The 57,671-nt window shown below is 41.5% G+C and carries 55 protein-coding genes (2 of these 55 only partly in view); 30 read left to right on the forward strand and 25 right to left on the reverse strand.

Annotation, left to right across the window (positions count from 1 at the left end; translation table 11 throughout):
• Nucleotides 1–24 carry the final stretch of a 3'(2'),5'-bisphosphate nucleotidase CysQ family protein gene (locus F986_RS15180; protein WP_004696595.1) on the forward strand. The gene continues 831 nt to the left of window position 1, outside the view, so only the last 24 of its 855 coding nucleotides appear in the window; its start codon lies beyond the left edge, outside the window; the stop codon is at nucleotides 22–24.
• A 54-nt stretch (nucleotides 25–78) separates the two neighbouring features.
• The gene (locus F986_RS15185; RefSeq protein ID WP_004696597.1) at nucleotides 79–810 is read left to right on the forward strand and encodes a histidine phosphatase family protein; all 732 of its coding nucleotides are present in this window, start codon (nucleotides 79–81) and stop codon (nucleotides 808–810) included.
• A 139-nt stretch (nucleotides 811–949) separates the two neighbouring features.
• On the opposite strand, the gene F986_RS15190 is transcribed toward F986_RS15185, so the two are convergent.
• Nucleotides 950–1,390 (reverse strand): hypothetical protein, encoded by a 441-nt coding sequence (locus F986_RS15190; RefSeq protein ID WP_004696598.1) that lies wholly within the window; start codon nucleotides 1,388–1,390, stop codon nucleotides 950–952.
• Nucleotides 1,391–1,862: 472 nt separating this feature from the next.
• Between F986_RS15190 and F986_RS15195 the strand changes: the two genes are divergently transcribed.
• Nucleotides 1,863–4,490 carry a M66 family metalloprotease gene (locus F986_RS15195; RefSeq protein WP_004696600.1) on the forward strand — a complete coding sequence of 876 codons (2,628 nt, stop codon included), beginning with the start codon at nucleotides 1,863–1,865 and terminating at the stop codon, nucleotides 4,488–4,490.
• A 233-nt stretch (nucleotides 4,491–4,723) separates the two neighbouring features.
• Here F986_RS15195 and rpsT read toward each other — a convergent pair whose 3' ends face one another.
• Nucleotides 4,724–4,990, reverse strand: a complete 267-nt coding sequence (gene rpsT, locus F986_RS15200) for a 30S ribosomal protein S20 (RefSeq protein ID WP_004696602.1) — start codon at nucleotides 4,988–4,990, stop codon at nucleotides 4,724–4,726.
• A gap of 213 nt (nucleotides 4,991–5,203) precedes the next feature.
• On the opposite strand from rpsT, the gene F986_RS15205 reads away from it, so the two are divergent.
• The 3 genes from F986_RS15205 to F986_RS15215 are packed head-to-tail and all read left to right on the forward strand — an operon-like array spanning nucleotide 5,204 to nucleotide 7,219.
• The gene (locus F986_RS15205; protein ID WP_004696603.1) at nucleotides 5,204–5,869 is read left to right on the forward strand and encodes a Rossmann-fold NAD(P)-binding domain-containing protein; all 666 of its coding nucleotides are present in this window, start codon (nucleotides 5,204–5,206) and stop codon (nucleotides 5,867–5,869) included.
• A gap of 8 nt (nucleotides 5,870–5,877) precedes the next feature.
• Entirely contained in the window at nucleotides 5,878–6,390 is a 513-nt protein-coding gene (gene rraA / locus F986_RS15210; protein ID WP_004696606.1) for a ribonuclease E activity regulator RraA, read from the forward strand.
• A 49-nt stretch (nucleotides 6,391–6,439) separates the two neighbouring features.
• Entirely contained in the window at nucleotides 6,440–7,219 is a 780-nt protein-coding gene (locus F986_RS15215; RefSeq protein ID WP_004696607.1) for a glutathione S-transferase N-terminal domain-containing protein, read from the forward strand.
• A 157-nt stretch (nucleotides 7,220–7,376) separates the two neighbouring features.
• Here F986_RS15215 and F986_RS15220 read toward each other — a convergent pair whose 3' ends face one another.
• Nucleotides 7,377–8,288, reverse strand: coding sequence for an alpha/beta fold hydrolase (locus F986_RS15220; protein WP_004696609.1), 912 nt, complete (start codon nucleotides 8,286–8,288; stop codon nucleotides 7,377–7,379).
• 22 nt (nucleotides 8,289–8,310) lie between these two features.
• Complete coding sequence (locus F986_RS15225) at nucleotides 8,311–8,850, reverse strand: PadR family transcriptional regulator (protein ID WP_004696612.1); 540 nt, start codon at nucleotides 8,848–8,850, stop codon at nucleotides 8,311–8,313.
• Nucleotides 8,851–9,019: 169 nt separating this feature from the next.
• On the opposite strand from F986_RS15225, the gene F986_RS15230 reads away from it, so the two are divergent.
• The 3 genes from F986_RS15230 to F986_RS15240 all read left to right on the forward strand — a co-directional run bounded on the left by F986_RS15230 (nucleotide 9,020) and on the right by F986_RS15240 (nucleotide 12,828).
• Nucleotides 9,020–11,044, forward strand: coding sequence for an NADPH-dependent 2,4-dienoyl-CoA reductase (locus tag F986_RS15230; protein WP_004696613.1), 2,025 nt, complete (start codon nucleotides 9,020–9,022; stop codon nucleotides 11,042–11,044).
• 192 nt (nucleotides 11,045–11,236) lie between these two features.
• Nucleotides 11,237–11,650, forward strand: coding sequence for a nuclear transport factor 2 family protein (locus tag F986_RS15235; protein ID WP_004696615.1), 414 nt, complete (start codon nucleotides 11,237–11,239; stop codon nucleotides 11,648–11,650).
• 80 nt (nucleotides 11,651–11,730) lie between these two features.
• The gene (locus tag F986_RS15240; RefSeq protein ID WP_004696617.1) at nucleotides 11,731–12,828 is read left to right on the forward strand and encodes a YheT family hydrolase; all 1,098 of its coding nucleotides are present in this window, start codon (nucleotides 11,731–11,733) and stop codon (nucleotides 12,826–12,828) included.
• Between the two features lie 60 nt (nucleotides 12,829–12,888).
• On the opposite strand, the gene F986_RS15245 is transcribed toward F986_RS15240, so the two are convergent.
• Both F986_RS15245 and dkgB read right to left on the reverse strand, forming a co-directional pair.
• The gene (locus F986_RS15245) at nucleotides 12,889–14,058 is read right to left on the reverse strand and encodes an MFS transporter (protein ID WP_004696618.1); all 1,170 of its coding nucleotides are present in this window, start codon (nucleotides 14,056–14,058) and stop codon (nucleotides 12,889–12,891) included.
• Between the two features lie 8 nt (nucleotides 14,059–14,066).
• Nucleotides 14,067–14,873 carry a 2,5-didehydrogluconate reductase DkgB gene (dkgB, locus tag F986_RS15250; RefSeq protein WP_004696621.1) on the reverse strand — a complete coding sequence of 269 codons (807 nt, stop codon included), beginning with the start codon at nucleotides 14,871–14,873 and terminating at the stop codon, nucleotides 14,067–14,069.
• Nucleotides 14,874–14,983: 110 nt separating this feature from the next.
• Between dkgB and F986_RS15255 the strand changes: the two genes are divergently transcribed.
• Nucleotides 14,984–15,874 (forward strand): LysR family transcriptional regulator, encoded by an 891-nt coding sequence (locus F986_RS15255; protein WP_004696624.1) that lies wholly within the window; start codon nucleotides 14,984–14,986, stop codon nucleotides 15,872–15,874.
• A 58-nt stretch (nucleotides 15,875–15,932) separates the two neighbouring features.
• Here the strand turns inward: F986_RS15255 and F986_RS15260 are convergent, their stop codons facing one another.
• Nucleotides 15,933–16,334, reverse strand: a complete 402-nt coding sequence (locus F986_RS15260) for a hypothetical protein (protein ID WP_004696625.1) — start codon at nucleotides 16,332–16,334, stop codon at nucleotides 15,933–15,935.
• Nucleotides 16,335–16,560: 226 nt separating this feature from the next.
• Here F986_RS15260 and F986_RS15265 point away from each other — a divergent pair, with 226 nt between their 5' ends.
• From F986_RS15265 to rodA, 6 genes are all read left to right on the forward strand, one after another.
• Entirely contained in the window at nucleotides 16,561–18,201 is a 1,641-nt protein-coding gene (locus F986_RS15265) for a CTP synthase (RefSeq protein ID WP_004696627.1), read from the forward strand.
• A gap of 31 nt (nucleotides 18,202–18,232) precedes the next feature.
• Complete coding sequence (kdsA, locus tag F986_RS15270; protein WP_004696630.1) at nucleotides 18,233–19,090, forward strand: 3-deoxy-8-phosphooctulonate synthase; 858 nt, start codon at nucleotides 18,233–18,235, stop codon at nucleotides 19,088–19,090.
• Between the two features lie 60 nt (nucleotides 19,091–19,150).
• Nucleotides 19,151–20,440 (forward strand): phosphopyruvate hydratase, encoded by a 1,290-nt coding sequence (gene eno / locus F986_RS15275; protein WP_004696631.1) that lies wholly within the window; start codon nucleotides 19,151–19,153, stop codon nucleotides 20,438–20,440.
• Between the two features lie 7 nt (nucleotides 20,441–20,447).
• Nucleotides 20,448–20,849 carry a septum formation initiator family protein gene (locus tag F986_RS15280; RefSeq protein WP_078388790.1) on the forward strand — a complete coding sequence of 134 codons (402 nt, stop codon included), beginning with the start codon at nucleotides 20,448–20,450 and terminating at the stop codon, nucleotides 20,847–20,849.
• Nucleotides 20,809–21,528, forward strand: coding sequence for a 2-C-methyl-D-erythritol 4-phosphate cytidylyltransferase (gene ispD, locus F986_RS15285; protein WP_004696634.1), 720 nt, complete (start codon nucleotides 20,809–20,811; stop codon nucleotides 21,526–21,528). Before F986_RS15280 ends, ispD begins: the two co-directional genes overlap by 41 nt.
• 114 nt (nucleotides 21,529–21,642) lie before the next feature.
• Nucleotides 21,643–22,779: a rod shape-determining protein RodA gene (gene rodA, locus F986_RS15290; protein WP_004696637.1), complete on the forward strand. Its 1,137-nt coding sequence runs from the start codon at nucleotides 21,643–21,645 to the stop codon at nucleotides 22,777–22,779.
• 82 nt (nucleotides 22,780–22,861) lie between these two features.
• Here rodA and F986_RS15295 read toward each other — a convergent pair whose 3' ends face one another.
• The 6 genes from F986_RS15295 to betI form a co-directional block, all read right to left on the reverse strand.
• On the reverse strand, nucleotides 22,862–23,347 hold the full coding sequence (locus F986_RS15295) for a hypothetical protein (RefSeq protein ID WP_004696639.1): 486 nt from the start codon (nucleotides 23,345–23,347) through the stop codon (nucleotides 22,862–22,864).
• Nucleotides 23,348–23,403: 56 nt separating this feature from the next.
• Entirely contained in the window at nucleotides 23,404–24,678 is a 1,275-nt protein-coding gene (locus F986_RS15300; protein WP_004696640.1) for an MFS transporter, read from the reverse strand.
• 73 nt (nucleotides 24,679–24,751) lie between these two features.
• On the reverse strand, nucleotides 24,752–26,386 hold the full coding sequence (gene mqo / locus F986_RS15305) for a malate dehydrogenase (quinone) (RefSeq protein ID WP_004696642.1): 1,635 nt from the start codon (nucleotides 26,384–26,386) through the stop codon (nucleotides 24,752–24,754).
• 496 nt (nucleotides 26,387–26,882) lie between these two features.
• Complete coding sequence (betA, locus tag F986_RS15310) at nucleotides 26,883–28,547, reverse strand: choline dehydrogenase (RefSeq protein WP_004696643.1); 1,665 nt, start codon at nucleotides 28,545–28,547, stop codon at nucleotides 26,883–26,885.
• A gap of 119 nt (nucleotides 28,548–28,666) precedes the next feature.
• Nucleotides 28,667–30,139 (reverse strand): betaine-aldehyde dehydrogenase, encoded by a 1,473-nt coding sequence (betB, locus tag F986_RS15315; protein ID WP_004696645.1) that lies wholly within the window; start codon nucleotides 30,137–30,139, stop codon nucleotides 28,667–28,669.
• A complete protein-coding gene (gene betI / locus F986_RS15320) occupies nucleotides 30,132–30,758 on the reverse strand; it encodes a transcriptional regulator BetI (RefSeq protein ID WP_004696646.1) in 627 nt (208 codons plus the stop codon). Before betI ends, betB begins: the two co-directional genes overlap by 8 nt.
• A 546-nt stretch (nucleotides 30,759–31,304) precedes the next feature.
• On the opposite strand from betI, the gene F986_RS15325 reads away from it, so the two are divergent.
• Both F986_RS15325 and F986_RS15330 read left to right on the forward strand, forming a co-directional pair.
• Nucleotides 31,305–33,365, forward strand: coding sequence for a choline transporter (locus F986_RS15325; protein ID WP_004696649.1), 2,061 nt, complete (start codon nucleotides 31,305–31,307; stop codon nucleotides 33,363–33,365).
• Nucleotides 33,366–33,377: 12 nt separating this feature from the next.
• The gene (locus F986_RS15330) at nucleotides 33,378–33,992 is read left to right on the forward strand and encodes a MarC family protein (RefSeq protein ID WP_004981851.1); all 615 of its coding nucleotides are present in this window, start codon (nucleotides 33,378–33,380) and stop codon (nucleotides 33,990–33,992) included.
• Between the two features lie 54 nt (nucleotides 33,993–34,046).
• Here F986_RS15330 and F986_RS15335 read toward each other — a convergent pair whose 3' ends face one another.
• The 8 genes from F986_RS15335 to F986_RS15370 all read right to left on the reverse strand — a co-directional run bounded on the left by F986_RS15335 (nucleotide 34,047) and on the right by F986_RS15370 (nucleotide 40,062).
• Nucleotides 34,047–34,349 carry a cyd operon YbgE family protein gene (locus F986_RS15335; RefSeq protein WP_004696655.1) on the reverse strand — a complete coding sequence of 101 codons (303 nt, stop codon included), beginning with the start codon at nucleotides 34,347–34,349 and terminating at the stop codon, nucleotides 34,047–34,049.
• Between the two features lie 3 nt (nucleotides 34,350–34,352).
• Nucleotides 34,353–34,454, reverse strand: a complete 102-nt coding sequence (gene cydX, locus F986_RS18105) for a cytochrome bd-I oxidase subunit CydX (RefSeq protein ID WP_002120988.1) — start codon at nucleotides 34,452–34,454, stop codon at nucleotides 34,353–34,355.
• A 24-nt stretch (nucleotides 34,455–34,478) separates the two neighbouring features.
• On the reverse strand, nucleotides 34,479–35,624 hold the full coding sequence (cydB, locus tag F986_RS15345; RefSeq protein ID WP_004696656.1) for a cytochrome d ubiquinol oxidase subunit II: 1,146 nt from the start codon (nucleotides 35,622–35,624) through the stop codon (nucleotides 34,479–34,481).
• Nucleotides 35,621–37,201 carry a cytochrome ubiquinol oxidase subunit I gene (locus F986_RS15350; protein ID WP_004696658.1) on the reverse strand — a complete coding sequence of 527 codons (1,581 nt, stop codon included), beginning with the start codon at nucleotides 37,199–37,201 and terminating at the stop codon, nucleotides 35,621–35,623. Before F986_RS15350 ends, cydB begins: the two co-directional genes overlap by 4 nt.
• Nucleotides 37,201–37,392: a cytochrome oxidase putative small subunit CydP gene (gene cydP / locus F986_RS15355; protein WP_004696660.1), complete on the reverse strand. Its 192-nt coding sequence runs from the start codon at nucleotides 37,390–37,392 to the stop codon at nucleotides 37,201–37,203. The genes F986_RS15350 and cydP overlap by 1 nt, the downstream gene beginning before the upstream one ends.
• Nucleotides 37,393–38,095: 703 nt before the next feature.
• Nucleotides 38,096–38,713, reverse strand: a complete 618-nt coding sequence (locus tag F986_RS15360) for an OB-fold-containig protein (RefSeq protein WP_004696662.1) — start codon at nucleotides 38,711–38,713, stop codon at nucleotides 38,096–38,098.
• An 18-nt stretch (nucleotides 38,714–38,731) separates the two neighbouring features.
• Nucleotides 38,732–39,043 (reverse strand): Rieske (2Fe-2S) protein, encoded by a 312-nt coding sequence (locus F986_RS15365; RefSeq protein WP_010326961.1) that lies wholly within the window; start codon nucleotides 39,041–39,043, stop codon nucleotides 38,732–38,734.
• A 14-nt stretch (nucleotides 39,044–39,057) separates the two neighbouring features.
• Entirely contained in the window at nucleotides 39,058–40,062 is a 1,005-nt protein-coding gene (locus F986_RS15370; RefSeq protein WP_026056481.1) for an adenosine kinase, read from the reverse strand.
• Between the two features lie 139 nt (nucleotides 40,063–40,201).
• On the opposite strand from F986_RS15370, the gene F986_RS15375 reads away from it, so the two are divergent.
• From F986_RS15375 to F986_RS15385, 3 genes are all read left to right on the forward strand, one after another.
• A complete protein-coding gene (locus F986_RS15375; RefSeq protein ID WP_004696669.1) occupies nucleotides 40,202–40,651 on the forward strand; it encodes a GNAT family N-acetyltransferase in 450 nt (149 codons plus the stop codon).
• A gap of 158 nt (nucleotides 40,652–40,809) precedes the next feature.
• Nucleotides 40,810–43,749, forward strand: a complete 2,940-nt coding sequence (locus F986_RS15380; RefSeq protein WP_004696672.1) for an insulinase family protein — start codon at nucleotides 40,810–40,812, stop codon at nucleotides 43,747–43,749.
• Between the two features lie 17 nt (nucleotides 43,750–43,766).
• Entirely contained in the window at nucleotides 43,767–44,912 is a 1,146-nt protein-coding gene (locus F986_RS15385) for a phospholipase A (RefSeq protein ID WP_004696675.1), read from the forward strand.
• A 62-nt stretch (nucleotides 44,913–44,974) separates the two neighbouring features.
• Here F986_RS15385 and F986_RS15390 read toward each other — a convergent pair whose 3' ends face one another.
• Entirely contained in the window at nucleotides 44,975–46,324 is a 1,350-nt protein-coding gene (locus F986_RS15390; protein WP_004696676.1) for a TrkH family potassium uptake protein, read from the reverse strand.
• Nucleotides 46,321–46,974 (reverse strand): potassium channel family protein, encoded by a 654-nt coding sequence (locus F986_RS15395; RefSeq protein ID WP_004696678.1) that lies wholly within the window; start codon nucleotides 46,972–46,974, stop codon nucleotides 46,321–46,323. The genes F986_RS15390 and F986_RS15395 overlap by 4 nt, the downstream gene beginning before the upstream one ends.
• 150 nt (nucleotides 46,975–47,124) lie before the next feature.
• Here F986_RS15395 and F986_RS15400 point away from each other — a divergent pair, with 150 nt between their 5' ends.
• The gene (locus F986_RS15400; RefSeq protein ID WP_004696681.1) at nucleotides 47,125–47,619 is read left to right on the forward strand and encodes a hypothetical protein; all 495 of its coding nucleotides are present in this window, start codon (nucleotides 47,125–47,127) and stop codon (nucleotides 47,617–47,619) included.
• 40 nt (nucleotides 47,620–47,659) lie between these two features.
• On the opposite strand, the gene ilvA is transcribed toward F986_RS15400, so the two are convergent.
• Nucleotides 47,660–49,198 (reverse strand): threonine ammonia-lyase, biosynthetic, encoded by a 1,539-nt coding sequence (ilvA, locus tag F986_RS15405; RefSeq protein ID WP_004696682.1) that lies wholly within the window; start codon nucleotides 49,196–49,198, stop codon nucleotides 47,660–47,662.
• A gap of 107 nt (nucleotides 49,199–49,305) precedes the next feature.
• Here ilvA and rpiA point away from each other — a divergent pair, with 107 nt between their 5' ends.
• The 8 genes from rpiA (at nucleotide 49,306) to F986_RS15445 (ending at nucleotide 57,233) form a co-directional block, all read left to right on the forward strand.
• On the forward strand, nucleotides 49,306–49,977 hold the full coding sequence (rpiA, locus tag F986_RS15410) for a ribose-5-phosphate isomerase RpiA (RefSeq protein ID WP_004696685.1): 672 nt from the start codon (nucleotides 49,306–49,308) through the stop codon (nucleotides 49,975–49,977).
• Nucleotides 49,978–50,104: 127 nt separating this feature from the next.
• Nucleotides 50,105–50,788 carry a YgjP family zinc-dependent metalloprotease gene (locus F986_RS15415; protein ID WP_004696687.1) on the forward strand — a complete coding sequence of 228 codons (684 nt, stop codon included), beginning with the start codon at nucleotides 50,105–50,107 and terminating at the stop codon, nucleotides 50,786–50,788.
• A 259-nt stretch (nucleotides 50,789–51,047) separates the two neighbouring features.
• Nucleotides 51,048–52,082: a GGDEF domain-containing protein gene (locus F986_RS15420; protein WP_017396999.1), complete on the forward strand. Its 1,035-nt coding sequence runs from the start codon at nucleotides 51,048–51,050 to the stop codon at nucleotides 52,080–52,082.
• Between the two features lie 107 nt (nucleotides 52,083–52,189).
• Complete coding sequence (argC, locus tag F986_RS15425) at nucleotides 52,190–53,245, forward strand: N-acetyl-gamma-glutamyl-phosphate reductase (RefSeq protein WP_171057599.1); 1,056 nt, start codon at nucleotides 52,190–52,192, stop codon at nucleotides 53,243–53,245.
• Between the two features lie 79 nt (nucleotides 53,246–53,324).
• The gene (locus F986_RS15430) at nucleotides 53,325–54,071 is read left to right on the forward strand and encodes a DUF6776 family protein (RefSeq protein ID WP_004696694.1); all 747 of its coding nucleotides are present in this window, start codon (nucleotides 53,325–53,327) and stop codon (nucleotides 54,069–54,071) included.
• 17 nt (nucleotides 54,072–54,088) lie between these two features.
• A complete protein-coding gene (gene clpS, locus F986_RS15435) occupies nucleotides 54,089–54,505 on the forward strand; it encodes an ATP-dependent Clp protease adapter ClpS (RefSeq protein ID WP_004696695.1) in 417 nt (138 codons plus the stop codon).
• A gap of 9 nt (nucleotides 54,506–54,514) precedes the next feature.
• Nucleotides 54,515–56,791 carry an ATP-dependent Clp protease ATP-binding subunit ClpA gene (gene clpA, locus F986_RS15440; RefSeq protein ID WP_004696697.1) on the forward strand — a complete coding sequence of 759 codons (2,277 nt, stop codon included), beginning with the start codon at nucleotides 54,515–54,517 and terminating at the stop codon, nucleotides 56,789–56,791.
• Between the two features lie 88 nt (nucleotides 56,792–56,879).
• Nucleotides 56,880–57,233: a YnfA family protein gene (locus F986_RS15445; RefSeq protein WP_004696700.1), complete on the forward strand. Its 354-nt coding sequence runs from the start codon at nucleotides 56,880–56,882 to the stop codon at nucleotides 57,231–57,233.
• 27 nt (nucleotides 57,234–57,260) lie between these two features.
• Here F986_RS15445 and F986_RS15450 read toward each other — a convergent pair whose 3' ends face one another.
• On the reverse strand, nucleotides 57,261–57,671 hold the 3' portion of the coding sequence (locus F986_RS15450) for a hypothetical protein (protein WP_004696701.1). The gene runs 63 nt beyond the window's last position; the window shows 411 of its 474 coding nt (coding positions 64–474); the start codon falls outside the window, past its right edge — the gene reads right to left on this strand; the stop codon is at nucleotides 57,261–57,263.

Consider the following 57,671-nt stretch of genomic DNA (forward strand, 5'->3'; position numbering starts at 1 on the left):
GAACTAATGCCTTCGTCGGCTTGAGCTAAAAACTGAGCGTGCTATAGTGTTTTTTGAATTATTGAGTTGCTAGTGATTATGGCCTTAGAGTTACTCCCGCCTAGTATGTTGAAGGCAATCGATTTATTGCCAGATGCAAAAACGCCAGTGACGTTGTTTACACGTCATTCCATTCGTGAAGTTGTTACGGGTCAGGGGCTTGCAGGCTATGATTTGCAGTTGACGCATCAAGGGCGCGATTTGGCGGAGGCGTGGGGTTCCTATCTGATCGATAATACGGATCGAGTGATACAACACTGTATTTCTAGTCCAATTCAACGTTGTATTGATACTGCTGCGCTAATGATTCAAGGGGCAGATGGACAAACCCTTGAGCCGAATACCCATCGTATTGAAATTATTGAACAAGGTTTATTGGTTGAGCCAGGCAGTTTTGTTTTGGATATTAAGCAAGCCGGCCCTTATTTTCAGCGTCAAGGCGCTCTAGGATTTATTAATAGCTTTGTTAATAATGCCTTACCCGGTATGAAGCATCCGATTCATGGCGTCGTAGATGTATTGGAGCTTATATATAACACGCATCCGAACAATCCTTATGGTTTGAGCCTTGCGGTCAGTCATGACACGATTTTAGCTGCGATTTTGGCGGTTATTTCAGGGCGCACGATTGTGACCAAAGAAGACTGGCCGAAAATGATGGAAGGTCTTTTTGTGTGGTTTGAGGGGGATGTGTTTTTGGAATCAAAATTGAAATGGATTTGGCGCGGAGAAATGAATGAACTGAATATTCATGAGTTTCAAAATCTGTAAGTGCTTTGTTTAAAATAAAAATTAATTCAACTATAAATCTCGTTGATTCATTTAAGCGGTCGTTTGAACGAGAAAAAGAATATACGAGATTTATAGATCGATCATTCGTCAACCTTATTGAATGATATACCACATAAGTTTAAATTTTTGCTTTGAGTCGATTGGGAAAATCGAGCAAGTCGATACTTAGGCCTGCATCATTTAAAGGCCATAATGAGGTATTCACCGCTACGCTGTGCTGATGAATACGATTGTATTTATCTGCAGCAATGAGCGTGGCAATCTCATGATTCGAAAGGGTATAAGCGTTGACAACATCGGCTGGATATTGAGTGCGGTCATAAAACTCAGCTTCGGTTTCTCCTTGGTGCAGTGCAAAAATACGTTCAATTGCAGGTAAATAGACGCCATAGCCTAACCACGCGTCAACGCCCTGAGAGGCCTGAATTTCTGCGGTTCCACGCATATTTGAGATGACTTTGGCGAGTATGTCTTTTTCACCTTTGGCATGAAAATGCTCAATATATTGTTGTTCTGTCGGTTGGAATTTTTCAAGTGTTGGAAGAAATTTATTAATCATGCTATTCCCCAGTAGAACATTCTATGTGGTTTCATTATAAGAAAACAGAATACCATAATTTATTTATGGGTTTTTAATTTTAATCATTTTGGATTTAAGAATTAAAATAAGCTAAGTGCTTACAAAGAAAATTAATTGAAATATCTTTTTTAAAAAAATTAACTGACAAATATTGGCATCATATTGGTGCAAATTCAAATGTATAACTCATCATTATTTCTCATAAATTCAAGCCCTGTCACAGAACTTTTATTTTTCGGACATTAGTTTTAATGTTTATAAAAAATATGTTCTGAAGTGACAAATTATGTAAATTGAATATGAGTAGAAAATAGTGTTAAATAATTAAGCTTTTGATTTATATAAATTATTAATGATTTTTTAATTTTTATTTGTGACTATTTCGGGGAAAGGTGTGAAAAGTGTGAATGAGTTCTTGTATTGCAAGCTAAGTCTTTGCGTTGTAACACTGATGTTAGCTGCGTGTGGTGGAGGTGGTGGAGAAAGTGGAACCGAAAACTCTACAACGCCTGTAGTGAAAACCTATGCTGAACCTACACAGGATGTGGCTGATGGAAATACATTGGGGTATTTTGACTACGATGCAAACTCAAAAACACGTGTGATACGAAATGACTTAACTGGTAACTTCGAAGCAATGCTGCAATTTGGTCAGAGTCATGTGGTTGATCCAAATGGTAATGAAAGTAAAAAAATGCCGCGGCTGACGATGGAAAAAGAAGCGCTATTGTTAGTTACGCCAACTGATAGCATGGGGAAAATTGATGGTCTGAGTGCTGATATTTACATGAATAATCAGTTGCTCCGCACAGTTACATTTAACGATCCAACTCAGATTCCTCAGTCTGATCAAACCAATACCGATGAGCGTGCGCGTGTGCAATATAGTAAGCGTGCGTGGAGTGCTCGACTCAATTGGGATGAAATACGTCCAGGTTTGCGTATTCAGCTCAAAGATTCTCTTGGACGTCAGGGACAAATTACAGAAGATAAAATTGATTTTGCCTCTCCTGGAGAGTTGGTCTTAAATAATATTCGTATCGGCATGTTAACTGCTCCCCCTGTTTCCAATGGTCACTATATGCTGAATGATCCTGTTCGGGCAGGTTCAGATTACTTTCAAACGATTCCAGCTGCTGAAATGACCGTTGCAAAATATGATGATATTCAGTTAGATCGCGTCATGATTGCCGACGGGACGATTTACGATACGGCAAGTGCCAGCCAAGGCGGGGATTATGATGGCGATATGCGTGAAAACGTGGGTAAGTCGACATTTAGCGTAGGCATTAATCTAGCAAACTGGGGAATTACCAGTGCTTCGATGGCAAGTCAAAATCAGCCTCAATTAACTCAAACCGTAGTTGCACACCATAGTCGTGGAAAATATGCCAATGGCGAAATTAGCCATGGTTTAAGTGGTGGGAATGGTATGTTGACGTTGTATGATTCAGTTGGCAATGAGTTTAGTCATGAAATTGGACACCACTATGGACTGGGGCATTATCCTGGGCAGGAGGGTGATAACCAGTTCTGGACTTCACATCATGCAGACAGTGGTTGGGGTTATATTCCGTATCGCAATATGATGCGGGGTAATTTGATTTGGAATAATAATGATTTATGGGCTGCTTCTACAGGAATTGAAAATTTCTTAGCTTTATATCCATATAGCCGAGATGCGATGTCTGGTGGTTATGCATCAAGCTCAGTTTCACGTTATACCCACTATACGGGTTACAGCACCTTCGAAAAAATTCAACCTCAATTTAATAAACTCTTAGTGTGGGATAAGACTTCACCGACGGGTTATAAAAAGTGGAATGCTAAGACTAGGCAAATGGAAGTGTTTCAAGAGAAGATGCCCAATTCTTCAGCACCTGTCTGGTATCAACCAAAGCAAAACTATCTACGCCCACGTGTTTTTGGTGAGCCTGTAGTGACCATTTTGGGTGGCTATGACCCTGTTGCAAAGGTTGGGTTACTCTATCCTGCGGCACGTTCAAACTGGGGCAATGTCTATGATTTACCCGCTGCAAATACGGCGTTAAATCAGGATGCATGTTGGTTAAATGTACAGTATCCAAATACAGTGACCAATATTGCACTGGCTCCGACACGATTAGGTAGTAATGCCAATAAATTACATGTCAATTTAGCGCTTGCAGATCATCCTCAAAAAGTTGATTTATATTGTAAGCAGGCCAATGCTGTTGCCAAATTATTATCGACTACAGTGATTCCCCAATATGCTACGGCTATTACACCTGCAGTTAAGATTGGTAAAGCACAGGGTTATAAAGCCTTACGCGATGTAGAGTTGCCTCTGCTTGAGCAAGAGCTACTGAATCAGGCGGCGAACAATATTATTGTTTTGTCACCAAATGGCTCAATGCTTTATCAGTCTTATAAATCGTATAAAAATGAGATGAGTTTAGCTGCACAGCAGGTACTTGAGCGTTATGAAGAGCAAGAAACTAGATGGATGCGTTTAAATCGTTGGGTAAATGTTTATTATGATGATTTGGCCAAAGATGTACCTACTGCGATTGATGCACTCAATGCTTTTATCAAGCAGCTAGGTTTACAACAGGATGACCCACTTGCACAAAGTACTTTGTTAAAAAACAACAAAAACTGTTTAAAAACGGAGGTAACTGCGAACAAAAAAATGGATGTTTACATTAGTGGCCCGTCGGCTTGTACTGCTGATGAGACCGAGCAGTGGGTTTATGACAGTTTAGGGCATATCCATAGCAAAGCAGCTATGGGGCAGTGTCTAACGGGTAATGGAGGAAGTGCTAAAGTCACCTTGACTGACTGTGTAGCGAATAATGCAGCACAAGTGTGGTCAATGGATGCCACGACGTCTGCCATTAAACAATCAGGACAGTGCTTAGATTTAAACTCGGGTAATTTGGTAAATAACCGTCAGATTGCGATTCGATATGGTTGCTCTGGAAATAACAATCAAAGATGGACAATGCTGAATCAAAATACAAGCTTGATTTTGGCTGGGGTAACCTCAAAAAACATTGGTATTTTAGTGAAAAACTTGAAAGCTCAATCTTTGAATTAAACCACTGCTCATCTGGCAAATGATTTAACATGAAATGAAAACGAGCTCCCTAAAGGGGGCTTTTTTTGTAAGTAGATGTTCTTGTGGATGCTAGAGATCGCTTGCTAAATTTTATTTGAGTTTTAAGCTGTATTGTTAAGTAAAAGATGTATTGGAAAAGGTTTAGGCGTTGGAAGGTTCAAAAAATAGATACAAAAAAAGCCCTTTAAAAAGGGCTTTTTTTAATGCATAAATTAGTTAGCTAAAGCTTTAACTTGTGCATTTAAACGGCTCTTATGACGAGCAGCTTTGTTCTTATGGATGATGCCTTTATCAGCCATACGGTCGATTACTGGTACAGCAGTTTTGTATGCTTCAGAAGCAACTGCGTAATCACCAGCAGCGATAGCAGCTACTGTACGTTTGATGTAAGTACGAACCATAGAACGTAAGCTTGCGTTGTGTTTGCGTGCTTTAACGTTTTGACGAGCACGTTTTTTAGCTTGAGCAGAGTTTGCCACTCGTGCACTCCTTGAAATAGATTGGTCTGGGCGGGCTGAAATTCAAACTGAAAACCACATCAGAAGAACAATCACCAGCCCGTAAACAAGTGGCATATTTTGATTAATATACGCAGTGAAGTCAAGTCTTGACATGCTTTGACTATATTTAAGATACATAAAAATTCTAAAGAAAAGGTAAGATTAGCCATCTGCATGGGAGTTTGTATAAAAATGACACAAAATATAGAACAAGCCATTGTGATTGGAGCAACGGGTTTGGTGGGCTTAAACCTGATTCAACAATTACAACAACTGCCAAGTTGTAGCAAAATTTTGGCTGTAGTCAGAAAGCATAATATGCAGCTCGATCAGTATGACAAAGTTCAGCAACTGGAGCTGGATGATTTTTTATTACTCAACCATGAAGATGTTCAGGGCTACAGTCATGCTTTTAGTTGTTTGGGGACGACTTTAAAGAAAGCTGGCTCAAAAGAGCAGTTTTATGCCATCGACTATGTGGTGAATGCACATTTTGCTGAATTGTTTGTTTTGACCAAAACCCATTATGTGTTGATCAGTGCCTTGGGTGCGCAAGCCAATTCGAAAATCTTCTATAATCGCGTCAAAGGTGAGCTTGAAGAGACTATTCGAGGACTCGATTTATATAAGGTTAGTATTCTGCAGCCATCCTTACTGATCGGACAGCGTAATGAAGGTCGCATGTTGGAAGATATTTTCCAAAAGGCTTATACCAAACTATCGCATTTTATACCAAAGCATTTTAAATATAAGCCAGTGACAGCAGAACAAGTGGCTCATACTATGGTCGAGGCTGCCCAAACGCAGACCGAAAAATTTGAAATATATGATAATTTACGCATACAAAAGACAAAATGAGGGGAAGTGTGGTGACGACAGCATTTGTGACATGCGATTTATTGGATGATCATCCTGAACTTGATTTACAAGTGGTCAGTCCATCGATGGATGGTAAGTTTTTTAAGAGCTATGGTGCGCGTAAAACCTTTGGTGGTCAGGTGGTTACGGTTAAATGCTTTGAAGATAACTCTCGGGTGAAAGAGCTGTTAGCAACAGATGGTACGGGTAAAGTATTGGTTGTAGATGGTGGCGCTTCGATGCGCTGTGCCTTGATGGGAGACTTAATTGCAGAGTCAGCAGTCAAAAATCACTGGAATGGTGTGGTGATTTATGGCTGTGTCCGTGATGTAGATGCCATTGCTGAACTAGATTTAGGGGTGCATGCTTTAGCCGCCATTCCACAAAAAAGTAACCGTAAGGGTGTAGGAGAAGTTGATATCAGCCTGCATTTTGGTGGTGTCACCATTCAATCAGGTCATTATCTCTATGCGGATAATAACGGTATTGTCATTGCAAAAGAAAAACTGGTCGATGCATAAGTAGCAACCAGACTCATAATAACATCAACAAAAGATATGGACGTGTAATATGGTGAAGCATCAAATTAAAGTGATTCAGGCTCTTTTTTCGGGGCTTGCGCAAGGTGGGCGTGGTGTAACTGGAACGCCGCATCCTAAACAACCTGAACAACCTTTAAAGCTCTATGAGTTTGAAGGCTCGCCATATTGTCGTCGTGTGCGTGAAGTACTGACTTTGTTGAACTTGGATTATGAAGTGTATCCATGTCCTAAGGGTGGAACTAAATATCGTCCTTTGGTGAAACAGTTGGGTGGAAAAACCCAATTTCCTTTTTTACTCGATGAGAACACTGACACCAAGTTGTACGAATCTGAAGATATTATTCACTACTTGTTTGAACAGTATGGACGCAGTGGTAAAACACCGAAAAAGTATGCACATTATCCCAAAACACCTTATGTTGCTTATGTCGGGACATTGGTAAATGGAGCGAGTGGAGTATGGATCAATAAGAGTATTAAAGATCGCGTAGCGCCAGAACAGTTGTTACAACTTTGGGGATTTGAAGCCAGTCCTTATACTCGGATTGTCCGTGGTTTGCTGACCGAGTTGGAACTGCCTTTTAAGTTTCATAATGTGCCTAAAGAACGTTGGCAAGATCAAGGCCCAGCAGTACTGCGTTTAAAGCCGGGCAAATATGTACCTTTGGCAGGTGGAAAGCGTGAGCAAGTCATGCAGGTGATGGGACGTGATATTCAAGTGCCATATTTGGTTGATCCGAACACTGAAACGGCTTTGTTTGAATCGGCAGATATTGTTGCTTATCTCAAGCAGACTTATGCAGCATAAGAAAAAGGCATCTCTAATAGATGCCTTTTTTAATTCCCAAGCATTGATGTTTTATCGGGTTGATCTGATTTTTTGTCATTACAATGGAATGATTAAGTGTGTTTATCTTCAGCTGTTATAAAAATATTCATTATTTGGTTGATAATACGACACACATTCAGACATCCGTAGCCTTGAGGAAACGTGTAATTTCTTGGGAGAATTTGCGCGGTTCACTCAATAAAGGCGTATGCCCAGATTTTTTAAAGATCACCGTTTTTGCATGCGGCACACTTGAAGCAATCAGTTTTTGTCCTTGAGCAGGATAAAGTTTTGAGTCTTCACCAATAAAAAATGTAGCCGGTCGGTCAATCTGACTGAGCGCACTGCGATAGTCTTCTTGATGGTCAAGATAATTTTGAATATACCAAGCCATATAGTCTAAACGCTGGATTGGGAGCATGAATTTTTGCAAGTGTGGCTGTTGAAATGCTTTTTGAAATAAAGCCGCAGTTCGAGATGGTGTGGCTTGCAGTTGAATAAAAGCCAACCGTTGCTTGACCAGTTCAGTACGTATGGGTGCTGTTAAGTCTGAAACCAAACGATAATGCGCATTTTGAGCCAATAGGTCTGCAATGTTTTGTAGGATGGCTTTGAAATTGGCGTGCTTTTCAGCAAATAAACCATGTGGCCAGTCTGCATCGACGCTAATCTTGGGTGTTTGGTCGATGTGTAAATAGCTGCGGATATGGTTTTGAAAGCGACCATACTGCATGCCATGCATGGCTGTCGTAGCGCCCATAGAATAGGCAATCACATGAAATGCTGTATCAGCATATTGTTTTAGAAAGCAGTTTAAATCTTGCCAGTGGCTGGAAATCGCATCCAGTGTGGGAATTTTGCACTGCGCTGAACCACCAAAACCTCGCCAGTCAGGAATGTAAAAACGGTACTTTTTACGGTGTTGATATAAAAAAGGTAGCCATTGCCAACTTTGCATCCCTAAGCCAGATAAGACCAGTACTGGTGTGCCTTGTCCAAATTCTCGAACATAGAGTTTTTCGCCATCTGGCATCAGGTAATGTGGCATGGTCAATCCTTTGCGTGGTTTTTTATTTTTCGAAGTTTTTAAGTGCTGGAATCATGGTCTCTAGCCACTCAATCCAACCACATTCTAAGTTAATTCCAAGTTGTAAAATCATTTTATGAATATATAAGGTACGATCATTTTCTTCAGCATGACCAAAGTCTTTGGCAAAAATGCTTTGGTAAATTTGTAGTTTTTCTTTGTGTAGGATGAGATGTCGTTCAAGTTCAGGCAAAACCGTGTTGCCGCCAAGCTGAGCTTCAACACGCAGTCTCACCATCAGTTCTTCACGGAGCTGGGCAGGTGGGCTTTGTTTTACCAGCCAGTCGGCAAGTTCTGTACGTCCGAGCTGTTCTGCCTGATAGGTTTTTTTACGCGAGGTTGCACCATCATCTTCTATCGTTGAAATCCAGCCTTTGCCTTGCATAGCGCTGAGTTCTCTATATATTTGTTGATGTGTTGCATTCCAAAAGAAGCCCATTGAACGGTCAAAACGACGCGCTAACTCAATACCTGTGCTTGGTTTTTCAATCAAACTGGTCAATAAAACATGAGCTAATGACATTTCGGTAATATTTCGCAATTAAAATGGACGTAGAGTCATTATGCAACATGTTGCATAAAAAACAAATCTCGATTATAAAGATAAACATTATGCAACTTGTTGCATTAAATAATTTGATCTAACCTTGTATTTAAAATACCAGCCAGCGAAAGCACGCCAAGGAGTACACATGTCTAATTATCCGCATTTACTTGCGCCTTTAGATTTAGGCTTTACCACATTAAAAAACCGCGTATTAATGGGATCTATGCACGTTGGACTTGAAGAAGTTGAGGGTGGTTATGATCGCATGGCGGCATTTTATGCAGAGCGTGCCGCTGGCGGTGTAGGGCTAATCGTAACAGGGGGTATTTCACCAAATGATCATGGTGTGACTTTTCACGGTGGTTCTAAGTTAGATACTTTAGAAGAAGCGGAAAAGCATAAAGTCATCACACAAGCCGTACATGATGCGGGTGGTAAAATTGCATTACAGATTTTGCATACCGGTCGTTATTCGTATCAGGCTGAAAACGTTGCACCTTCTGCAATTCAAGCACCGATTAACCCTGTAAAACCCCATGCTCTTACTTCTGCTGAAGTGAATCAGACTATTGCAGACTTTGTGAATTGTGCAAACTTGTCACAAGTTGCTGGCTATGATGGTGTTGAAATCATGGGTTCAGAAGGATACTTAATCAATGAGTTCATCGCGGCACGTACCAACCATCGTGATGATGAATGGGGCGGAAGCTATGAAAACCGTATTCGTTTTCCGATTGAAATCGTAAAACGCACTCGTGCAGAAGTGGGTGAAAACTTTATTATTATTTACCGTCTTTCAATGTTGGATTTGGTTGAATGTGGTTCGACTTTAGAAGAAGTGATTCAGCTTGCCAAAGAAATTGAAAAGGCGGGTGCAACCATTATCAATACAGGTATTGGTTGGCATGAAGCGCGTATTCCAACGATTGCAACCAAAGTGCCACGTGCGGCATTTACATGGGTGACCAAGAAGCTAAAAGGTTCGGTTCAAATTCCTTTGGTGACGTCTAACCGTATTAATACCCCTGAAATGGCTGAACATGTTTTGGCTCAGGGTGATGCGGATATGGTATCGATGGCACGCCCAATGCTTGCAGATGCTGAGTTTGTACTCAAAGCAGAACAAGGCCGTAGTGATGAAATCAATACGTGTATTGGTTGTAACCAAGCCTGTTTAGATCAAATTTTCTCCATGCAAATTGCGACGTGTTTAGTCAACCCGCGTGCATGCTATGAAACTGAACTGATTTTTAAAGAAAGTGCGGCTAAGAAAAATATTGCGGTGATTGGTGCTGGGCCTGCAGGTTTGAGTTTTGCGACTTATGCTGCTGACCGTGGGCATCAAGTGACTGTTTTTGATGCAGCCAGTCAGATTGGTGGTCAGTTTAATATTGCGAAGACTATTCCAGGTAAAGAAGAGTTTTACGAAACACTGCGTTATTTCAAACGTAAAATTGAATTACAACCGAATATCAAGTTGGTGCTGAATCATACAGCAACTTATGAGGAGCTGAGCGCTGAGAACTATGATGACATCGTGGTTGCAACAGGCGTTACTCCACGTGAGTTGACTATTGAAGGGATTGATCACCCGAAAGTGTTGAGTTATATCGAAGTTCTACGTGAGCGTAAGCCTGTCGGTAAAAAAGTAGCGATTATTGGTGCGGGTGGTATTGGTTTCGATACAGCAGAATACTTAAGCCATGAAGGTGAAAGCGGTAGTTTAAACCCACAAAAATTCTATGATGAATGGGGAATTGATACCAGCTATGCACATGTCGGTGGCTTAAAACAGCCAGTCTTGGAGCAGTCAGATCGTGAAATTTACCTTCTACAGCGTAAAGCGAAGGCAGTCGGTGCAAGCTTAGGTAAAACCACGGGTTGGATTCACCGTACGGGACTAAAACATCGCGATGTAAAAATGATTGCAGGTGCAAGCTACGACAAAATTGATGATCAAGGTCTCCATATTACAGTGAATGATCAGCCAACGGTTTTAGAGGTTGATCACGTGATTATCTGTGCAGGACAAGAGTCTTATACTGCAATGTATGATCAGTTAAAAGCCGATGGTAAAAATGTGCATTTGATTGGTGGTGCGAAAGAAGCAGGTGAGTTGGATGCGAAGCGTGCGATTCGTCAAGGTGCGGAATTGGCTGCGACCATTTAATCGATAACAATAATTTATCCGATTAAATTTTGTAATAAATCTCCCTCTCCTATACGGAGAGGGTTTGGAAGAGGTATTTTCTAAAATATTATCCTTTTCCCTCGTGTTGCCTTTTCCATGAAACGTGTGTGGTGTAAGAGAAGGTACCTTTATTGCAGATTTGAGTGGATTCACTTTCATAAGGACATAAGAATGAGTTTAGCAACAACAAAACAAGCATTGGTACGCTGGCATGATATGGTCACGACTCGTGATATGAGCATCTTAAATGAGCTTTTAGCAGAAGATGTTGTTTTCCGTTCACCGGTGGCATTTAACCCTTATCCGGGTAAGCAAGTGGTTTTTTTTATTTTAAGTAATGTGATTCAGGTTTTTGAAAACTTTACTTACTACCGTGAATTTTTTACAGAGGATGGTTTAAGTGTCGTCCTTGAGTTTTCTGCCAATGTCGGCGAAAAAAAGCTCAAAGGGATTGACATGATTCGTTTTAATGAGCAAGGTCAAATTGTAGATTTTGAAGTGATGATCCGTCCTAAATCGGGGCTAGAGGCCTTAGCTGTACAAATGGGACAGCGAATGGCAGCTTTTGCACCTCAAGCTGGATGATAAACGTGTGACTTGTTATTTATAGTTAGGCACGAAAATTGATGCATCACCAAGAAAGATAGGAAAAAGAAGGTACTGATATGAATGCTGTGTTCAGTTTGCTAAACCAATTAAGCCAAACGGCGTGGGATCGAGTGACTGGTGCGGAACAACCGAAGCTCTATATTAACCCGAAAGGGAAAATTCAAGAGACTGTTGGGGCGCTTACACAGCTTCAAGAGAAGTACCGACCAACGCCGTGGTTATCTAACACGCATGCCCATCTTTTGTATTTTGATGTGATTCGTAAGCGTCAGATTCAATTGGAATACGATCATTTTGATCAGTTAGAGATGCAAGACGGTGGGGTCACTGGCATTATGTGGTTTGGTTATGACTTGCCTGAAGCGACGCCAACGGTTGTGGTTATGCATACGATTACAGGCTCTCCTGAAAGTATGCGTGAGGTGGTGCGTGACTTAAATCGCTATACGGGTTGGCGTGTTGCACTGTGCTTACGCCGTGGACATGCAGACCTTCCAATGCCTGTACCCAAAATGAATCTTTTCGGTTCAACCGATGATTTACGTGAACAAATTGCCTTTATTCAAAGTACATTTCCAAGTTCAATGTTGTATGCGGTAGGCTCTTCTGCAGGAACGGGGCTTTTGGTGCGTTACTTAGGCGAAGAAGGGAGTCAAACCCCTTTCAAGGCGGCCTTTGCCCTGTGTCCTGGCTATAACACTGAGTTGGGTTTTGTAAATGTGCATCCCTTTTACAGTAAGGTCATGACCAAGAAGCTGTTTAAGAAATTTATTTTTCCCTACCAGCAAACGTGGCAACAAACAGCGTCTGTGTCGCAAGTTTTAATGACCAAAACCTTGGCTGAGTTTGAGTCGAGTTATTATGAAATGGCGGGTTATGTGGACTATGACAGTTATAACCAAGCCACAAACCCAATCTATGTATTTGAAAATGTCACCATTCCATTGCTGATTTTAAATGCAGAGGATGATCCCGTTTGTCACATTAAAAATTTTGAACCGTATAAAGACATGATCCGTCAAATGCCGAATATTGCCGTTGTGACCACCAGAAAAGGCAGCCATTGTGGCTTCTATGAAGGGGCACTTAATACAGAGTCTTGGGCAACCAAGCTGATTGCGGACTTTTTGAAATTGGAACAACAAAAACACTAAGTATAAAAAAGACCTACAGCAGTGTAGGTCTTTTTTTGATTGGTTCAGCAGTGTAAAGGCTTAAACGGCTCCACAGGCTTTCTTGCTAAGACCGAACTTCATTTGCAGTAAGACCAAGATCAAGGCCATAAAGCTGAGTGCGGCACCTGCATATGAAACTGCTGCATAGCTGAGTTGCATACTCAGTACCGTTGCACCTGCAAAGGCACCTAAGGCATTGCCTAAGTTAAACGCGCCAATGTTAACTGAAGAGGCGAGACCAGGCGCATCTGCTGCGACTGACATGACGCGCATTTGCAGTGGAGGTACTACCGCAAATGCTGCTGCACCCCAAATCACTAAGCCAATCGCTGCCCCAACGGTTGTTTGCGCTAATACTGGGAAAACAAGCATCATCACCATCAAAAGTACAAGGAAGCCTATCAGGGTTTTCTCTAGGGATAGATCGGCAAACTTTCCACCCAAATGATTACCAATGGAGAAACCGATCCCGATTAAAACCAACATCAAGGTGATGGTTTGCGGTGATGCCTGCATAAATACGTGTAGGCTCGGAGCAATGTAGGTATATAACGCAAACATGGCGCCCGCGCTCATGACTGTGGTTAATAAAGCGAGGACGACAGGCGCACGTGTTAAAACGCGCAATTCTTTTGCTACATTCGGTTTAACCACATCGTGATCTTGCGGGAGTGCTTTCCATAGGGCCAACATGGTCATGATGCCTAAGATTGAAATCGCAGCAAAAGCCATGCGCCAACTGGTATTTTGACTGAGCCACGTCGCAAGTGGCACACCGCCAATATTGGCAATGGTGAGGCCCATAAACATCATGGCGACTGCACTGGCTTGTTTGTCTTTAGGCACAACACTGGCTGCCACCACCGAACCTAAGCCAAAGAATGCACCATGGTTTAAACTGGTAATTAAACGTGCACCCATGAGACTCATATAATCAGGTGCAACGGTTGCCAACACATTCCCAATCGTGAAAATAGCCATCAATAGGATTAAAGCTGTTTTCTTAGGAAAGCGTGCCAGCCATAAGGTCATGAGCGGAGCCCCAATCATGACACCTACTGCATAGGCACTAATCAGCAGTCCAGCTTGTGGAATTGAAACGGACAAATCGTTGGCAATTTCAGGCAAAAAGCCCATGGGTGAAAACTCGGTGGTTCCAATGGCAAAAGCACCCACCGCAAGCGCCAAAAGTGGAAAATTAATTTTCATAGTGATGCTCAATCCCAAATCGGTGCTAATCCCTCAGGACTAACTTCACGTTGATTTCGGTCTAATTGCGTAATTGCCATCATTTCTTCAGTCGACAGTTGAATCTCTTGCGCCTTTAAGTTGGACATCAAGTGTTCACGTTTGGTTGAAGAAGGTATGACTGCAAAACCACGTTGTAATGGCCAAGCCAAGCTAATTTGTGCAGTTGATACCTGATGTTGCTGCGCGATGTGCATTAAAACAGGATCATTCAAAACCTTACCGTAAGCCAGTGTCATATATGAAGTGACATCAATGTTTTGCGCTTGGAGGAAATCAACCAGTTGATGGTTTTGTAGGTAAGGACTGAGTTCAATTTGGTTGGTCGCGATGTTTTCTAGCCCAATACTCTCAATCGCCTGTTGAGTCAGCTCAATATTGAAGTTAGAAATACCAATGTATTCGGTCAAACCTTGTTGTTTTGCCTCCAATAGGTTCTGCATGAGTTCTGTAATGTTCACACCTGTACTTGGGGCAGGCCAGTGGATCAAGGTTAGATTCACTGTATCGGTTTTTAGTTTATGCAAACTTTCTTTTAAGCTTGGAATCAACTTTTCTGCTGAGTAATTTTCCGTCCAGATTTTTGTAGTGAGAAAAAGATCTTGACGATTGATACCACTGAGTTCAATGGCTTGACCAACTTCAGCTTCATTACCATAGATTTGTGCAGTATCGACTGCACGATAACCGACTTCTAGCGCAGTTTTCACAGACTCAATGACAGTGTCACCTGTTAAACGGAAAGTACCTAGGCCGAATTGAGGAACGATATTCATTTCTTACTCGATAATTTGTTTCATGGAATGAGGCTATTTTGTAGAAAAAAGACTTGCTTAAAAACTGGGTAATTTGCAAAATATTATTGACTATTAATCAATAATTACACATGAAATCAAGCATAGAAGAATTAACGGCTTTTGTAAGCATTGTTGATAGTGGCTCTATCGTCAAAGCTGCGCAGCAATTGGATCAAACCACATCGGGTGTCAGCCGTGCCTTGCAACGTTTGGAGTCAAAGTTGAATGTGACTTTGCTGGAACGAACGACACGGAAGCTCAAGCTGACCTATGAAGGACAGCAGTTTTTGGCAAAGGCGCGTAAAATTTTACTCGATCTGACCGAAGCTGAAGAAAGTCTGCAAAATAATGATGCTGAGGCATCTGGTTTAATTCGGATTGATTCAGCAACGCCTTTTGTGCTGCATGTGATAGTGCCGCTGATTGAAGAGTTTATGCAGCGCTACCCAAAAATTGATATAGAAATTACCAATCACGATCAGGTTATAGACTTACTTGAACATAAAACCGATGTCGCGATTAGGTTTGGTGAGTTAGCGGATTCCAGCTTACATGCCAAGCTGCTTTGTAAAAGCCGTTTATATATTGTGGCTAGTCCTGTTTATGCGCAAAAACATGGTCTACCTAAAAATGCAGCAGAATTAAGCTCACATACTTTGCTTGGTTTTAGTCAGCCTGCATATTTAAATACGTGGCCTATTCAGTTGGAGGATGAGCCTTTAATTATTCAGGCTAAAATTAAATGTTCAAATGGTGAAACGGTTCGTCAGTTGGCATTGCAGGGGGCAGGGATTGCCTGTTTATCACGCTTTATGGTCGAGCAAGATATTCAAGATGGGCGGTTTATTGCTTTGTTGGAAGATCAAATTCAGATCAAAGAGCAGAAAATACATGCGGTCTACTATCAACAGAATTATGTGCCAAAGCGTATTCGCTTGTTTATCGACTTTCTTGCAGAAAAATTAAAAGCCTATTTATAAGCCAGCATTAAAAAAACCCGATATCAATCGGGTTTTTTAATCATCTAAATAGCGATGATTAGTTTTCTAAAGCTGGTGTCGCTGCTGCAATGGCTGCTGCAACCGCATCGTCTTCAGTTTGCGTATTTGGGTTTGTATTACTTGGACGTGCTTGCGTTGGTTTTTCTTCAGCTTTTGGTGCTTCTGCTTTAGGTGCAGGCTGAGCTGCTGGAGCAGGTGCTGGCGTTTCACGACGGATTTCAGTAGTTGTATTCGGCGTTTCTTCGCGAATCACTTCAACTTGCGCTGGAATCTCAGGCTCAGATGCTGCTAAAGGTTGAAGTTCAACAGTTTGTTGTTGCTCTGTAGTGACGACTTCAACTTGTTCTTGTTCATCTTCTTTAGGCGCTTCTTTCTTTACACATGCTGTTAATAGTAAGCCTGCTGCAATGGCACCACAAATTAAAAGTTTTTTATTCATAATTACATAAAATCGAGTGTTTGAAGGATCGTGCCATTATAACAGCAAAATGCAAGATGAAAATCCTATGAACTTAGCTTAATTTTATCTGCCAAATGCTGATAGAATATCCAATTGTTTATTGTTCTATGAATTGATGCGGATTGACTTTGCTTTATTGGTACAAGGTAAAGTAAAATTGCGCAACATTGCAGGCCGAATTAGGCTCGATTGTACGAGAAACCCAATGACCCATTTTATTTTCGTGACTGGTGGTGTAGTTTCATCACTAGGTAAAGGTATTTCAGCTGCTTCAGTTGCTGCGCTTTTAGAAGCCCGTGGATTAAAAGTAACCATGGTAAAAATGGATCCATACATTAATGTCGATCCAGGGACTATGAGCCCGTTCCAACATGGTGAAGTTTTTGTCACAGAGGATGGTGCAGAAACCGATTTAGACTTGGGTTATTACGAACGTTTCTTGCGTCGTGCGAAAATGACCAAGTTAAATAACTTTACTTCTGGTCGCGTATACCAAGACGTTTTAAATAAAGAACGCCGTGGTGACTACCTTGGTGGAACTGTTCAAGTTATTCCACATATTACAGACAACATCAAAGAACGTGTACTTCGCGCAGGCGAAGGTTATGACGTTGCGATTGTTGAAATTGGCGGCACAGTAGGTGACATCGAATCTCTCCCATTCATGGAATCTGTACGTCAACTTATGGTTGAACTAGGTCATAAGCGTACTATGCTTATGCACTTAACTTTGCTTCCATATATCAAATCTGCGGCAGAGTTGAAAACTAAACCAACTCAGCACTCGGTAAAAGAATTGTTATCGATTGGTATTCAGCCAGACATTTTAATTTGTCGTACTGAATATGATGTTGATGCAGACACGACCCGTAAAATTGCTTTGTTCACAAACGTTGAAGCACGTGCAGTTGTGGTGTGTAAAGATGCACGCAGCATTTACCAAATTCCGCGTACGTTCTATGAACAAAATGTTGACGACTTGATCTGTGAGCGTTTTGGTTTCAATGACTTACCTGAAGCTGATTTAACAGATTGGGACAATGTTGTAGAAGCACTGCTAAACCCTGAATACACTGTACGTGTTGCAATGGTGGGTAAGTATGTTGAGCTTCCAGATGCGTATAAGTCTGTGAATGAAGCGCTTTTACATGCGGGCATTCAGAATCGCGTTAAAGTTCAAATTGACTATGTCAATGCTGAAGAACTTGAAAGCCAAGATGTCAATGAAGTATTGAAAGATATGGATGCAATCTTGGTACCGGGCGGTTTTGGTGAACGTGGTACTGAAGGGAAAATGCAAGCGATTAAATTCGCACGTGAAAACGGTGTTCCATTCTTGGGTATTTGTTTAGGTATGCAGTTGGCTGTGATCGAATATGCACGTAATGTCGTGGGTATTAGTGACGCGAGTTCGACTGAATTCAACCGTTCGACTAAGTCTCCATTGATTGGTCTAATCACTGAATGGTTAGATGAACGTGGTGAAGTTCAACAGCGTAATGTTGACTCTGATCTTGGTGGTACGATGCGTTTGGGTGCTCAAAAATCAGAATTGGTTGAAGGCACTAAAACACGTGAAGTGTATGGTTCAGCAGATATTATTGAACGTCACCGTCACCGCTATGAGATGAATAACCGTTTTATTCCAGCGCTTGAAGAAGCTGGCATGAAAATTTCGGGCTATTCACCTGTACAGCACTTAGTAGAAACAGTTGAAATTCCTCAACATCCTTGGTTTATTGCTGTACAATTCCACCCGGAATTTACAAGTTCACCACGTGATGGACACCCATTATTTGCTAGTTTTATTGATGCTGCGAAAGCACAGTACAAAAAAGCGAAGTAATTTGGGTTAAGCAATAAACTAGGAAGTTTAAATGTCACAATTAAAACCACAAGAAATTGTACGTTTAGGCGATATACAAATGGCAAACCACTTGCCATTTGTACTATTCGGCGGCATGAACGTACTTGAGTCTAAAGATTTGGCTTTTGAAATTGCAGAGACCTATGTTGATATCTGCAAGCGTTTGCAGATTCCTTACGTATTTAAAGCCAGTTTTGATAAAGCCAACCGTTCAAGCTTGAACTCGTTTCGAGGGCCGGGCCTAGAAAAAGGGATTGAGTGGTTAGCTGACATTAAAAAACATTTTAATGTACCCATCATTACTGATGTACATGAACCTTACCAAGCTGCACCTGTAGCGGAAGTTGCGGATATTATCCAACTTCCTGCTTTCCTAAGTCGTCAGACTGATTTGGTTGAAGCGATGGCAAAAACTGATGCCATCATTAACATCAAAAAAGCACAATTCCTTGCACCTCATGAAATGCGCCATATTTTGCATAAGTGTTTAGAGGCAGGGAATGACAAGCTCATTATTTGTGAACGTGGTTCGGCATTTGGTTACAACAATTTGGTTGTAGACATGTTGGGCTTCGACATCATGAAAGAAATGAATGTTCCTGTGTTTTTTGATGTGACCCATGCGCTTCAAACTCCGGGTGGTCGTGCGGATTCTGCGGGCGGTCGTCGCGCGCAAATCACGACACTTGCTCGCGCGGGAATGGCAACAGGTCTAGCAGGTTTATTCTTGGAAGCGCATCCAGACCCAGAAAAAGCCAAGTGTGATGGACCATGCGCGTTGCGTATGTCTCAGCTTGAGCCTTTCTTGGCGCAGCTAAAAGAATTGGATACCTTGGTTAAAGGCTTCCAAAAGCTAGATACACACTAAATTATAAACTCATTGATGCCATCTAAAGCATCTCGTTATTAATCAACTGAGGAATTGTTCATGAGCCAAATCGTTGACATTCGTGCACGTGAAATTTTGGACTCTCGTGGTAACCCAACCATCGAAGCAGACGTAATCTTAGCATCTGGCGTAGTTGGCCGTGCATGTGCACCATCTGGTGCTTCAACTGGTTCTCGTGAAGCTTTAGAACTTCGTGATGGCGACAAAGCACGCTATTTGGGTAAAGGTGTTAAAACTGCGGTTAACAACGTAAACACGATTATCCGTGATGCTTTAGTGGGCAAATCAGTATTTGAACAAAAAGACATCGATAACACGATGATCGAACTTGATGGTACTGAAAACAAAGAAAAATTGGGTGCGAATGCAACTTTAGCGGTATCACTAGCTGCTGCACGTGCTGCTGCTGATGAAAAGAAAATTCCTCTTTTCCAATACATCGCAGACTTACGTGGTCAAACCATTTTGACTATGCCTGTACCAATGATGAACATCATCAATGGTGGTTCGCATGCAGACAACAATGTTGATATTCAAGAGTTCATGATTGAGCCAGTAGGCTTCACTTCATTCTCTGAAGCATTGCGTGCAGGTGCTGAAATCTTCCATTCTCTAAAATCAGTTTTAAACAAAAAAGGTTTAAACACTGCTGTGGGTGATGAAGGTGGTTTTGCACCGAACTTACGTTCAAACGAAGAAGCGATCACTGTTATTCTTGAAGCGATTGGTCAAACTGGTTACAAAGCAGGTTCTGACATTATGCTTGCTCTTGACTGTGCATCTTCAGAATTTTACAAAAATGGTCAGTACATCCTTGCTGGTGAAGGCAATAAAGCATTCACAAGCAACCAGTTCTCTGACTATTTAGCGGGCCTTGTCAACCAATATCCAATTATCTCAATTGAAGATGGTTTAGATGAATCAGATTGGGAAGGCTGGTCTTATTTGACGTCTATCCTTGGTGATAAAATCCAATTGGTGGGTGATGACTTGTTCGTTACAAACCCTAAGATTTTACAACGTGGTATTAATGAGAAAGTAGGTAACTCTATCTTAATCAAATACAACCAAATTGGTACGTTGACTGAAACTCTAGATGCAATCTATCTTGCGAAAGAAAATGGTTACTCTACAGTGATTTCACACCGTTCTGGCGAAACTGAAGATTCTACGATTGCAGATCTTGCGGTGGGTACTGCTGCTGGTCAAATCAAGACAGGTTCACTGTGCCGTTCTGACCGTGTTGCGAAATACAACCAATTGCTTCGTATTGAAGAATTGACAAATGCTGCTTACCGCGGTAAAGCTGAGTTTAAAGGTTTAAACTAAGCGACTGATGTCAATGTTCAATGTATTCGACTCGTTGATGAGTAAAGTACTACTAGGCCTTGCGATCATTTTGATCGCAGGGTTTCAGTATTTATACTGGTTTGGTGAGGGTGGTTATCAAGACCATTTACAACTCACACAAAAAATCCAACAACAAACTGAAATTAATAACGACTTAAAAGAACGTAATCGTGTCTTGGCGGCAGAAGTGTATGATTTGAAAAATGGTATTGAAGCCATTGAAGAGCATGCGCGTCTAGATTTGGGTTTAATCAAACCCCGAGAAACGTTTATTCAAATGAGTACCATTAGTACTCAATATAAGCCTGTTTATATTAATCCTAACGCCCAAATTGATTTGAGAACCAATGAAGACGATGAGCCTGAAACCCCTCCAGCTACCCCATAAATTGTGGGCTATTATTCCTGCTGCTGGCTCGGGTAGTCGCTTTTCTAAAACTGAACTAAAACAATATCAAATGATTGGACAAAAGACCGTACTTGAACATACGGTTTTACGCCTTAATCAATTGCCCTTGCAGGGCTATGTTTTGGCGATTGGTTCAGATGATGATGTCGCTCAAAGTTTGCCTTTTACCAACATGGAAAAAGCACATTTTTGTAAAGGTGGTGCTGAGCGTGTAGACTCAGTGCTCAGTGCGCTCAACTATCTTTCCACAATCGCTGATGCTGACGACTGGGTCTTTGTGCATGATGCAGCACGTCCATGTGTCACGCAGGATTGTTTAGTGAGACTGGTTGATAGTGCTATTCAGTCCAATACCGGAGCGATTTTAGCTATTCCTGTTAGAGATACGTTAAAGCGTGTAGCCTCAGCGCAAGATATTCAAGAAACCGTTGATCGCTCACAGCTTTGGCAGGCACAAACTCCGCAGATTGCTAAACTGGGGGTACTGAAAAACGCAATTGAACATGCACTAGAGGCACAAGCCTTAATTACAGATGAAGCCAGTGCTTTAGAGTTTGTTGGTGAGAAGGTTCAAGTCGTACAAGGGCGCTCCGATAATATTAAAATTACCTATCCAGATGACCTTGAGCTTGCGCGCCTGATTTTGGCGGCACAATAAAAAATTATTTGGATTTATTGAGCTAAAACTACAGAAATATGGGTTTGAATGATGTTATCTAAAACACTTTGAACTTATAATTTGCCCTGTCTTTAGCTCATTCAATTTACGCAAATGATACCATCACAGCAGTATCGTTTTTTACGTCAGTCTTTACGTGACGGTAGAAGCATTAAACATGACTCATCTCGCTGGGCTAAATTGCATTTAGATCCATGGCTTTTATGCTTTCTGATTTTAAACGCCGTGTTGGGGTTGTTGGTCATTTATAGTGCTTCAGCGCAAGATATGGGCATGGTGTTTCGCCAAGCCACAAGCTTTGCTGTGGGTTTCATTGTGATGATTATCTGTGCGCAAATTCCACCCAAAGTCTATCAGGCCATTAGTCCTTATTTTTTCATCTTTGCTGTGATTTTAATGGTATTGGTTTTGGTGGTGGGGGAAACCCGCATGGGAGCCAGACGCTGGATTAGTCTACCGGGTATTGGTAGCATGCAGCCTTCTGAGTTTATGAAGTTTGCCATGCCTTTGATGATGGCGTGGTACTTTGCAGGCCGCGCATTCCCGCCTAAGTTTATGCATATTGTGATTTCGTTGGGCATTATGATGTTGCCATTTTTATTGGCGGCTTTACAGCCCGACTTAAACCTAGGTCTCTTGATTCCTGGTGTGTGCGTCATTTTCCTCAGCGGTATCTCTTGGCGGCTCATTGCTTTGGCTTGTGGCGCATTGGCTGTTGTGGCTCCCTTACTTTGGATGTTCTTTTTGCAAGAGTACCAAAAAAAGCGAGTGCTCACTTTATTTGACCCAGAGTCGGATGCATTGGGTGCCGGTTGGAATATTATCCAATCCAAAATCGCTATTGGTTCAGGTGGCTTAATGGGGAAGGGCTTTACAGAGGGTACACAGTCACATTTGGGGTATTTGCCTGAGCACCATACCGACTTCATTATGTCGACGTATGCAGAAGAGTTTGGCTTTATTGGGGTGTTCTTGCTGTTTAGTTTGTTTGCAGCCATTATCATTCGTTGTTTGATTATTGGTATGAACAGCTTCCATAATTTTGGACGTTTATATGCGGGTGCTGTGGGCTTAACGTTCTTTTTCTTTGTATTGTTAAACTCTGGGATGGTGAGCGGGATTTTACCTGTAACAGGTGATCCATTGCCACTGATGAGTTATGGCGGAACCGCGGTGATTACCATGCTAGCGAGCATGGGCATCGTGATGTCGATTCATACTCATCGCTAAAGTCTAAAAGAATCAAGCCAGCGATATTGTTGGCTTTTTTGTGCTTAAAATAAGAAGAAAACTCTAACGGTTTTTTTGATCTTTATAAAGCACCATATTGCTGCCATGTTTCACCTGTATGCAGGCTATTATAATAGTTTTGTAGAGTATTCAAGTCATGGTATTGCGTATAGGCTAGTACTAAAAGCCCAAAAATTAAAGCCGCCTTCAATAGATTTAAATGCAAGTGCTGCTGTGAAAAATAGCCTAAGCTAAGTGCGCTGAGTATGACTGAGGGAAGAATGGTAATACTTTCATACTGAGAAAGAAGCCTCCAATCATTGAGATAAATCAGAATTAGAATGAGTCCAATCAATCCCATGTAGTTATAGATCTTTTTATTTACAGATGCTTTAAAAACAGTAATTGTTTGAAATATTAAAATCAGACTACTGAAAAGGTATGCACTTTTTCCACCAATAATCACACTATAGATTGCATTGAATAGGCAATAAGCCAACAACACGGATAGTACGAAAGAATAGAGTTTGGCATAGAGTGTGTGTGAAAAGGGGAGAATCTGTTTCATAATTTGCTCTATTGGAAACTCACATCATATTTAAAGAGGATTTGAAGCTTAACATGCTATTCACTTTTTTCCACGGTCGTATGTTTTCTTCGTGTTGGAGATGCTTTGAATAAATGTCGAGTACGGATAGAGCTTAAACCACATATCATTAAACACAGCATCCCGCCAATAAATACTGCTGGCACTACTGAAAAATAACGCGTCATTAGGCTCATGTGTAAGGCACCGAGTTGATTGCCTGAAGTCACTAAGATGCCATTTAAAGCGGCTACACGCCCTAATAGTACTTTAGGTGGGAGTTGCTGTAATAAAATTTGTCGAATCACCATGCTGATACTATCAAAGGCACCGATCAAAACAAGGAAGATGACTGAGAGCCAAATATGGGAGGATAGTGCGAAGGCTAAAGTGCACAAAGCAATTGCAAAACTACTATAGAGCATGTTTCTCCATGCATTTTGCATCGGAGAATAACAGGTAAGCACCAACATCATGATACAGGCCCCAATGGCTGGTGCTGCTCTGAGTACACCTAAGCCTTCAACGCCTAGATGAAGGATATCGTGTGCAAAAATAGGCAGTAAGATAATGACACTACAAAAAAGCATGGCGCTAAGGTCAAGTAACATACTCCAAAACATTAGTGGATGTTTAAAGATAAACAAATAGGCTTCTTTTAAGCTTTTGCTTAAATGTTGTTTATGTGGGCTTGGGAAGTCGCGAGCGCTTAATGCGAATAAGCAGCTGCTACCCACGCAACATAACAGAAAAACGATAAAGAGAGTTTTTTCAAGCCCAAGTTGGCCGAGTAAAAGTCCTGCGCATAAAGGCGCTAAAATGCCGCCTATTTGCCAAATGAGCGCGGTCCATGTGGCTGCATTGCTATAGGCTGACTCTGGGGTTAGAAAAGGGCGTAATGAATTAAATGATGGGCTGTAAATGCCTCTAAGTATGCCTAAGCAAAAGATGAGGCTATAAATGCCGCATAAAAGTGTATTTTGTTGAATGTGCTGTTGTTGGTACTGAGAAAAAAGAACAATAAATAATAATGGAATTAAAGTGCTACAGCTAAAACTCCACTGCACAATTTTTTGTCGGTTATAGCGGTCAGCCCAGTCGCCACTAATCAGGGAGAGACAAATAAAGGGAAGTAACTCAATTAAGGCAATCATGCCAAGGCTGAGTGGATTCTGAGTGAGTTGGTAGACGCTATAGGCAATAACGACTTCTTGAATCATGATGGCTAGAATTAAGCACAACTGATTGACACTCAGAAGTGAAAAATCACGTGAACGAAAAGCCAAAAAAGCGTCGGAATGGAAAAGCGACATAAACAGAATAGTTTCAAATATGAATTAAAAAAAGGATGGTGCAAAGTCCATCCTTTTTAGGGTTTAAAGCAGATTACTGTGCTTTTGCTACCGCAATAGTTTCGTCATTTGCAGCTTTAGCCATAGGTGTATATTTCAAACCAAGGGTTGTGCTGGTGTATTGGCGAACTTGGTCAAGAAGCACAGGATTAGTGCTGAGTTCTTGTTGGTACGATTTTACAATTTCATGTAATTTCGGATTCCATTTACCTGCTACTTGCTGAGGGAATGCTTTTTCAAGCAAGCTCAACATAATATAAGGGGAAGTTGAAGCACCAGGAGATGCACCTAATAGGGCAGTCACAGCACCATCTTGTGATGCAAAAATCTCGGTACCAAATTGCAAGCTTGCAGGTTTGCCTGGTTCTTTCTTAATGATTTGAACACGTTGACCACCTTGATTCATGCGCCAGTCTTCTGGTTTTGCATCAGGATAGTATTTTTTCAACTCATTAAAACGGTCTTCATCGGTCATCATGACTTGGCTAACTAAGTATTTCACCAAATCAAGATTTTCCATACCCACAGCGGTCATTGGTAAAACGTTGTTCTTAGTGGTTGATTTCAATAAATCAAGCTGAGAACCTTGTTTTAAGAACTTGTTTGAATAAGTTGCAAATGGACCAAACAACACATATTTTTTACCGTCGATATAACGTGTATCAATATGTGGAACAGACATTGGCGGTGCGCCTAATTCAGCACGACCATAAACTTTTGCAGTATGACCTTCAGTGACTTTCGGGTTGTCGGTCATTAAGAACACGCCACCTACAGGGAAGCCAGCATATTGCTTCGCTTCTGGTAAGCCTGTCATTTGTAAAAGTTTAACCGCTGCACCGCCTGCACCAATGAAGACAAAGCGCGTTTTGACGTGATCTGTTTTACCTGTAGTGAGGTTTTTAAATGCAACAGTCCAAGTTTTATCATCGTTTTGGCTAATGCCAGTCACTTCAGTTGATGTTTGTAGTTTGAAGTTAGATTGTTTTTTAAGGTGATCAACCAATTGAGTGGTGATCGAGCCATAGTTTACATCCGAACCTACATCCATGCGTGTTGCAGCTACTTTCTGTGCAGCATCACGGCCATTCATTACCAATGGTGCCCATTGTTTAATTTCAGCAGGATTCTCAGAGAATTTCATGCCATAGAACATTGGGTTTTTAACCATTGCAGCATAACGTTTTTCTAGGAAATTTACGTTATCGCCCCAAACGAAGGCAATGTGCGGCACAGGATTGATAAAGTTATTTGGTTGACCCAAAACGCCTTCTTTCACCTGATAAGACCAGAACTGTTTTGCAACTTCAAATTGTTCCGCAACGTTCACAGCTTTAGAAATATCCATTTTCCCATCTTTTTCAGAGGTATAGTTCATTTCCATAAAGCCAGAGTGGCCTGTGCCAGCATTGTTGAAGCCGTTTGAGCTTTCTTGTGCAACATTGTCTAGGCGTTCATACATGCGAATTTGCCAGTTTGGCTCAAGCTCGCTTAGATATGTGCCTAAAGTTGCACTCATGATCCCACCGCCGACTAAGACTGCGTCAACAACAGGCTCATTGCTGGTGGTTTGAATTTTTTTAGACGTGATAGGTCTAAATAAGAAAATTACGACTGCAATAATAAGCAGTACGATCAATACCAAAAGGTATTTTAAAAATTTGTTCATGCGATTATGACCTTGGGGAGCAGGTTTTGGATCGCTTTATAGCGAATAGAATAAAAATAAGAAGAATGATAGAGCTGCTTATAAATGATCAGCTTGGTATAGTTGAAGTAATACTTAAAAGCTGAAAAGCGCACAAAAAATATAATTTTTGAGCCTATCACACAGTTCTGATTTATGAATATTTTAGACTAAATATGTATTGACTTAGTAATTTTTATTGTAAATGAGTTGAGTTAAACTATAAATATGAGTGATGTGTAACATTAATCATTGTTTTTATTGTTTTTTATTTTTGTTAAGATTTGATATTTAAGATATTGATGTTGAATATATATACAGGCATTCAATTTTTTAAAAGCTAAAATGTATAAATTGGATGTTAATAGGAATAGCACTGTCTATACAAAACGCAGCACTGTTGTTTAAGAAAAAATGAATAATCACCTGACCTTATTATTTTAAAGATAATTAAAGTCAGGCGCTGAGCTATTAAAAATTATTCAGTTTCAGCTTGATAAAAAGGTGCATGAGAGCGAGGTAGGGCTGGGCGGCCACGGATTTGATCCGCGATTTTTTCAGCCATCATAATAGTGGTTGCATTTAAGTTACCCGTGATAATCAGCGGCATAATTGATGCATCCGCCACACGTAAACTTTGCAGGCCATGCACGCGACCTTGTCCATCAACTACCGCCATATCATCTTCACCCATTTTACAACTACAGGATGGATGATAAGCCGTTTCGGCGTGATTGCGTACAAATTCGTCTAATTCAGCATCGCTACTCACATCTTTTCCGGGACTGATTTCTTCGCCACGGTAAGGATCAAGCGCAGGTTGTTGCATGATTTCACGAGTAATACGGATGGCATCACGAAATTCCTGCCAGTCTTGTTCTGTCGACATGTAGTTAAATAAAATACTTGGATGATCGAAAGGGTTTTTAGATGTCACCTGTACTCGACCGCGTGAAGGTGAGCGCATCGAACCGACATGGGCTTGGAAGCCATGCTCTTTGACGGCATTGCTGCCATTATAGTTAATCGCAACAGGCAAGAAGTGGTATTGAATATTTGGCCAAGCAAACTCTTTAGATGATCGAATAAAGCCACCTGCTTCAAACTGGTTGCTTGCTCCAATCCCTGTTCCGTTAAACAACCACTCTGCACCAATCACAGGTTGATTTTGCCATTTTAAAGCAGGGTAGAGAGAAACAGGTTGCTTGCACTTATATTGTAAGTACATTTCTAAATGGTCTTGTAGGTTTTCACCGACGCCCGGTAAGTCATGCACGACTGGAATGTCGAGAGATTGAAGTAAAGTGCTTGAACCCACACCTGAACGTTGCAAAATTTGCGGTGATGCAATCGCCCCTGCACAAAGTAGAACTTCCTTATTGGCATAGACCTGAAGCAAGTTGTTTTGATTAGCACCTTGAATATATTCAACACCAATGGCTTGTTTGCCACTAAACAAAATTTGATTGGTCATGGCGTGGGTAATAATGCTTAGATTCGCGCGACCTTTGGCCATATCCAAATAGCCACGTGCGGTGCTTGAACGTCGACCCTTAGGGGTTACGGTTCGATCCATTGGGCCGAAACCTTCTTGTTGATAACCATTTAAGTCATCGGTGCGTGGATAGCCTGCTTGCACACCCGCTTCAACCATGGCGTGGAATAAAACATTATTGTTTGCTTTAGGCGTGGCAACAGAAACAGGGCCAGCATCGCCATGATAATCATTGCCACCAATATCACGGGTTTCAGCTTTTTTGTAATAAGGCAGACAGTCCGCATAGCTCCAATTTTCAAGACCTTTAAGGCTGGCCCATTGTTCTAAATCCATGGCATTTCCACGGACATAGCACATACCATTAATGAGGGACGAACCGCCTAAGCCTTTGCCGCGACCACATTCCATACGACGGTTGTTCATATGGGGTTCTGGGTCGGTTAAATATGCCCAGTTATAACGACGCCCTTGTAAGGGATAAGCCAAAGCTGCAGGCATTTGAGTGCGAAAGTCGAGGCGATAATCAGGTCCGCCTGCTTCGAGTAACAGTACCGAAACATCGGGGTCTTCGGTTAAGCGAGCAGCCAGTACATTACCTGCTGAGCCTGCGCCAATAATAATATAATCGTAGTGTTGAGAATGCATAATGATCCTTTTTCTATGGCAGGGCCACGTTGCAAGAGAACGTGGCTACATGTTGAGTTGAGGATAAAAAAAGAATAAATAAAAATGGAGTAAGGATTTAGATAGTTAAAATTCAGACTTTAAAAAATACTTTGGTATTCACCCAGTTCAACTTGAACCGATTTGATGCGAGTATAGTGTTCAAGTGTGGTGATGCCATTTTCACGTCCAACGCCCGACTGTTTATAACCACCTACAGGCATTTCAGCAGGGGATTCACCCCAAGTATTGATCCAGCAAATACCTGCCTCAAGCTGATGAATAATGCGATGCGCTTGGGAAATATCTTGTGTTACGACACCCGCAGCTAACCCATAACTGGTCTTGTTGGCACGTTGAACGGCTTCTTCAATACTGTCATAGCTTAAAATGCTCATGACAGGACCAAAGATTTCATCTTGCACAATGTGCATGTCGTCATGGCAGTCGGTGAAAACGGTCGGTAATACATATGCACCTTGAGCAAGTGCTGCTTCAGTGGCACGTTGTCCACCAGTCAATAAGGTCGCACCTTGTTGTTTGCCTGACTCAATATAAGACAAGACTTTTTCCATATGCGGAAAGCTGACTAAAGGTCCAAAGTTGGTTTCAACCTGCATCGGGTCACCTATGCGGATACGTTTTACACGCTTAATCACTGCTTGTTCAAATGCAGTCTTGAGGGTTTGCGGTACAAACACACGGGTGCCATTGGTACATACTTGACCTGAGCTAAAGAAGTTCGCCATTACCGCAATATCGGCTGCGCGATCAAGGTTGGCATCGGCACAAATGATGAGAGGTGATTTGCCACCGAGCTCCATGGTGACTTCTTTGAGACTAGAAGCCGCAGCACTGGCCATGACCTTTTTACCCGTTGCCACACCACCTGTGAACGAAATTTTTTGGATATCTGGGTGTTCAGTCAACCATTGACCGACTTCAGCACCAAAACCTTGTACCACGTTGAAAACCCCAGCGGGTACGCCTGCTTCAGTGTAGATCTCTGCCAACTTTAAGGCGGTAAGAGGGGTCACTTCGCTGGGTTTAAAAATCATGGCATTCCCAGCAGCGAGGGCCGGAGCTGATTTCCAAAGTGCTATTTGGATGGGATAATTCCAAGCACCAATGCCTGCCACCACACCTAAAGGTTCACGGCGCGTGTAGAAAAAACTACTTTCACGTAGCGGCACTTGTTCACCTTGAATGGCAGTTGCAAGTCCCGCGTAGTACTCTAAAACGTCTGCACCAGTGACAATATCGACGGTAGAGGTTTCACTGAACGCTTTACCTGTATCCAGTGTTTCTAGGCGTGCTAATTCGTCATTACGAGCGCGTAAAATATCGACTGCACGACGTAAAATACGGGCACGTTCGACCGCTGTTTTGGCAGCCCATTTTCGCTGCCCTTGTACAGCACTGTGTACGGCTGAATCGACATCAGCTTTAGAGGCTTGCTGAATAGTGGCAATGACCTGACCTGTAGCAGGATTGATACTGTCAAAGGTTTGACCACTGGTAGCACTGAAATATTGTCCGTGAATATAAAGCGAGTGAAGCTGTACATTATTCATTTTGTTGTTCCTGCCGTATCTGTTGAATTAAGCGAAGTTGCATATCGACATAGTCGTATGCAATAGAACGTGCCAAAACACGATCAAATGCTTGATGACCACTTAAACTTCCACGTAACCATAAGCCATCAATCAGTGCTGCTAGCCCTTTAGCGGCTTGGCTTGCTTGGGCCTTTGGCATGAGCTGCAAGAAATGAAACTTCAAATTTGAATAAAGACGTTGGTCATTAATTCGTTGCAGTCGACCTAAGTCGGGTAGGTGCATACTGGCAGACCAAAAATCCAGCCAAACCCGCATAGCAGTGTTGTTGACCTGACTGATGTCAAAGTTGGCATCAATAATCGCTTTGAGCGAATGTTCTGGACTGGGCTGCGTCACCTTTGCTTTATAGCTCGCCGTAGTCTTGGCTAAGACATTGAGCATTTGGCGCATGCAACTGTGAATGAGGCCTTGTTTATCGCCAAAATAATGACTCACAATGCCCGTAGAAAGCTGTGCTTTTTTCGCAATTTGAGCAATAGTGGTGTTGGATAAGCCCACTTCATAAATGACTGCATAGGCAGCATTAATGATTTCTTCACGGCGCTCATGCTCAGGTTTTACTCTACGTTTATTCATGACAATCCAGAACAATTTGCCTTAAATTTAAAGGCGTTAGATTCAATAACTTACATGGAAAGCATCATAGCATTTTTTTATGATACTTTTTATTGATTGAACGTTCAATCAATAAAAAGTACACTTATGGTTAAATTCGAAACAAAATACTGCTAAATTGCTTTGAGTATTCGACATAACTTTTTATTTATCAAATGGATGTGCCATAAGGGTTTAATCTCAGGACATCTTTCAGAAAAGTGAGCTTATGAGCTATGGGCTTACGGTTTTATACTTTTTTTGAGCTGAGAAAGCTCTTATAGTCATGTTGAAGGGAGATATGTGTAAGATTTCTATCAAAATATCGATGAACAAGGGTGGCTCACATTTCAAAACTGTGTAGCAAATGCACCGTATAAATGATTTAGACCTTCAGGTTTAAAGAAGATAGCGTTTTTATTTCTGATAAAAATACTGTCGATTTCGTTAGTCGATTTTTAAGCTCTCGACCACGAGAAGTTTAAAAATTGGCTTTTGTCTTTTTTTATTTACTTTCTTGAGGATTGTATGGCAACAGATAATCCAAGAGCAGTTGATGATCAAACATTAGCGCCTAAAGACCGTTTAAATGGTGTGGTCTTTTATATTTCAGCTCTCATTATTTTAATTTTTTCTCTTACCACCATTTTGTTTAATGACTTTGCTAACCGAACCTTAAATATGGTTTTGGCGTGGGTAAGTTCAACTTTTAGTTGGTATTACTTACTCGCAGCGACCTTGTATATGGTCTTTGTCATTTTTATTGCCTGTTCTCGCTATGGCAACATCAAATTAGGCCCCAAACATTCCAAGCCTGAATTTAGTCTTTTAAGTTGGTCTGCAATGCTGTTCTCAGCTGGGATCGGCATCGATTTGATGTTTTTCTCGGTAGCGGAACCTTTATCCCACTATATGCATCCACCCGTGGGTGAGGGGCAGACCCTAGAGGCTGCACGTCAAGGCATGGTGTGGACCCTGTTTCACTATGGTCTAACTGGGTGGTGTATGTATGCCTTGATTGGCATGGCATTGGGATATTTTAGTTATCGCTATAACTTACCACTGACTATTCGCTCTGCTTTATATCCGATCTTTGGCAATAAGATTCATGGGCCGATTGGTCATAGTGTTGATACCGCAGCGGTCATCGGGACTATTTTTGGTATTGCGACGACCTGCGGGATTGGGGTAGTACAGCTGAACTATGGCTTACATGTGTTGTTTGATTTACCTGAAAACCTTTGGATGCAAACCGCATTAATTGTGGTTGCGGTGGTAATGACCATTATTTCAGTGACTTCAGGGGTGAATAAGGGACTGCGAGTTCTCTCTGAGATCAATATTTATGTTTCTGTTGGGTTGATGCTGTTTATTTTGTTTTTAGGCAATACCGAATTTTTACTGAATGCTTTTGTGCAAAATATTGGAGACTACATTAACCGTTTTCCAAGCATGACTTTGGAAAGTTTTGCCTTTCAACAACCGAAAGAATGGATGAACAGTTGGACATTGTTCTTTTGGGCATGGTGGGTGGCTTGGTCACCATTTGTAGGTTTGTTTTTAGCACGGATTTCACGAGGTCGAACCATTCGTGAGTTTGTTAGTGGGACCCTTATTATTCCTCTGTTTTTCACACTCACGTGGTTATCAATATTTGGAAATAGTGCACTAAATAGTGTGATTTTTGATGGTAATTTAGCCCTTGCACAAAGTGTCATTGCAAATCCTGCGCATGGTTTTTATGACTTGCTAGCACAGTATCCATGGTTTCCGTTTATTGCAGGTGTAGCCACAATTACTGGTTTACTCTTTTATGTGACCTCAGCGGACTCTGGTGCACTGGTATTGGGTAATTTCACTACTCAATTTACCAATGTCGATCATGATGCACCGCGATGGTTGAGTGTATTCTGGGCCATAGCGATTGGTTTATTGACCCTTGCAATGTTGATGGCTAACGGGATTACGGCACTACAAAATGCCACGATTATTATGGGGTTGCCGTTTAGTTTTGTGATGTTCTTGGTGATGGCAGGTTTGTATAAATCACTGCGGTTAGAAGACTATCGACAAGCCAGTAGCAGTTTAAATGCCGCACCCGTGGTGGGCAATGTCGACATCCTCAACTGGAAAAAGCGTTTGTCCCGAGTCATGCACCATCCAGGAACAACTGATACTCGGCGTATGCTCGATGACATCTGCCGACCTGCGGTAATGGCCGTTGCAGAAGAAATGCAAAAACGAGGTATCGACATCAGTGTTCAAGAAAGTGCGCTAGAAGAAGACCCAAATCTGTATCATTTAGATTTGATGATTCATTTGGAAGAAGAGCAAAACTTTGTCTATCAAATTTGGCCAGTACGCTATATCGCCCCGACTTTTAGTGAACGCGGCAAACTGGGCAAACGCTTCTATTATCGTCTTGAGACCTATTTGTATGAAGGTTCTCAAGGCAATGATCTTGTTGGTTATACCAAAGAGCAAGTGATTAATGATGTGCTGGATCGTTATGAACGCCACATGACCTTCTTACATATCAATCGAATCAGTCCGGGGAATCGTCCCTTATTTCCAGACCCTCAAGGATAATTAGGAGGAACCATATTGACCTCATATTTACATGCTTTTGCTTTGTTTTTCTCATTGCTGAATCCGTTTTTAATGAGTATTTACATGATTGGCATGATTCGGAACTCCGAAGCTAAAGTGTTTAATAAGGCCTTGATTCAGGGCTGTCTCATTGCTTTTATAGTATTTATGCTGTTCGCATGGGGTGGGGAAGCGATTTTTAGTAAATATTTAAATGTACGCTTTGAAGCCTTTCAAATATTTGGTGGTCTGATCTTCTTGGTGATTGGTTATCGCTACGTGTTTCAGGGAGCAGATACCATTGGTGAAATGCGTGGTGCGCCTGAGCATTTGGCAGGAACCATTGCGATGCCTTTTATGATTGGTCCAGGAACCATCAGTGCTGCTGTGGTGACAGGTATGGCACTGCCAATCAGTGGTGCGGCCATGATTATTTTCCTGACTTTGGCGTTGACCTGTGGCTTGATGATTTTAATGAAATTTGCGCATGACCATTTGCGTTACAAGCATGCCAAATATATTGACCGTTATGTTGATATTGTCGGGCGACTGTCGGCCTTACTGATTGGGACTATTGCGGTAGATATGATTATTAATGGCATTATTGGCGTCATGGCTGAAATGTAGAATCCACTAATAGCGGACCATAAAAAAGCCCTCAGTCAATGAGGGCTTTTTTATTTAACTGAAGAACCAAGTGTAATAACCCCAGATCATCAGTGGCCACGATAGAAACGGGCTAAACAGCCATTTCCAAATCCAGTGGCGTGGCACGAAGCCAACACCGTGGATAAAGCCACCTGAGATACCAATCATGATATACATCAGTGCACTGTGGCTATAGTGACCATTGTCATCCAACATAGCAGCTGGATGCACTAACAACACCGCTGCAAGTGGAAAGGCCAATAGGCAGGAAATTAGCATCGCAAATTTGTTCGGCTTTTTATCTACAGTTTGGTTTTCCATAGCAACGTCTGTCATGGTTTATTCCTCATCAAGGTCTTGATGATGTTCGATATACAGAGCACTGAGTACACCTGCAAAGCAAGCCATCAAAATGCCGAGAATCCATGCAAAATACCACATAACTTGATCTCCTTAGACACAGCCTTAGTAAAGGCTGTGTGAATTCTCTTTAATGTGTGTGTTGGTAATAACACCCCACATTTTGTAGTAACACCAAGTGGTATAGCACAAAATGAGTGGGACAAAGATACATGCCGCAACTGTCATTACAGTTAACGTTGTTTTACTTGAAACTGCATCCCACATGGTCAAGCTTGCAACAGGTTGAATGCTTGATGGCATTAAGAATGGGAACAGCGCAAAACCAGCAGTTAAAATTGCACCTACGACTGCTAGACTTGAACCCAAGAAGCTAAAGCCTGCTTTGTTCTTGCTTGCTGCAAGCACCACAATTAAACCACCTAAGATACCTGCGATAGGCGCAATCATAGTAATTGGGTAAGTCGAGTAGTTGTTCATCCAGCCATGATTGGCATTGGTCAAGACTTCTTTTGCCAATGGGTTAGCAACACCGTTGGTGTCAAATGGAGTCACTAAGGTATAACCTTCGATTCCACCAAAGTACAACCAAGCACCAGCACCTAAGAAACAGATGAGATAAACAATGCCCATAAGTTTCGTTGCTTGTGCTGAGCGTCTGCGTAAGTCACCATCGGTACGAAGCATGAGCCATGCACCGCCGTGTGCGCACAGCATTGATAAACTAACTAGGCCGCAGACTAAAGCAAATGGGTTGAGTAGAGCAAAGAAGCTCCCTGTGTAGGTTGAGCGGACGGTATCATCTAAACTAAATGGCACGCCTAAGAACATGTTGCCAAATGCCACACCGAAGACCAGTGCAGGTACAGCACCACCGACTGCTAAACCCCAGTCCCATGACGTACGCCATTTGGTATTTTGTAGTTTAGAGCGGTAGTCAAAACCTACAGGTCGTAAGAATAGGGCAAACAGTACTAAAAGTAGCGCCCAATACATGCCTGAGAATGCTGTTGCATAAACCATTGGCCATGCGGCAAACAATGCGCCGCCAGCAGTAATGAACCAAACTTGGTTACCGTCCCAGTGCGGAGCAATGGTGTTGATAGCCGCACGGCGTTCTTCATCTGTTTTGCCCACAAATGGCATGATCGCCATAGAGCCCATATCGAAGCCATCGGTGAGGGCAAAGCCAATCAGCAAGACGCCGACTAAAACCCACCAAATGATTTTGAGTAATTCATATTCGATCATGCTTGAGTCTCCTCATTACGAGCTGCTTCAAGTTTTTCAAAATGGTATTTACCAGTGTGAAGCGAACTTGGACCAAGACGTGAGAATTTGATCATTAAATACATTTCAATAATCAAAAGAACGGTATAGAACGCAGCTAAGGCAGCGATAGAACCCCAAACATCACCTGTGCTTAAGCTTGATGCTGACAAGTGTGTAGGTAGAACTTCACCAATCGTCCACGGTTGACGACCTACTTCAGCAACATACCAACCTGTTTGTGCAGCAATCCATGGCAGAGGCAGAGCGAAAAGCGCGAACTTCAGTAACCATGGTTTGTTTTCTGCATTGCGTTTTGCCACAGCAAAGGTTGCTAGAGCAAATAACAACAGCATAAGGAAACCAGATACAACCATGGCACGGAATGCCCAGAATAAGCTTGGTACGTGCGGAATCGTGTCTTTTGCAGCAGATTTAATTTGATCTTCAGATGCATCAACTACATTTGGTGTGTATTTTTTCAGCAGTAAGCCATAACCCAAGTCTTTTTGAGTTTCAGCAAATGCAGCTTTTAGTTCTGGAGAAGTATCACCCGCGCGTAGTTTTTCCAGTTGTGAGTAAGCCACCATACCGTTACGAATACGATCTTCGTGTTGTACGATCAAATCTTTAATGCCAGTCACTTCTTTGTCTAAAGAACGTGTTGCAATAAGACCCATCACATATGGAATTTTCACTGCATAATCTGTAGTCATGGTTTCTTTATTTGGAATACCAAACAAAGTAAAGGGTGCCGGTGCAGGGTGAGTATCCCATTCCGCTTCAATGGCTGCGAGTTTAGTTTTCTGAACATCACCGAGTTCATAACCTGACTCATCGCCCAGTAAAATCACTGAAAGTGTTGAAGCTAAACCAAAAATTGCGGCAATGGCAAATGAACGACGTGCAAACGGAATATCGCGTTTTTTCAGTAAGTAGTAGCTTGAAATAGCAAGGACGAAAATAGCGCCTGTCACATAACCCGCAGACACGGTATGTACAAATTTTACCTGTGCAACTGGGTTAAAAATGAGAGCACCAAAATCTACCAGTTCCATGCGCATGGTTTCATAGTTAAATACAGAACCGACAGGGTTTTGCATCCAACCATTTGCAACCAAAATCCATAAGGCAGACATATTAGAACCGAGTGCAACCAGCCATGTCACACATAAGTGCTGCACTTTGGATAAGCGATCCCATCCAAAGAAGAACAGACCGATGAATGTCGATTCTAAGAAGAATGCCATTAATCCTTCAATGGCTAATGGAGCACCGAAAATATCCCCCACATAGTGTGAGTAATATGCCCAGTTAGTCCCGAACTGGAACTCCATGGTTAAGCCAGTAGTGACCCCTAAAGCGAAGTTAATACCGAAGAGTTTCCCCCAAAACTTGGTCATGTCTTTATAAATTTCTTTACCTGAAATCACATAGGTGGTTTCCATAATGGCAAGAATAAAGGCAAGCCCCAGTGTAAGTGGAACAAAAATAAAGTGATACATCGCGGTCATAGCGAACTGGAACCGCGAAAGATCGACCACGCTTTCAGATATCATCAACGTGTCTCCTTGATTGGGGATGGATTGCCTGCAATACGCTCAGCAACTTGATTGTCAAAATTTTTAGGAATAGTCGGGGCGTCAAACCAGATGTTCTTAATGACCATTAAAATAATCACCTTAATGATTAAAATGGCCACAATTTCTCTGGTGACTTTTTGATTGAGATTTTTGGGGACTAAGCTCATTTCACAAAGCCTATTTTTTAACTTGCTTTATATTATTAAACAAAAACATACAAAAGATAAATAGTCTTTAAACTTAAATAAAAAATATATTATTAAGTCTTTTAAATACATGTACTTAAAATAATTATGTGATGAAAAATAAACTAATATTTTTGTATTTTTAAGTTGACCAAATTACTTGTGTTTATATTTAAATACCTGACTAAAATACTTGTATATATTTATTTTAAATCCGACTAAAACGCTTATATTTAACGTTCATCGTTATTTTATTGATAATTCGTTTTAAGATAATAAAAGTGATAGGGCTTTTAAATGATAGATTTTAACGGATATGAATCATGAATGATTTGATCTGTTGCATACATCACAAGGAAATTAGGAATTGAAAATCGAATTAATATTTAAAAAGTCTTTTATTGTGTCATATGAGCTTGAAGGCAGAGGCGGAGAGTAAAATTCTCATCCTGATCTTATTTTGCGCAAATATTTTTAAATTGTAGAAAGCTGGATTGTGAATGAAAGATTACTTTAAAAAGATTGAGCAAGAAGATGAGGCAAGGGTTCGATTTAAACAGCGCGTTGTGAGGCGTTTGTTGGAGGCTGACGCTATCAATATCTTGGTAGGGTATAGGCCATGGCAAAGGATAAACATGCTTATATAGACGTACAGCGTTGAAACGAGGTCAGATTGAGTGCTTGTTTAGCGCGTATTTTCACCACTAAAAAGTTGATTGGATTTTGAAATTTTCTTTGCTATGTAATGCGACTTTTTTAGACGAATGAGAATAATTTGTGACTGAAATTCAATTTCACCAAACTCAGGTTCAACTTGCACATAGTGGAGTTGACCATATTCATCGCGAACGCGAGCTTGAGCCGAAAAACCGGGGCGTGCATTCCCGCTGGAGATAGTCGCCAGACGACCCAGTAAGTTGGTTTGTTTTTTATCTGGTCTGGGTTTAATAACTTGATCCAAACAGTGGATCATAAAAACGGTAAAGAAAATTGCAATAATTAGCGCAGGCAAGATCAGATAGTAAGCCGAAGTAAACGCTTGTTCTTTGGCGTAGATGCAGAACTGAAGGAAATAACCTGCAACACTAAAATTAAGTAAGAGAAAAACGACAATCAGCACTTTAGAAAACTTAACGTCCAGCAGTGGATATTCAGTCAGTTTTTGCGGCGAGAGCCTTTTGAGGAAATGACTTGGGCGGGATTTAAAAAAGTAGCCTAAGGTTTCCACCATGCTGAGTATGACTAAAGTCAATAAGCTGAAATGAAAGAGCATCAAGTCAGGGTGATGTAGCAACTCATACATGGTGAACGTCCAATTTCATTATTCTTCTGTGAGATAAATCCCGCCGTCAGAATGCACGGTAATCGCTACTTTTTCAAGTGCTTCACCTTGGCATGGGCCAGAAATGCATTCACCTGTTTCCACCATAAACAACGCACCATGGGTCGAACATTCAATAAATTCTTGATCGCGGTCTAAAAACTGGTTTTCCAAAAATTCAAGTTCAACTTGCAAATGCGGGCAAATGTTTTGGTAAGCAAAGAAGGCACCGTCACGTTGGGTGATAAAAATCGTATCCCCTTTAGGTGTTTCAAAAGAACGCGCTTCGCGTTCTGGGATGTCTTCCGTCATGCAAATTTTTTGCATCATGCACATTCCTTTTGCAGTTGTTGGAACAATTCAGCGTAATCTGCCACAGCCAAACGAGGGCCGAACTGTGACACCACTTCACTTGAAATTAAAATTGCAAGTTGCGCAGCTGTATGTAAGCCTAAGCCCGCATTTACTGCATAAAGGAAGGCACCAGCAAAGGCATCACCTGCACCATTGGCATCGATAGCGTGTACTTTACGACCCGCGACATTAAATGTTTCCTGTGCATTTGAAATAAGTGCACCTTCCGCCGAAAGCGTAATCACCACATGCTGGCTCAGTGTTTTAAGTTTTGCTAAAGCCGCCTCAACTGTTTCGGTTTCGGTGTACATCATGGCTTCTTGTTGGTTACAGAACAATAATTCCACGCCATCTGCAATCATTTCATCTAAACCATGACGCGCGTATTGCACCATCGCAGGGTCAGATAGGGTTAATGCAATTTTAACACCATGAGCTTTGGCAATTTCACGAGCCTGCTTGACAGCTACACGTGCGCTATCGCTGGTTGAAAGATAACCTTCGATATAGAGCCATTTCGCTGTTTTTAAGGGTTCAAAGTCAATCTGTTGTTCAGTTAACTCGGCCGTGATCCCCAAATAGGTATGCATAGTGCGTTCAGAGTCTTCACTGACTAAAACCATACACGTGCCTGTTACGCCTTCACTGATTGATTTTTCAGTGTTTTTAATGCCTGCTTCGTGTAAACCATTGAGGTAAGTTTGCCCTAGTTCATCATTACCCACGCGGCATGCATAAAATGCTGAACCACCCAAGGCACTAAAAGCAACGGTGGTGTTGGCTGCTGAACCACCTGAAGCCTGACCTTTATAGCTTTGTGTTTCTTTTAATTTTTTGTAAAGATCTGCTTGTGTTTCACCATCAGTTAACTGCATAGTGCCTTTTTGCAAATGTTGTTGAATAAGGAAGTCGTCAGAGACTTTAAATTCTTGGTCGATTAGTGCATTACCAATTGCAAAAAGATCAACAGTTGCCATGTCTTTTTTCGTCACGTATTGAAAATAAAGCGACATTTTACACCAATGCTCAAGATTGCTGTAGTTTGTTGAGGAAAATTCATTTTATTTACGTGGCAAATGTAGTGAAATGGCTTTGCTCATATTCAAGGAAGTTTAGATGGAAATTTTAATTCAAGCGGCAGAACAATTACCTCCTCAAATACAAGCTTTAGCACAACTTGCGGCAAAAGAAGGATATGAACCGTTGACCCGCTTGATCGAAGAATATCAAAGCGGAAAAAATCGTTTTGATCAAAAGGGTGAAGTGTTGTTATTGGCCTATGATCAAGACCAATTAATTGCCTGTGGCGGTTTAAATCAACAATGGGGTGAAAATGAAATCGAGGCGCGGATTGGGCGCGTACGCCGTTTTTATGTACATCCTAAATACCGTAAGAGCGGTGTGGGTCGTCAGTTGTTGGCACATTTAGAAAAATGTGCACGTCCGAACTTTTCTGCGCTGTGTTTAAATACCGCGGATTTGTCCGCAGCCAGTTTCTATCAGAAGCAAAACTATGTTTTTGTGGAAAATCACCCGAACTATAATTATTTTAAATATCTCATCTAGTTTTACTTTTGAGAACGCTTCCCTAAAAAAGACTGAAATTTGGAAAGCAGTGAGATGCTTTTCAAATTTCCAGCAAATTACTCGGGTTTTCAGCGTGAAATCTTTTGACAACTAAAGCTATAATGCAGGCAGTGTATTAATTATTGTTAGGAGATCACATGACTGTAGATGTCACTGAAACCATTTCTCAAACTGTACATCCTGCGTTTCAGTTGGTACGTCAACACCATGTTGAAGCTTTAGACATTTTAGTGTCTGAATATAAACATAAAGTCACTGGGGCAGTGCATTATCACTTGGCCACCAATCATGATGAAAATGTATTCTTGGTTGCATTTCGCACCCAACCTATGGATTCAAAAGGCGAAGCGCATATTTTAGAACACACAGCACTGTGTGGTTCGGAAAAATTCCCTGTTCGTGATCCGTTCTTTTTAATGATTCGTCGCTCACTGAATACTTTTATGAACGCCTTTACTGCGGCGGACTGGACAGCGTATCCATTTGCGACTCAGAATAAAAAAGATTTCCAAAATTTACTCGAAGTGTATTTAGATGCTGCTTTTGCAGCCAATTTGAATCCGTTGGATTTTGCCCAAGAAGGGATCCGCATTGAGCTTGAAAACGGTGAGCCTGTTTATAAAGGTGTGGTTTTCAACGAAATGAAAGGGGCAATGAGTTCTCCTTCAGACCAGTTGTATCATCAGTTAGCGCATCACTTATTCCCTGAAACCACTTACCACTACAACTCAGGTGGCGACCCTAAAGATATTCCGGACTTGACTTATCCTGAGTTAGTGGATTTCTACAAGTCACATTATCACCCAAGTAACGCAGTTTTCATGACCTTTGGTAATGAGCCTGCTTACAATCTACAAGAGCAGTTTGAAACTTTAGCCTTGGCGAAGTTTTCAAAAGGTGAAACGCTCTTTTCTAAAGAAGAGCGACGCCTGACTGCGCCGCTAGAAGTGACCGAAACCTATGCGGTAGATGCAGAAGATTTAAAAGACAAAACTTATCACATTATTTCGTGGTTATTGCCTAAAGCCAGTGAGATAAAACTACGCCTAGGTATGCGTCTTGTCGAAGGTGTATTGTTAGAAGATTCGGCTTCTCCGTTACGTCATTACCTTGAGACCTGTGGTTATGCACAGTCTACTGGCCCGATTATGGGAGTAGATGATTCAAATTATGAAATGACATTCTACTGTGGCGTACAGGGTTCAAACCCTGAACATACAGCTGAGTTTAAAGCAGGTGTGTTTAAGGTTTTAGAAGACGTCGCTTCAAAACCTGTTGATCAAAACATGGTCGATGCGATTTTACATCAAATTGAATTGCACCAACGTGAAATCAATGGCGATGGTATGCCTTATGGTCTAAGCCTGATTTTAAATGGTTTGGGCAGTGCGATTCACCACAGCGACCCAGTCACTGTATGGGATGTGGACTCAGCCATTGCTGCGGTAAAAGAAGAATTGAAAGATCCAATGTGGTTGTCAAACTTAATCAAAACCTATTTGATTGATAACCCGCACCGTGTACAAATGACTTTGGTGCCTGATGCCAATAAATCTGCAGTGGAAGCGGCGGCAGAAAAAGCACGTTTAGCCGAAATTGGTGCACAGCTAACAGGAGCTGAAAAAGCAGAAATTGAAGCACAAACTGAAGCACTTAAAGTCCGTCAAGATACCCCAGATGACCTTAACCTTCTGCCAAAAGTGGGCTTGGAAGATGTGCCTGCTGAACTGCAAATTGTACAAGGGCAGTTGCGCGAGATTATCTCAAATCGTATCGATTATCCGTTGAATCTTTATCATGCGGGTACGAACGGTATTTACTACAACCAAGTGCTGATCCAGATTCCGCAAGATGTAGTGCAGTCACCTTACTTTAACTTGCTGTCCATTTTGATGGGTGAAGTCGGTGCAGGTCAGTATGACTATCTTGAACTACAACAACTACAAACTGCGGTGAGTGGTGGTTTAGGTATGGGTGCCTCTTTGCGCTCTCAAGTGAATGATAAAAATCAAATCAGTGCATGGTTAACGCTGACCACAAAATCGTTGGTGAGTAATTTTGACAGTATTGCTTTGTTAAAATTGGCGTTTGAACAACTCCGTTTTGACGAAAAAGATCGCATTGTTGAGTTATTGCAACAACGTAAAACGCGTTGGGCATCACGTCTTTCAGGTTCAGGCCACAGTTATGCCATGCAAATTGCAGGACGTAACCACAGTGCTTTGGCAAAACGTGATTATCACAACACAGGCTTGGGCGCATTAAACTGGTTAGGTGATCTGGTCAGCCGTATTGAAAAAGATGCAGCAGTTTATGATGATTTGATCAATGAATTAAAAGCGATTCATTTAAAACTGTTACAAGCACCGAAACAGTTCTTGTTGGTCTGTGAAGAACATCAGTCAGACCGTTTGGTTGAAGAAGTTCAAAATGTGTGGGACAAGTTAGCTATTCCTGAACATACTGTAAGTTTGAAAACGGCTGAGCAGATCGATACCGATGCATATGAGGCGTGGTTAATTCAAGCCAATGTTCAATTCTGTTCATCGGCTTATCAAGCTGTTGAGGTGTCACATCCAGATGCTGCACCGCTGATGGTGCTGGCAGCGTACTTGCGTAATGGTTTCTTACACAGTGCAATTCGTGAAAAAGGTGGGGCTTATGGTGGTGGCGCAAGTTATGACGGCAATGCATGTTCATTCCGCTTCTATAGCTACCGTGATCCGCGTTTGGCTGAAACTTTTAATGACTTTGAAGCCAGTGTGCAATGGTTGCTCAATACTGAGCAAAAACCACATCAGCTTGAAGAAGCAATTTTAGGTTTGATTGCGGGTATGGACAAACCAGGTTCACCAGCGGGTGAAGCGATTACGGCATGTTATGCACTTTTACATGCACGTACACCAGCCTTCCGTAAGCAGTTACGTAGCCGTCTTTTGGCTGTGAGTTTAGAGGACTTGCAACGTGTGGCGGTACAATACTTGCTTGAACAAAAACCAACGAAAGCCGTGGTTGCACCTATGGCGAAGCGTGATACTTTAATTGAGTTAGGTTTTAGTATTCAACAAGTTCAGTAAAACAATAAGAGGGTCGTATGGCGTTCAAATCATTTGAGCGTTCAACTTTAGTACTGAGCATGACTGTGCTCACTACTTTGGGTGTCGCTAAAACACATGCACAAATTTCCGAAGTACCTGCAACTCCTGCAACAGCCGAGGCATGTGTTGCATTCGCATCGAATGCAGACCGTTTGGCTTGTTATGATGCATTATTCAAAATTCCTGAAGCAGTAAAGCCACGCATTGTTTCTGAGCAACGTGCAGCCATGGAAATTGCGCCAGAACCTGAAAATATTACAGGGAAAATTGCACAAGGTGTGAGCTCTGTTTTCGCTTCTGAAGGTCCTAAAATATCCCCGAATTTATCTTTAATGGATAGCCGTTGGGAGCTTTCACCCGAAAGTAAATTAGGGACTTGGAATATTCGTGCTTATCAACCTGTGTACTTAATGCCTGGTTTTTGGACGACAGATAAAAATGAACGTCCATCGAGCCCAAATGAAAACAATACTGTAAATGCCGATCGAGAGCAAAACCTGAAGTCGATGGAAGCGAAATTTCAACTGTCTTTAAAAACCAAAGCAGTCGAGAACTTATTTGGAGACAATGGCGATGTTTGGTTGGGTTATACCCAGTCTTCTCGTTGGCAGGTGTATAACGGTGAAGAATCACGTCCGTTCCGTGAAACCAACTATGAGCCTGAAGCCAGTTTGGTTTTCCGTACCAATTATGAACTGTTGGGTTTAAATGGTCGCTTACTGGGATTAACTTTCAACCACCAGTCTAATGGTCGTTCCGATCCGCTGTCGCGTAGTTGGAACCGTGTCATGTTGAATGTGGGTTTTGAAAGAGACAACTTTGCGCTCATGCTGCGCCCTTGGTACCGTCTAGATGAAGATGCAGATAATGATAATAACCCTGATATTAAGGATTATGTCGGACGGGGTGATTTAACAGCATTCTATCGTTGGAATGAACATGATTTTTCACTCATGCTACGTCATAGTTTAAAAGGTGGCGATGACGCGCGCGGTGCTGCACAGTTTGACTGGGCTTTTCCTATTTCAGGGAAGTTGCGTGGCCATTTCCAGTTGTTTGATGGTTATGGCGAAAGCTTAATTGATTATAACCACCGAGCGACTTATGTGGGCTTGGGTGTGTCCTTAATGAATTGGTACTAATTTAGAGACATAAAAAAACCACGTTTGATACGTGGTTTTTTTATGTTTAAGTGTTAGGTGTTTTAACCAATTTGAATATCGGCAGTTGGATGTTTTAAACGGCTCTTTTTTGGCGTCGCAATCAGGTAGGCCAGTGTTAAAGGACCTAAACGACCTGCAAACATCAAGAGCATCAGGATAAATAAACTTGCAGGTTGAAGTTCACCCGTGATGCCACGTGACAAACCGACAGTACAAGCAGCGGAAATAGCTTCAAATAACAAATCCATAAACTGATGATTAGGTTCGATTAAAGATAAACTAAAGATGCCTAAGAAAATAAGTGCTGCGGTAATAGAGACGACAGCCATCGCCTTAAAAGAGGTTTTTTGAGAAACAGAGTGATTGAACACACGAATTTCATCTTCGCGTCGAAGGAAGCTAATCACGCTGAGTAAAACAATAATAAAAGTACCTACTTTAATCCCGCCTGCGGTACTCATCGAGCCGCCCCCAATGAACATCAGTAACATGGTCACGAGGGTCGAGGCATCTTTCATTTGTGCCAAATCAAGACTGTTAAAGCCTGATGAACGAGGCACGGTGGCATGGAACCATGCATTTAAAGCTTGGTCACCTAAGCTCATTGGCGCTAAGGTGAGGGGATTGTTCGATTCAATTGCCCATAAAAGAACAAAAGCTATCAGGTTCAAGCCTGCAATGGTGGATAAAATCAGTTTGCTATTGGTACTTAAGCCTTTCCAGCGCTTGCTGCGCTTAATGTCCATTAACACCACAAAACCTGTCCCACCAATGATATATAGCATACTGATGGTAAAGGTAATGAGATACTGACCCGAGAAGTTCATTAGACTGTTGGGAAACAGTGAAAAGCCACCATTGTTAAATGCGGATACACTATAAAAAGCCGCATAAAACAGAGCTTGATTGAAATTGTAATCTTCTAACCATGCAATGGTCAAAATAACCGTGCCGATCGCCTCAAAAAATAAGGAATATAGCAGTACACCTTTAATGGTGAAGGATACTTTGGATAAGCTGGTTTGACCAATGGTCTCTTGCGCCATGATTTGTTGCTTTAAACCGAGTTTGGTCGACAGACTCAGTGCGGCTAAAATTGCAAAAGTCATAAAGCCTAAGCCACCAATTTGAATCAGTAGCATGATGATGATTTTACCTGTTACGGTAAAAGTTTCACCGACATTCACCACAGACAGTCCCGTAATGGTGACTGCTGAGCTGGCGGTGAACAAAGAGTTAATCCAACTGAGTTCACCGTAGTGTGAAATGGGTAACTTTAATAATAGAGTCCCAATAATAATAAAGCTCAAAAAACCCAAAGCCAGCAGGCTGGGCGGGCTTAAATTAATGGTGCTGTTTTTTGGGGTTTGCCATTCTTTGACTTTTTTCATGATTTGAACCGTGCTGAAAGACGACGTAATGTTTCAACTAAACCTTCAACAACTAGAATATCACCCACTTGTAAAATTAAATTGGGGTCAATGCTGTACAAAATGTCTTTGCCACGTTTATGGAGTAATGTTTTCAAATCAGGTGCTTGATCCATCAGTTGGCGGAAGCGAGTCCCTTGTAGTTTTTCATCAATTTCAATTTTGACGATATAGTGATTATCTTCAAGCGCCATATAGCGACTGACCATGGGATAGCATAAAGACTGCGCAATCCGCACGCCCATGTCTTCTTCAGGGTGAATAATTTTACTAATCCCTAAATGGCTTAAAATCATATGGTGTGACTTTGATTTGGCTTTGACCCAAATTTTTTCAACCCCAATATTTTTGAGGTGCAGCACACACAAAATACTGGCTTCAATATTTTCACCAATTGCGACCACCACGGCATCGCAGTTTTTAATATTTAATTCATCGAGGACATGTTCATCTGTTGCGTCGGCGATGACAGCATGGGTCACCTGCTCAGAAATATTTTCAACATATTTTTTTTCACTATCGATACCAATGACATCATGTCCCAGTTCAATGAGTTGAGTTGCAACTGTGGCTCCAAAGCTTCCTAAACCAATCACTGCAAATTGTGCCATGTCATCTTTCCTTTAAATTTTTTTATACGTCGATTGTTAACGAATGTTGTGCCAAATTTCACAAGATGTCATCTTTATACAGACACGCTATTTTCGATCAACCGCGCTTTGCCTTATACCAATATATCACTCATCCAAAGGAGTATATAAATGCGGAAGACACTGTATGAATCCCTGAGGGTCGCGTTTCCAGAATTGAATGATACCGCAATTCCAGAAGAACAAGATGAGTTCGAGCACTTTGTACGTTGGTTGAATAGCTATTATTCAAACATTCAAAAAATAGAACTCGATGATTTTCGACAAAATGGTATTGATGAATGCCATCGCCTCCAACAGCTAGGTATTGACTTAGATGAGCTGAAAAACCAAATTAATGATGATATGGCGTCTTTTTATCAAATGTATGACAGTGAGGAAGAAGAAACCTCAGACATGCATGGTTATGATTTTGAGTTTAGTTTTGATGTTATTTTTAACCACATTAAAATTTTTATTGAGCCTTATGAACTCAGTTTGCTGGTTATTGAGCGGGAAACTCCCTATTGGTTGTTGGTGCCGCATAATGATGAGCTGATCGATAGAATTATTGTTACGTATAACCACACGTTTGGTGATGAAGAGCCGATGCAGCTCATAGAATAAAACCGCCTCGAAGGGCGGTTTTATGTATGTATTGAATCTTTTATTTTAAGAAACGTTGATAACCTAGGTTATTGGTAATTTCTTCATATGGATACGAAATACTTTCTAAAGTTTCAATCAAACCATCTGGGTTTTGTTTCGCATCACTTGCTTCTAAACCTACAAGGACACGACCTTCCGCTGCACCGTGGTTACGGTAGTGGAATAGGGTAATGTTATGTGTAGGGCCAAGGCGTTCGAGGAACATTAACAGAGCACCTGGACGTTCAGGGAACTCAACACGGAACAAACGCTCATTTTCAAGATCTGCATGACCACCAATCAGGTAGCGAATATGCAGTTTTGCTACTTCATCATCAGATAAGTCATCGACATCGAACTGAGTTTTGAGTGCTTCAAAAATATCATGACGCTCTTTTTCACCGCCTTTTAAGCTAATGCCGACAAAGACTTGCGCTGCACTGGCATCGCTCGCACGATAGTTAAACTCGGTGATATTACGGCCCTGTAGCGCTCGGCAGAAATTCAGGAATGAACCTTTTTTCTCTGGAATGGTCACAGCAAAAATAGCTTCTTTGCGTTCACCCAATTCAGTACGTTCTGCAATATAACGTAAACGGTCAAAGTTCATGTTTGCACCACATACAATTGAGACGATGTTTTGCCCAATTAGCTCGTGTGTTTCAACATATTTTTTAATCCCTGCTAAGGCCATCGCACCCGATGGTTCAACGATGCTACGACATTCATCATAGGTGTCTTTAATTGCGGCACAAATTTCATCTGTATTGACTAAAACTACTTCACGCTCAACGAGCGGGCCTGAGTTATCTGACTTTTGTAGTTGAATCACTTCAAATGGTTTTTCACCAATCTGTGCTACAGCTGTGCCATCAGCAAATAAGCCGACTTGAGGCAGTACAACACGTTCACCTGCTTCAAATGCAGCTTTTAAACAAGCAGATTCGTCATATTCAACTGGAATGACTTTGACATGTGGTGCAACATCGCCTAAGTAGGCTGCTACACCAGCAATTAAACCACCGCCACCAACAGCGACGAAGACATAGTCGACATCGCGCCATTGGCGCAAAATTTCATTGCCAATCGTGCCTTGACCTGCCATGACCAGTTCATCGTCATAGGGTGGAATAAAACTCATACCGTCTTCTGCAGCACGTTGAATTGCATATTTGTTGGCAACATCAAAAGAGTCGCCATGGAGAACTACTTCACCGCCTAAGCGTTTGACTGCCTGAACTTTAATATCTGGGGTGGTTTTCGGCATCACAATAATGGCGCGAATCCCGAGTTTTTTACCTGACAGTGCTACACCTTGGGCATGGTTGCCAGCAGACGCAGTAATCACGCCACGTTCAAGTTGGGCTCTAGGGAGTTGGCTAATGCGGTTATAGGCACCGCGCAGCTTAAATGAAAAGACTGGTTGTAAGTCTTCACGTTTAAAACGAATGTTGTTATTGAGTTTCTCACTAATTCGAGGTGCCGCTTCGAGTGGAGTTTCGATTGCAACATCGTAGACTGTTGCTTGTAATATTTGTCGAACCAAACGAGACAGCATGTTAATTTCCCATTTAACAGTTTAAAATAGAGGATCATTGTAACAAACCCCTGTACATTTGGGCTGTAAAATCAGCAACAAATGTCAAAAAATAGTTGAGCCAAATTATGAGTCTGTATGCTACCCAAGATGAAAAAAAGCAAGCTGCTGCAAAAGCTGCCTTAAAGCACTTACCTAAAGGTGGCATTTTAGGGGTGGGTACAGGCAGCACCGTCAATTTCTTAATTGAACTTTTACCTGAGCTTCAGCTTGAAGCGGCTGTGGCAAGTTCAGAAGCAACGGCTGAGCGCTTAAAAAAATTAGGCATTGAAGTGGTTGATATGAACTCTGTGGGCGGTTTAGATGCCTATGTAGATGGTGCAGATGAAATTGACCGTCATATGCATATGATTAAAGGTGGTGGGGCTGCACTTACTCGCGAGAAAATTGTAGCTTCAATTGCGAGAAAATTTGTTTGTATCGTTGATGACTCTAAGTGGGTCGATCAATTAGGCCGTGACTTCCCACTTCCGATTGAAGTGATTCCTATGGCACGTTCGGCTGTGGCACGTAAAATTGTAGCGCTCGGTGGTGATCCTGCTTACCGTGAAGGCGTGGTGACGGATAACGGTAATGTGATTTTAGATGTTTATAACCTGAATATTTTAAATGCGCTTGAGCTTGAAAAAACCATTAACGACATTCCAGGTGTGGTGTGTAATGGTATTTTTGCAATCAATAAAGCAGATGTGGCAGTTGTTGCAACAGACAGTGGTATTGAAGAGCGTACCGCGGTTTAATTTTAAATCTTCCCTGAGCTCTTCTTTGAAAAAGAGGGGCTAAAAGCAAAAACATTTTTATCTTATGTTTTTCTCCCTCCTTTCAAAAGGAGGGTCGGGAGGATGATTCAATAAAAGAATAATATTAATGACCTTAGCAGACCTACCTGAAATTCAAATCACCCATCATGCACGTGCGACCCGGTTACGACTTCGTGTTGAACCAACTCAAATTCGTTTAACCGTGCCTAAATTTTGTAGCAAACGGCAAATTCAGGATTTTTTAAATCAATCTGAACAGTGGATGGTTGAAACTTGGCAGAAGCAACAAGCCAGTCTGCTACAGATAGATCAAACCCTTCCCACAGAATTACGGTTATTTAATCGCCAAAATGCTTTAACGGTGAGCTATCAAACACAAAAAAATGCGTATATTTTGGATGAGCACAATCACCAGCTTTGGATCAGTGACCGTCAGCCTGAAAGTTATTTAAAATCTTTTGTGATTGTATATGCCAAACAGCACTTGCCTATTTATTTGCAACAGATTAGTCATGAAACTGGTTTAAAATTTGCACAATGTTCAATTCGTCAGCCCAAAACACGTTGGGGGAGTTGTAGTGCCAAACACGACATTATGCTTAACAGTGCTTTAGTGTTGTTTCCTGAAGCCATTACGCGTTATGTCTGTGTGCATGAACTCGCACATACGCAACATTTTGATCATAGTGCACGCTTTTGGGCGGAAGTTGCCAAATATGATGCTGCTTTTCAACAGCATCGAAAAACTTTAAAAACAATCGCATTGCCGCATTGGTGGGCAGGCGTTTAAAGTTAATTTTACGTACAAAATTGAAAAATAATTTCTTCTGATTGATTGAGGGTGAGTCAAAAAATGCTCTAAACTTCATGATCTAAGGTAAACATTCCTCAATTTCAGTCCAAAGACCTCAAATGTGAATTTTACAGATATCCACTATTTTATATTAATCGTTCCAGCTTGCCTGATTTTAATGGGAAGCTTACTTTTAATATGTCATTTTGCTTTTAGGGCTCCCTCATATTTATTGTGGCTCGGGCTTGGATATATTGTGCCTTCGTTTTCTGTGGCCGCGCAAAGTTTTATGTCGAATAAGCAGTTGGCTTTGTCGGCACCCATTTTAGGCAGTATGTATTTGTTTGGCGCATGGGCCAGCGCTTATGCCATGGGCTTAAGAAAGAACGCGAATGCACGTCCATATTGGTGTCTGGCCTTGGTCGTGATGGCTTTACTTTCACTCAGTTATTATTCCTACGTAGATGATCAACTGTGGATCAGAATGCTGATTTTAAACATTTCAATTGCATTGGTTGAGTCTTTGGTTTTGTTTTCAATGTTTAAACATTATCAAGGGATTGATTTGCTCAATAAAATAGTCGACTTTTCCTACTTGTTTATTGTGCTGTATACCTTTGTTCGCGGAATGATTATTTTTCTTTTTTTAAGAAATATCGAAGCAGACATGCTGGCAAATTCAGTTTGGTGGCTGATGATGCTTGCTGCGAGCATTATCTTAAGTATGTGGTTTGCAATAGTGCTGCTCGGAACCTTGGTACGCGATATTACCAATCAACTCAATGATGAGTGGCTAAGAGATCCGCTAACACATTTATTTAATCGACGTGGTTTTAATGAAGCAGCCAAAGTAAAGCTGCATTGTTTATCTCAACAGTCTTATTTTTTACTGATGTGTGATATTGACCATTTTAAGAAAATTAATGACACCTATGGGCATTTGGTGGGTGATCAAATTTTACAACAAGTCGGTCAAATTATTGGGCAAAACGTCCGTGATCATGACTTAGTGGGGCGTTTTGGCGGGGAAGAGTTCATTGTCTTATTGCAAATTGATGACCCCACGCTGGCTTATAACATTGCCAATCGTATTCGTTTAGGTATTGCCGATGCACAATTATCCTCAAAAAGTATTGCCGTGACAGCAAGTTTTGGACTGGCTGCAGTACATCAACCCAACTTAAAATATGCCATACATGATGCCGATCAATTGTTATATCAGGCGAAACATTCGGGACGAAATCAGATTGGTTTTGAGCCTGCACAGAGTATATTGGATGCGTCTCATTAGGTGTCGATAGCACTAAAAACGCATAAATTCCAAGTAAAACAGTTTAGAAAGCAGAAACTTCCTGTCATACTAGGCAGTTACGAAATGGACAGTTTAAGTTTGAGGTAATACACGTGATTTCAGTTGGTATTGTCGGCGGTACAGGTTATACAGGCGTTGAATTGTTGCGTCTTTTACTACGACACCCAAATGTGCAAGTAAACGTATTAACATCGCGTACAGAAGACGGTCGCCGTGTAGATGATATGTTCCCAAGCCTACGTGGACATACCGAACTTAAATATTCAGATTTGAATATTGATGAACTGAAAAAATGTGATGTGGTGTTCTTTGCGACACCGCATTGCGTTGCCATGAAGCATGCCGAAGAGTTGGTGGCTGCAAATACTAAAGTGATTGACCTTGCCGCAGACTTCCGTTTACAAGATTTAGAACAGTTTGAAAAATGGTATGGTATGCAACATGCGTGCCCTGAACTACTGAAAGACTCGGTTTATGGTTTGTCAGAATTAAACCGTGAACAGATTAAACAAGCCAATGTCATTGGCAACCCTGGTTGTTATCCAACGACAGTACAACTGGGTTTAGCGCCTTTATTTAAGCAAAACGACACATTAGTTAAACCTGAAAGCATTATTATTGATGCAAAATCAGGTGTGTCTGGTGCAGGTCGTAAAGCCAGCCTTGGTATGATCTATTCTGAAAATGCAGATAATTTCAAAGCTTATGGCGTTGCTGGTCACCGTCATCATCCTGAAATTGTGGAAGCGTTGGAAAATATTTCAGGCTTAAAAGAGGTGTTTAACCACATTTTGTTTGTCCCGCATTTGGTACCAATGATTCGTGGCATGCTGAGCACGATTTATGTGGACTTAACCGATGCGGGTGAAGCTGCTGATGTGCAAAGTTTATATGAACAGTTTTATGCCAATGAAGCTTTTGTTGATGTGATGCCTGCGGGAAGCTCACCAGAGACACGTTCTGTGCGGGGTGCAAATCAACTACGTATTGCGCTGTATAAACCCCAACCGAAAAAGTTGGTGGTCATTTCTGTACAAGACAATTTGGTTAAAGGTGCAGCAGGTCAGGCCGTTCAAAACATGAACTTAATGTTTGGATTTGCTGAAACAGCAGGCCTAGACGGAATTGGTTTATTACCATAAAAAACGTTTTAAAACTTCACACACATTTAGATTTCGATTTAAATGTGTGTTTTGAATTGAATCAAAATAAGAGATGACGATGCCGAACACTGACACAAATATGACGTCACAACAGCCTGAACCTGCAAAGCCGTTTTTACAGACCAATAAGCCCTTGGCAATTGGTGCTGCAATATTGATGGTTGCAAGTGGGGTATTGGGCTATACCGTCGGACATCGTCAGGGTTTAACGGTGGTAGGTTTTGATGCAGATGCTGAGCAACTGGTCGAAGTGGTACAAAAGCAAAAGACCAGTCTGGATGCTTTAAATAAAAACTATAACGCTGCTGTTCAGGAGCGTGATGTTGCTGTGACCAATTCAAATGAGCTGTATTTGTCATTGCAAAAAGCTCTAGATCAACAAGCGCAATCTGAAACCACTGCTGTGATTTACCGTGAGGTTTTGCGTCAACGCGGTGGTATTCCACTGGCTGTGCAGCATATTGCGATTAAACCTTTGCCTGAAAATGCATTTGAATATCAACTTGATTTGGTTCAAGTCAGTCCTTCTAAACGTGCAGCTTCAGGTACAGTTGAACTCCGACTTATTCGTGGTACAGAGGTTTTAGTTGTACCTCTAGAAGACAAAAACTTTAACTTTGAAAACTATGAGCGTTTAACAGGGCGTTGGACGATGCCTAAAGGCTTTACGCCACAGTTTATCGAAGTCCGTTTAACAGGTAGCACACCAGTGACACGACGCTTTAGTTGGTCACGTGGTGAAGCCGTAGAAAGTCAATCAGCATTTGTCTCTGAAATCCCTCAGGCTGAGGCGAATGCACAATAATTGTGAATTGTAAGTTTATGGGTATCTCTAAGCGTTCAACGTGTTTAAATGAAATCAAGCAGTCTTTTCATGAATCTGGCTATATCGATTGGCATATCAGCCCGCGCTTGAGCAATGATGAACCGCATGAAGAAGAAAATGGGGATGTCGCTGTCCAAACCGCGCCACCAGAACTTAAGCGTCCTCCACTCTATGCTGTCGTTTTAATGAACGATGACTACACCCCAATGGACTTTGTTATTGAAATTTTACAACAATACTTTGCTTTGAATCTTGACCAAGCCACTCAAGTAATGCTAACTGTACATTATGAAGGAAAAGGTGTTGCAGGCGTTTACCCGAGAGACATCGCGGAAACAAAAGCAAACCAAGTCAATAATTACGCTCGGTCTCAAGGTCATCCTTTACTTTGTCAGATTGAGCCGAAAGATTAAGGGGGTTCCATGCTCAGTCGTCAATTAGAAGTATCCTTACGTTTGGCTGTTAGTATGGCTCGACAAAAGAGACATGAATTCCTAACCGTTGAACATTTATTATTGGCTTTACTCGATAATGATTCGGCCGTAAATGCATTGAAAGCCTGTGGTGCAGATATTATTGTGCTTCGCAAAGAGCTTGAAGAATATGTAGAGCAGCACACCCCTAAACTGGGCGAAAACAGTGATCAAGCCCCGCACCCAACCGAAAGTTTTGACCGTATCTTACAACGTGCGATTTTTCATGTGCAATCAAGCGGTGGCGATCGGACGGTTGAAGGCGCAGATATTTTAGTGGCGATGTACTCTGAGCGTGACTCTTTTGCAGTCTACCTCTTAAAACGTCATCAAATTAACCGTTTAACTCTGACACAATACTTGGCCCACGGCACACGTAAAGACGAAGTGCAAGTGGAAGAAGAAATTGAAGATCTTGATGGTGAATCGACCAGTTCAAGCAACGCAGGCCCTTTAGAGCTGTATACAACCAACTTAAATGTTGAGGCACAAAAGGGTAAAACAGATCCTTTAATTGGTCGTGAAAAAGAAATTGAGCGTGCAGCACAAATTCTATGCCGTCGCCGTAAAAATAACCCGTTATTGGTCGGTGATCCTGGCGTCGGTAAAACATCGATTGCTGAAGGTTTAGCTTGGCTCATTGTTAATGGTAAAGCACCGAAACCATTGGAAAATGCTGAAGTGTATAGCTTGGACATTGGTGCTTTGGTGGCAGGAACCAAATACCGTGGTGACTTTGAAAAACGTTTAAAACAGCTTTTGAACGCGTTGAAAAAGAAACCAGAAGCAGTTTTGTTTATTGACGAAATCCACATGATTATTGGTGCTGGCTCAAGTATGGGCAGCACAATGGATGCGTCAAACTTGATTAAACCCGCTTTGGCCAATGGTTCATTGCGCTGCATTGGTTCAACCACATTCCAAGAATACCGCCAAGTCTTTGAAAAAGACCATGCATTGTCACGCCGTTTCCAAAAAATTGATGTCAATGAGCCATCTATTTCAGAAACGATTGATATTCTACGTGGTTTGAAGAGCAAGTTTGAAGATTTCCATCATGTTAAATATGATGACAAAGCTTTAATTTCTGCGGTTGAGCTGTCTGCGAAGTTCATTAATGATCGTTTCTTGCCGGATAAAGCCATTGATGTCATTGATGAAGCAGGGGCACAACGTCGTCTGAAAGCTGAACAAGATGACACCTTGATTACCGTGGAAAATATTGAAGATATCGTGTCGAAAATTGCACGTATTCCACCAAAAACTGTGTCTAAAGATGACAAGACCGTTCTTGAAAATCTTGAACGTGATTTAAAACGTGTGGTCTTTGGTCAAGATGAAGCCATTGAAGCTTTAGGCTCAGCAATTAAACTGTCGCGTGCAGGCTTAAAATCGCCAGATAAACCTGTGGGTAGTTTCGTTTTTGCAGGCCCAACTGGGGTAGGTAAAACAGAAGTCACCAAGCAGCTTGCGAAATTACTGGGTGTTGAGCTGGTTCGTTTCGATATGTCGGAGTATATGGAGCGCCATGCGGTTTCACGTTTGATCGGTGCGCCTCCAGGTTATGTAGGTTTTGATCAAGGTGGTTTGTTGACCGATGCGATTCATAAAAATCCGCATTGTGTATTATTGCTAGATGAGATTGAAAAAGCGCATCCAGACGTGTTCAACTTATTGCTACAAATCATGGATCATGGTTCATTGACCGATAACAATGGTCGTAAATCAGACTTCCGTAATGTGGTGTTGGTCTTGACCACAAATATTGGCGCGGAAAGTATTTCTCGCGTGAGTATTGGTTTTATGGATCAAGACAACAGTAATGATAATCAAGATGCGATGAAAAAAGCGTTTTCTCCAGAGTTCCGTAACCGTTTAGACAGTGTGATTCAGTTTAAAGCTTTACCAACGACAGTAATTGAAAATGTGGTGGATAAGTTCTTAACTGAACTCCAAGCGCAACTGGATGAGAAAAAAGTCATTCTAGAAGTGGATCAAAGTGCGCGTGAGTGGATGGCTGAAAATGGCTATGACCGTTTAATGGGTGCTCGCCCAATGCAACGACTCATCCAAGAGCATTTGAAAAAACCACTGGCTGAAATGATTCTATTTGGTGAGCTTGCAGAGCATGGTGGTAATGTTGCGGTTTCTGTGAAGAACGAAAATGGTAAAGCGGTGGGTCTAAAACTCGAAGTTTTCGAAGATCAAACGGCTGAACCTGCTTAAAGATTGCTACATAATAAAAAACCCGTGTTCGCACGGGTTTTTTATTGAAGAAAGTATTTAACAGTTAGAACTAATAAAAGTAGGTTGCATGGATATTCAATTGACGAAAGTTTTAAGTACATTTGTACTGTTTTTGGTAACCGCTGTGATGGAAATATTAGGCTGTTATTTCCCTTATTTGATTTTAAATCAGGGAAGAAGTCATTGGTTGTGGATTCCTACAGCTTTAGCGCTAGGTGCTTTTGTGTGGTTGTTGACTTTACATCCGGCTGCATCAGGACGTATTTATGCAGCTTATGGCGGAATTTATATTTTTACCGCATTGCTATGGTTACGTTATGTCGATCAAGCATATTTGACCCGTTGGGACATAATGGGTGGGGCAGTGGTATTGATTGGTGCGGCCATGATTATCTTACAACCGCAAGGATTGGTTCGCTAAAGTAGAGAACCAATCGCTAGAAAGGTACTATTTGATACCACAATCTTTTTGCTTTAATTCTAAATCGTAGCTATTTTTCTCAGAGCTGAGCTGTAATTTTACAATGTAGGGGTTATGGCGTTGATATTGATGCTCGAAGAAAATATTGCAGTTTTGCACAACATTCTTTTTAATCACTTTTTGAACTTCTTTCGCACCCAAATCCTGTTCAAACTGCGCGAAATCAGGGGTAATGATCAAGCCTTTAAGCTCGGTACGGTCTGCATATAGATTAAATTGTTCAATGATAGTGTTGTTATCAATTTCAATTGGGAGGGTTCTAGAGTCTTCTGCAGTTAATACCGTTAAGATCTCGTTCAACGTTTCTGGTTGTTTAATTTTAAAATTTTGATCAATAATTTGTTTGGACTGTAAGTAGTCATCAAATTCGGAGGCTTG

The sequence above is a fragment of the Acinetobacter johnsonii CIP 64.6 genome (assembly GCF_000368045.1).
GTDB lineage: Bacteria > Pseudomonadota > Gammaproteobacteria > Pseudomonadales > Moraxellaceae > Acinetobacter > Acinetobacter johnsonii.

What these genes read in the sequence shown, in the direction of transcription:
- F986_RS15215 (WP_004696607.1), top strand. Translation starts at nt 6,440, where the DNA reads ATGGTGAAGCATCAAATTAAAGTGATTCAGGCTCTTTTTTCGGGGCTT.
- rpiA (WP_004696685.1), top strand. Translation starts at nt 49,306, where the DNA reads ATGAGTCTGTATGCTACCCAAGATGAAAAAAAGCAAGCTGCTGCAAAA.
- eno (WP_004696631.1), top strand. Translation starts at nt 19,151, where the DNA reads ATGAGCCAAATCGTTGACATTCGTGCACGTGAAATTTTGGACTCTCGT.
- ispD (WP_004696634.1), top strand. Translation starts at nt 20,809, where the DNA reads ATGAAGACGATGAGCCTGAAACCCCTCCAGCTACCCCATAAATTGTGG.
- cydP (WP_004696660.1), bottom strand. Translation starts at nt 37,392, where the DNA reads ATGAGCTTAGTCCCCAAAAATCTCAATCAAAAAGTCACCAGAGAAATT.
- F986_RS15190 (WP_004696598.1), bottom strand. Translation starts at nt 1,390, where the DNA reads ATGATTAATAAATTTCTTCCAACACTTGAAAAATTCCAACCGACAGAA.
- F986_RS15325 (WP_004696649.1), top strand. Translation starts at nt 31,305, where the DNA reads ATGGCAACAGATAATCCAAGAGCAGTTGATGATCAAACATTAGCGCCT.
- mqo (WP_004696642.1), bottom strand. Translation starts at nt 26,386, where the DNA reads ATGAACAAATTTTTAAAATACCTTTTGGTATTGATCGTACTGCTTATT.
- F986_RS15245 (WP_004696618.1), bottom strand. Translation starts at nt 14,058, where the DNA reads ATGAAAATTAATTTTCCACTTTTGGCGCTTGCGGTGGGTGCTTTTGCC.
- F986_RS15430 (WP_004696694.1), top strand. Translation starts at nt 53,325, where the DNA reads ATGCCGAACACTGACACAAATATGACGTCACAACAGCCTGAACCTGCA.
- clpS (WP_004696695.1), top strand. Translation starts at nt 54,089, where the DNA reads ATGGGTATCTCTAAGCGTTCAACGTGTTTAAATGAAATCAAGCAGTCT.
- dkgB (WP_004696621.1), bottom strand. Translation starts at nt 14,873, where the DNA reads ATGAATATCGTTCCTCAATTCGGCCTAGGTACTTTCCGTTTAACAGGT.
- F986_RS15280 (WP_078388790.1), top strand. Translation starts at nt 20,448, where the DNA reads ATGTCAATGTTCAATGTATTCGACTCGTTGATGAGTAAAGTACTACTA.
- F986_RS15225 (WP_004696612.1), bottom strand. Translation starts at nt 8,850, where the DNA reads ATGTCATTAGCTCATGTTTTATTGACCAGTTTGATTGAAAAACCAAGC.
- betB (WP_004696645.1), bottom strand. Translation starts at nt 30,139, where the DNA reads ATGAATAATGTACAGCTTCACTCGCTTTATATTCACGGACAATATTTC.
- F986_RS15235 (WP_004696615.1), top strand. Translation starts at nt 11,237, where the DNA reads ATGAGTTTAGCAACAACAAAACAAGCATTGGTACGCTGGCATGATATG.
- kdsA (WP_004696630.1), top strand. Translation starts at nt 18,233, where the DNA reads ATGTCACAATTAAAACCACAAGAAATTGTACGTTTAGGCGATATACAA.
- F986_RS15375 (WP_004696669.1), top strand. Translation starts at nt 40,202, where the DNA reads ATGGAAATTTTAATTCAAGCGGCAGAACAATTACCTCCTCAAATACAA.
- betI (WP_004696646.1), bottom strand. Translation starts at nt 30,758, where the DNA reads ATGAATAAACGTAGAGTAAAACCTGAGCATGAGCGCCGTGAAGAAATC.
- F986_RS15230 (WP_004696613.1), top strand. Translation starts at nt 9,020, where the DNA reads ATGTCTAATTATCCGCATTTACTTGCGCCTTTAGATTTAGGCTTTACC.
- F986_RS15415 (WP_004696687.1), top strand. Translation starts at nt 50,105, where the DNA reads ATGACCTTAGCAGACCTACCTGAAATTCAAATCACCCATCATGCACGT.
- F986_RS15380 (WP_004696672.1), top strand. Translation starts at nt 40,810, where the DNA reads ATGACTGTAGATGTCACTGAAACCATTTCTCAAACTGTACATCCTGCG.
- cydX (WP_002120988.1), bottom strand. Translation starts at nt 34,454, where the DNA reads ATGTGGTATTTTGCATGGATTCTCGGCATTTTGATGGCTTGCTTTGCA.
- F986_RS15255 (WP_004696624.1), top strand. Translation starts at nt 14,984, where the DNA reads ATGAAATCAAGCATAGAAGAATTAACGGCTTTTGTAAGCATTGTTGAT.
- F986_RS15195 (WP_004696600.1), top strand. Translation starts at nt 1,863, where the DNA reads ATGTTAGCTGCGTGTGGTGGAGGTGGTGGAGAAAGTGGAACCGAAAAC.
- F986_RS15400 (WP_004696681.1), top strand. Translation starts at nt 47,125, where the DNA reads ATGCGGAAGACACTGTATGAATCCCTGAGGGTCGCGTTTCCAGAATTG.
- F986_RS15350 (WP_004696658.1), bottom strand. Translation starts at nt 37,201, where the DNA reads ATGATATCTGAAAGCGTGGTCGATCTTTCGCGGTTCCAGTTCGCTATG.
- F986_RS15370 (WP_026056481.1), bottom strand. Translation starts at nt 40,062, where the DNA reads ATGGCAACTGTTGATCTTTTTGCAATTGGTAATGCACTAATCGACCAA.
- F986_RS15365 (WP_010326961.1), bottom strand. Translation starts at nt 39,043, where the DNA reads ATGACGGAAGACATCCCAGAACGCGAAGCGCGTTCTTTTGAAACACCT.
- F986_RS15335 (WP_004696655.1), bottom strand. Translation starts at nt 34,349, where the DNA reads ATGACAGACGTTGCTATGGAAAACCAAACTGTAGATAAAAAGCCGAAC.
- F986_RS15445 (WP_004696700.1), top strand. Translation starts at nt 56,880, where the DNA reads ATGGATATTCAATTGACGAAAGTTTTAAGTACATTTGTACTGTTTTTG.
- F986_RS15390 (WP_004696676.1), bottom strand. Translation starts at nt 46,324, where the DNA reads ATGAAAAAAGTCAAAGAATGGCAAACCCCAAAAAACAGCACCATTAAT.
- F986_RS15360 (WP_004696662.1), bottom strand. Translation starts at nt 38,713, where the DNA reads ATGTATGAGTTGCTACATCACCCTGACTTGATGCTCTTTCATTTCAGC.
- cydB (WP_004696656.1), bottom strand. Translation starts at nt 35,624, where the DNA reads ATGATCGAATATGAATTACTCAAAATCATTTGGTGGGTTTTAGTCGGC.
- F986_RS15385 (WP_004696675.1), top strand. Translation starts at nt 43,767, where the DNA reads ATGGCGTTCAAATCATTTGAGCGTTCAACTTTAGTACTGAGCATGACT.
- F986_RS15240 (WP_004696617.1), top strand. Translation starts at nt 11,731, where the DNA reads ATGAATGCTGTGTTCAGTTTGCTAAACCAATTAAGCCAAACGGCGTGG.
- ilvA (WP_004696682.1), bottom strand. Translation starts at nt 49,198, where the DNA reads ATGCTGTCTCGTTTGGTTCGACAAATATTACAAGCAACAGTCTACGAT.
- clpA (WP_004696697.1), top strand. Translation starts at nt 54,515, where the DNA reads ATGCTCAGTCGTCAATTAGAAGTATCCTTACGTTTGGCTGTTAGTATG.
- F986_RS15260 (WP_004696625.1), bottom strand. Translation starts at nt 16,334, where the DNA reads ATGAATAAAAAACTTTTAATTTGTGGTGCCATTGCAGCAGGCTTACTA.
- F986_RS15295 (WP_004696639.1), bottom strand. Translation starts at nt 23,347, where the DNA reads ATGAAACAGATTCTCCCCTTTTCACACACACTCTATGCCAAACTCTAT.
- F986_RS15205 (WP_004696603.1), top strand. Translation starts at nt 5,204, where the DNA reads ATGACACAAAATATAGAACAAGCCATTGTGATTGGAGCAACGGGTTTG.
- F986_RS15220 (WP_004696609.1), bottom strand. Translation starts at nt 8,288, where the DNA reads ATGCCACATTACCTGATGCCAGATGGCGAAAAACTCTATGTTCGAGAA.
- rodA (WP_004696637.1), top strand. Translation starts at nt 21,643, where the DNA reads ATGATACCATCACAGCAGTATCGTTTTTTACGTCAGTCTTTACGTGAC.
- F986_RS15395 (WP_004696678.1), bottom strand. Translation starts at nt 46,974, where the DNA reads ATGGCACAATTTGCAGTGATTGGTTTAGGAAGCTTTGGAGCCACAGTT.
- F986_RS15300 (WP_004696640.1), bottom strand. Translation starts at nt 24,678, where the DNA reads ATGTCGCTTTTCCATTCCGACGCTTTTTTGGCTTTTCGTTCACGTGAT.
- betA (WP_004696643.1), bottom strand. Translation starts at nt 28,547, where the DNA reads ATGCATTCTCAACACTACGATTATATTATTATTGGCGCAGGCTCAGCA.
- F986_RS15185 (WP_004696597.1), top strand. Translation starts at nt 79, where the DNA reads ATGGCCTTAGAGTTACTCCCGCCTAGTATGTTGAAGGCAATCGATTTA.
- F986_RS15265 (WP_004696627.1), top strand. Translation starts at nt 16,561, where the DNA reads ATGACCCATTTTATTTTCGTGACTGGTGGTGTAGTTTCATCACTAGGT.